48 protein-coding genes (1 of these 48 running past the window's edge) are annotated in these 57671 nt (G+C 72.7%); 27 read left to right on the top strand and 21 right to left on the bottom strand.

The window, feature by feature from the left end; all coding sequences use genetic code 11:
- On the bottom strand, positions 1-798 hold the 5' portion of the coding sequence (locus ACIQUQ_RS13040) for a peptide MFS transporter (protein ID WP_403974653.1). It extends 720 nt beyond the left edge of the window; only the first 798 of its 1518 coding nucleotides appear in the window; its start codon is at positions 796-798; its stop codon lies beyond the left edge, outside the window.
- Positions 799-1155: 357 nt separating this feature from the next.
- Between ACIQUQ_RS13040 and ACIQUQ_RS13035 the strand changes: the two genes are divergently transcribed.
- Positions 1156-1833 carry a response regulator transcription factor gene (locus tag ACIQUQ_RS13035; protein ID WP_399950063.1) on the top strand — a complete coding sequence of 226 codons (678 nt, stop codon included), beginning with the start codon at positions 1156-1158 and terminating at the stop codon, positions 1831-1833.
- 50 nt (positions 1834-1883) lie between these two features.
- Positions 1884-3152 (top strand): ATP-binding protein, encoded by a 1269-nt coding sequence (locus ACIQUQ_RS13030; protein ID WP_403974650.1) that lies wholly within the window; start codon positions 1884-1886, stop codon positions 3150-3152.
- A gap of 62 nt (positions 3153-3214) precedes the next feature.
- Here ACIQUQ_RS13030 and ACIQUQ_RS13025 read toward each other — a convergent pair whose 3' ends face one another.
- Positions 3215-3775: a GtrA family protein gene (locus tag ACIQUQ_RS13025; RefSeq protein ID WP_403974648.1), complete on the bottom strand. Its 561-nt coding sequence runs from the start codon at positions 3773-3775 to the stop codon at positions 3215-3217.
- Between the two features lie 193 nt (positions 3776-3968).
- Between ACIQUQ_RS13025 and ACIQUQ_RS13020 the strand changes: the two genes are divergently transcribed.
- The 4 genes from ACIQUQ_RS13020 (at position 3969) to ACIQUQ_RS13005 (ending at position 8086) form a co-directional block, all read left to right on the top strand.
- Positions 3969-5108 carry a 5-(carboxyamino)imidazole ribonucleotide synthase gene (locus ACIQUQ_RS13020; protein ID WP_403974646.1) on the top strand — a complete coding sequence of 380 codons (1140 nt, stop codon included), beginning with the start codon at positions 3969-3971 and terminating at the stop codon, positions 5106-5108.
- Positions 5105-5632: a 5-(carboxyamino)imidazole ribonucleotide mutase gene (gene purE, locus ACIQUQ_RS13015; RefSeq protein ID WP_403974643.1), complete on the top strand. Its 528-nt coding sequence runs from the start codon at positions 5105-5107 to the stop codon at positions 5630-5632. Before ACIQUQ_RS13020 ends, purE begins: the two co-directional genes overlap by 4 nt.
- The gene (locus ACIQUQ_RS13010; RefSeq protein WP_403974641.1) at positions 5629-6819 is read left to right on the top strand and encodes a dipeptidase; all 1191 of its coding nucleotides are present in this window, start codon (positions 5629-5631) and stop codon (positions 6817-6819) included. Before purE ends, ACIQUQ_RS13010 begins: the two co-directional genes overlap by 4 nt.
- A gap of 121 nt (positions 6820-6940) precedes the next feature.
- Positions 6941-8086 carry a dipeptidase gene (locus ACIQUQ_RS13005; RefSeq protein ID WP_403974638.1) on the top strand — a complete coding sequence of 382 codons (1146 nt, stop codon included), beginning with the start codon at positions 6941-6943 and terminating at the stop codon, positions 8084-8086.
- Between the two features lie 50 nt (positions 8087-8136).
- Here the strand turns inward: ACIQUQ_RS13005 and ACIQUQ_RS13000 are convergent, their stop codons facing one another.
- A complete protein-coding gene (locus ACIQUQ_RS13000; protein WP_403974636.1) occupies positions 8137-8502 on the bottom strand; it encodes a VOC family protein in 366 nt (121 codons plus the stop codon).
- A 104-nt stretch (positions 8503-8606) separates the two neighbouring features.
- Here ACIQUQ_RS13000 and ACIQUQ_RS12995 point away from each other — a divergent pair, with 104 nt between their 5' ends.
- Positions 8607-9101, top strand: a complete 495-nt coding sequence (locus tag ACIQUQ_RS12995; RefSeq protein ID WP_403974634.1) for a CGNR zinc finger domain-containing protein — start codon at positions 8607-8609, stop codon at positions 9099-9101.
- A gap of 10 nt (positions 9102-9111) precedes the next feature.
- Here the strand turns inward: ACIQUQ_RS12995 and ACIQUQ_RS12990 are convergent, their stop codons facing one another.
- A complete protein-coding gene (locus tag ACIQUQ_RS12990) occupies positions 9112-10608 on the bottom strand; it encodes a hypothetical protein (protein WP_403974632.1) in 1497 nt (498 codons plus the stop codon).
- 151 nt (positions 10609-10759) lie between these two features.
- The gene (locus ACIQUQ_RS12985) at positions 10760-12100 is read right to left on the bottom strand and encodes a UDP-glucose dehydrogenase family protein (RefSeq protein WP_403974629.1); all 1341 of its coding nucleotides are present in this window, start codon (positions 12098-12100) and stop codon (positions 10760-10762) included.
- 190 nt (positions 12101-12290) lie between these two features.
- Here ACIQUQ_RS12985 and ACIQUQ_RS12980 point away from each other — a divergent pair, with 190 nt between their 5' ends.
- Entirely contained in the window at positions 12291-13445 is a 1155-nt protein-coding gene (locus ACIQUQ_RS12980) for an acyl-CoA dehydrogenase family protein (RefSeq protein ID WP_403974627.1), read from the top strand.
- 97 nt (positions 13446-13542) lie between these two features.
- Here the strand turns inward: ACIQUQ_RS12980 and ACIQUQ_RS12975 are convergent, their stop codons facing one another.
- A complete protein-coding gene (locus tag ACIQUQ_RS12975) occupies positions 13543-14586 on the bottom strand; it encodes a tyrosine-type recombinase/integrase (RefSeq protein WP_403974625.1) in 1044 nt (347 codons plus the stop codon).
- 121 nt (positions 14587-14707) lie between these two features.
- Between ACIQUQ_RS12975 and ACIQUQ_RS12970 the strand changes: the two genes are divergently transcribed.
- Positions 14708-15277, top strand: coding sequence for a hypothetical protein (locus ACIQUQ_RS12970; protein WP_403974623.1), 570 nt, complete (start codon positions 14708-14710; stop codon positions 15275-15277).
- Between the two features lie 91 nt (positions 15278-15368).
- Here the strand turns inward: ACIQUQ_RS12970 and ACIQUQ_RS12965 are convergent, their stop codons facing one another.
- Positions 15369-15677, bottom strand: coding sequence for an antibiotic biosynthesis monooxygenase family protein (locus ACIQUQ_RS12965; protein WP_403974621.1), 309 nt, complete (start codon positions 15675-15677; stop codon positions 15369-15371).
- A 71-nt stretch (positions 15678-15748) separates the two neighbouring features.
- Positions 15749-17104, bottom strand: a complete 1356-nt coding sequence (locus tag ACIQUQ_RS12960) for an LCP family protein (protein ID WP_403974618.1) — start codon at positions 17102-17104, stop codon at positions 15749-15751.
- Between the two features lie 106 nt (positions 17105-17210).
- Between ACIQUQ_RS12960 and ACIQUQ_RS12955 the strand changes: the two genes are divergently transcribed.
- Positions 17211-17750, top strand: a complete 540-nt coding sequence (locus ACIQUQ_RS12955; protein WP_403974617.1) for an acyl-CoA thioesterase — start codon at positions 17211-17213, stop codon at positions 17748-17750.
- 55 nt (positions 17751-17805) lie between these two features.
- On the opposite strand, the gene ACIQUQ_RS12950 is transcribed toward ACIQUQ_RS12955, so the two are convergent.
- The 5 genes from ACIQUQ_RS12950 to ACIQUQ_RS12930 all read right to left on the bottom strand — a co-directional run bounded on the left by ACIQUQ_RS12950 (position 17806) and on the right by ACIQUQ_RS12930 (position 25354).
- Positions 17806-19284: an LCP family protein gene (locus tag ACIQUQ_RS12950; RefSeq protein WP_403975113.1), complete on the bottom strand. Its 1479-nt coding sequence runs from the start codon at positions 19282-19284 to the stop codon at positions 17806-17808.
- Positions 19285-19439: 155 nt separating this feature from the next.
- A complete protein-coding gene (locus ACIQUQ_RS12945) occupies positions 19440-21149 on the bottom strand; it encodes an LCP family protein (RefSeq protein ID WP_403974616.1) in 1710 nt (569 codons plus the stop codon).
- A 38-nt stretch (positions 21150-21187) separates the two neighbouring features.
- A complete protein-coding gene (locus ACIQUQ_RS12940; protein ID WP_403974615.1) occupies positions 21188-22912 on the bottom strand; it encodes an LCP family protein in 1725 nt (574 codons plus the stop codon).
- Between the two features lie 225 nt (positions 22913-23137).
- Positions 23138-24322 (bottom strand): LCP family protein, encoded by a 1185-nt coding sequence (locus tag ACIQUQ_RS12935; RefSeq protein ID WP_403975111.1) that lies wholly within the window; start codon positions 24320-24322, stop codon positions 23138-23140.
- A 282-nt stretch (positions 24323-24604) separates the two neighbouring features.
- Entirely contained in the window at positions 24605-25354 is a 750-nt protein-coding gene (locus tag ACIQUQ_RS12930) for a TIGR03089 family protein (protein WP_403974614.1), read from the bottom strand.
- Between the two features lie 172 nt (positions 25355-25526).
- Here ACIQUQ_RS12930 and ACIQUQ_RS12925 point away from each other — a divergent pair, with 172 nt between their 5' ends.
- The 3 genes from ACIQUQ_RS12925 (at position 25527) to ACIQUQ_RS12915 (ending at position 30516) form a co-directional block, all read left to right on the top strand.
- Positions 25527-27197: a peptidoglycan recognition protein gene (locus tag ACIQUQ_RS12925; protein WP_403974612.1), complete on the top strand. Its 1671-nt coding sequence runs from the start codon at positions 25527-25529 to the stop codon at positions 27195-27197.
- An 85-nt stretch (positions 27198-27282) separates the two neighbouring features.
- Positions 27283-28365: a sugar phosphate nucleotidyltransferase gene (locus ACIQUQ_RS12920; protein ID WP_403974609.1), complete on the top strand. Its 1083-nt coding sequence runs from the start codon at positions 27283-27285 to the stop codon at positions 28363-28365.
- Between the two features lie 1014 nt (positions 28366-29379).
- Positions 29380-30516 (top strand): DNA-3-methyladenine glycosylase family protein, encoded by a 1137-nt coding sequence (locus tag ACIQUQ_RS12915; RefSeq protein ID WP_403974607.1) that lies wholly within the window; start codon positions 29380-29382, stop codon positions 30514-30516.
- A gap of 74 nt (positions 30517-30590) precedes the next feature.
- On the opposite strand, the gene ACIQUQ_RS12910 is transcribed toward ACIQUQ_RS12915, so the two are convergent.
- Positions 30591-32249 (bottom strand): hypothetical protein, encoded by a 1659-nt coding sequence (locus tag ACIQUQ_RS12910; RefSeq protein WP_403974604.1) that lies wholly within the window; start codon positions 32247-32249, stop codon positions 30591-30593.
- 175 nt (positions 32250-32424) lie between these two features.
- Between ACIQUQ_RS12910 and ACIQUQ_RS12905 the strand changes: the two genes are divergently transcribed.
- Positions 32425-32664 carry a hypothetical protein gene (locus ACIQUQ_RS12905; protein WP_403974601.1) on the top strand — a complete coding sequence of 80 codons (240 nt, stop codon included), beginning with the start codon at positions 32425-32427 and terminating at the stop codon, positions 32662-32664.
- Positions 32665-32731: 67 nt separating this feature from the next.
- On the opposite strand, the gene ACIQUQ_RS12900 is transcribed toward ACIQUQ_RS12905, so the two are convergent.
- The 3 genes from ACIQUQ_RS12900 to ACIQUQ_RS12890 are packed head-to-tail and all read right to left on the bottom strand — an operon-like array spanning position 32732 to position 35551.
- A complete protein-coding gene (locus tag ACIQUQ_RS12900; RefSeq protein ID WP_403974598.1) occupies positions 32732-34027 on the bottom strand; it encodes a coenzyme F420-0:L-glutamate ligase in 1296 nt (431 codons plus the stop codon).
- Positions 34024-34977, bottom strand: a complete 954-nt coding sequence (gene cofD, locus ACIQUQ_RS12895) for a 2-phospho-L-lactate transferase (protein WP_403974596.1) — start codon at positions 34975-34977, stop codon at positions 34024-34026. Before cofD ends, ACIQUQ_RS12900 begins: the two co-directional genes overlap by 4 nt.
- Before the next feature lie 13 nt (positions 34978-34990).
- The gene (locus tag ACIQUQ_RS12890; protein WP_403974593.1) at positions 34991-35551 is read right to left on the bottom strand and encodes a cysteine dioxygenase; all 561 of its coding nucleotides are present in this window, start codon (positions 35549-35551) and stop codon (positions 34991-34993) included.
- A 587-nt stretch (positions 35552-36138) separates the two neighbouring features.
- On the opposite strand from ACIQUQ_RS12890, the gene ACIQUQ_RS12885 reads away from it, so the two are divergent.
- From ACIQUQ_RS12885 to ACIQUQ_RS12875, 3 genes are all read left to right on the top strand, one after another.
- Complete coding sequence (locus ACIQUQ_RS12885; protein ID WP_003983763.1) at positions 36139-36402, top strand: WhiB family transcriptional regulator; 264 nt, start codon at positions 36139-36141, stop codon at positions 36400-36402.
- A gap of 273 nt (positions 36403-36675) precedes the next feature.
- Positions 36676-40482, top strand: coding sequence for a glycosyltransferase (locus ACIQUQ_RS12880; protein ID WP_403974591.1), 3807 nt, complete (start codon positions 36676-36678; stop codon positions 40480-40482).
- Complete coding sequence (locus ACIQUQ_RS12875) at positions 40479-41957, top strand: DUF5719 family protein (RefSeq protein WP_403974588.1); 1479 nt, start codon at positions 40479-40481, stop codon at positions 41955-41957. The genes ACIQUQ_RS12880 and ACIQUQ_RS12875 overlap by 4 nt, the downstream gene beginning before the upstream one ends.
- Positions 41958-42113: 156 nt before the next feature.
- Here the strand turns inward: ACIQUQ_RS12875 and ACIQUQ_RS12870 are convergent, their stop codons facing one another.
- A complete protein-coding gene (locus ACIQUQ_RS12870; protein WP_403974586.1) occupies positions 42114-42575 on the bottom strand; it encodes a metallopeptidase family protein in 462 nt (153 codons plus the stop codon).
- Between the two features lie 311 nt (positions 42576-42886).
- Between ACIQUQ_RS12870 and ACIQUQ_RS12865 the strand changes: the two genes are divergently transcribed.
- The 7 genes from ACIQUQ_RS12865 (at position 42887) to ACIQUQ_RS12835 (ending at position 49712) form a co-directional block, all read left to right on the top strand.
- Entirely contained in the window at positions 42887-43603 is a 717-nt protein-coding gene (locus ACIQUQ_RS12865) for a zinc ribbon domain-containing protein (RefSeq protein WP_403975109.1), read from the top strand.
- A 321-nt stretch (positions 43604-43924) separates the two neighbouring features.
- A complete protein-coding gene (locus tag ACIQUQ_RS12860) occupies positions 43925-44347 on the top strand; it encodes a DUF3499 domain-containing protein (protein ID WP_403975107.1) in 423 nt (140 codons plus the stop codon).
- A 152-nt stretch (positions 44348-44499) separates the two neighbouring features.
- Positions 44500-45864 (top strand): phosphomannomutase/phosphoglucomutase, encoded by a 1365-nt coding sequence (locus tag ACIQUQ_RS12855; protein ID WP_403974583.1) that lies wholly within the window; start codon positions 44500-44502, stop codon positions 45862-45864.
- A gap of 199 nt (positions 45865-46063) precedes the next feature.
- Positions 46064-46246 (top strand): Trm112 family protein, encoded by a 183-nt coding sequence (locus tag ACIQUQ_RS12850; RefSeq protein WP_403974580.1) that lies wholly within the window; start codon positions 46064-46066, stop codon positions 46244-46246.
- Positions 46247-46289: 43 nt separating this feature from the next.
- Positions 46290-47423 (top strand): SIS domain-containing protein, encoded by a 1134-nt coding sequence (locus ACIQUQ_RS12845; protein ID WP_403974578.1) that lies wholly within the window; start codon positions 46290-46292, stop codon positions 47421-47423.
- Between the two features lie 117 nt (positions 47424-47540).
- A complete protein-coding gene (gene manA, locus ACIQUQ_RS12840; protein ID WP_403974576.1) occupies positions 47541-48710 on the top strand; it encodes a mannose-6-phosphate isomerase, class I in 1170 nt (389 codons plus the stop codon).
- 72 nt (positions 48711-48782) lie between these two features.
- Entirely contained in the window at positions 48783-49712 is a 930-nt protein-coding gene (locus tag ACIQUQ_RS12835; RefSeq protein WP_403974574.1) for a cation diffusion facilitator family transporter, read from the top strand.
- 76 nt (positions 49713-49788) lie between these two features.
- Here ACIQUQ_RS12835 and lepB read toward each other — a convergent pair whose 3' ends face one another.
- A complete protein-coding gene (lepB, locus tag ACIQUQ_RS12830; RefSeq protein ID WP_403974571.1) occupies positions 49789-50481 on the bottom strand; it encodes a signal peptidase I in 693 nt (230 codons plus the stop codon).
- A gap of 117 nt (positions 50482-50598) precedes the next feature.
- Positions 50599-52653, bottom strand: coding sequence for a fructose-specific PTS transporter subunit EIIC (locus ACIQUQ_RS12825; protein WP_403974569.1), 2055 nt, complete (start codon positions 52651-52653; stop codon positions 50599-50601).
- 344 nt (positions 52654-52997) lie between these two features.
- Between ACIQUQ_RS12825 and ahcY the strand changes: the two genes are divergently transcribed.
- Together ahcY and ACIQUQ_RS12815 are read left to right on the top strand one after the other, a co-directional pair.
- Entirely contained in the window at positions 52998-54434 is a 1437-nt protein-coding gene (gene ahcY / locus ACIQUQ_RS12820) for an adenosylhomocysteinase (protein ID WP_403974567.1), read from the top strand.
- 127 nt (positions 54435-54561) lie between these two features.
- Positions 54562-55182, top strand: coding sequence for a hypothetical protein (locus ACIQUQ_RS12815; protein WP_403974565.1), 621 nt, complete (start codon positions 54562-54564; stop codon positions 55180-55182).
- Here the strand turns inward: ACIQUQ_RS12815 and ACIQUQ_RS12810 are convergent.
- Positions 55179-56225 (bottom strand): RDD family protein, encoded by a 1047-nt coding sequence (locus tag ACIQUQ_RS12810; protein WP_403974563.1) that lies wholly within the window; start codon positions 56223-56225, stop codon positions 55179-55181. The genes ACIQUQ_RS12815 and ACIQUQ_RS12810 overlap by 4 nt on opposite strands.
- Positions 56226-56345: 120 nt before the next feature.
- Between ACIQUQ_RS12810 and ACIQUQ_RS12805 the strand changes: the two genes are divergently transcribed.
- A complete protein-coding gene (locus tag ACIQUQ_RS12805) occupies positions 56346-57353 on the top strand; it encodes a stage II sporulation protein M (RefSeq protein WP_403974561.1) in 1008 nt (335 codons plus the stop codon).
- Positions 57354-57671 lie beyond the last annotated feature (318 nt).

Genomic DNA, 57671 nt, shown 5'->3' with positions numbered 1-57671 from the left:
CATGGCCCAGTTCAGGGTGTACATGCCCAGGGCGACGACACCGGCGTAGAACACGGCGATGACCAGGGCGCCCAGGCCCACGCGGGTCAGGACGGTCCGGCGCTCCTCGTCGGAGAGCGGGTTCGGGACCACGGAGCTCTTCGGGCTCAGGTGGCGGGTGCCGAACAGGAACTGGGCCAGACCCAGCGCCATGCCGAGCGCGGCGAGCGCGAAGCCCAGGTGCCAGTTGTATTCCTTGCCGACCGTGCCGATGACGAACGGAGCGACGAAGGCACCCAGGTTGATGCCGATGTAGAAGAGGGTGAAGCCACCGTCACGGCGCGGGTCCTCGGGACCGTCGTACAGGTGGCCGACCATCGTGGAGATGTTGGCCTTCAGCAGACCGGAGCCGATCGCGACCAGGATCAGGCCGGCGAAGAACGCCGCCTGGCCCGGCAGGGCCAGCGCCAGGTGACCACCCATGATCACGAAGCCGGCGATGGTGACGGTCTTGCGGGCGCCCCAGACGCGGTCGCCGAACCAGCCGCCCGGCAGGGCCATCAGGTAGACCATCGACACGTACACGGAGTAGATCGCCGTGGCCGTCGCCGCGGTCATCGCCAGGCCGCCGCCCTGGCTGCCCTTCGCCATGTCCGCACCGCCGGAGACGATGTAGTACACGAGGAGGGCGCGCATGCCGTAGTAGGAGAAGCGCTCCCACATCTCGGTCATGAACAGAGTGGCCAGGCCGCGGGGGTGGCCGAAGAAGGTCTTCTCGCCGGGGGTACCGGCGCGGTCCTTCGTCAGGCTTGACGCCATGGTCGTTCCTTGCTTGCTCGGGACGCGTTTCGCTTTGTGGGCGGTGTCGCGCCTCGTGAGGTACGGCCGACAGGGAGCGTCGTCGCTCCCGATGGTCCGGTCCGCAGTTCTTTGCGCTGCACAGAAATAGAGACCTTCAGCGAGCAATTACGCATAAAGGTCCATCGTTAGTGCATCAGATGTCTCGCCACCATACGACACGACAGTGCCGGATATGGAAGGACTTGAGATATGGATCACAGGATTCCAGGGAACCGTTCGGCCACATTCGAAGGAGAACAAGGGCCATAAGACCGGATACCCAGGCCTGCGCGATCACACTCCAGGGTGTGCCGCCGTCGGACTACCATCACCCACATGACGCGTGTACTGCTCGCCGAGGACGACGCATCCATCTCGGAACCCCTGGCCCGCGCCCTGCGCCGGGAGGGCTACGAGGTCGAGGTCCGTGAGGACGGCCCCACCGCCCTCGACGCCGGACTGCAGGGCTCCGTCGATCTGGTCGTGCTCGACCTCGGCCTGCCGGGGATGGACGGGCTGGAAGTGGCCCGCCGCCTGCGTGCCGAAGGTCACGGCTTCCCGATCCTCGTGCTGACCGCGCGCGCGGACGAGGTGGACACGGTGGTCGGTCTGGACGCGGGCGCCGACGACTACGTCACCAAGCCGTTCCGCCTCGCCGAGCTGCTCGCCCGCGTACGGGCCCTCCTCCGGCGCGGCGCCACCGAGCCGGCGCAGCCCCCGGCCACCCACGGCGTGCGCATCGACGTCGAGTCGCACCGCGCCTGGATGGGCGAGGAGGAGCTCCAGCTCACCGCCAAGGAGTTCGACCTGCTGCGCGTCCTAGTCCGCGACGCCGGCCGCGTCGTCACCCGCGACCAGCTGATGCGCGAGGTCTGGGACACCACCTGGTGGTCCTCCACCAAGACGCTCGACATGCACATCTCGTGGCTTCGCAAGAAGCTGGGCGACGACGCCGCCAACCCGCGGTACATCGCCACCGTCCGCGGCGTCGGCTTCCGCTTCGAGAAGAGCTGAACCCGCCCGCCGCACCCGTTGCACCCCGCTGAACCACCCACGATGAGGTCATGCGCCGCCGTCTGATCAATTCCACGCTCGCCGTGGTCCTCGTGGTGATCGCGGTCTTCGGGGTCTCCCTGGTGATCGTCGAGACCCGGACGATCACCAACAGCGCCCACGACAGCGTCGAGTCCGAGGCCCAGAGCCTGCTCGGCGCCGTCGAGACCAAGGTGCTGGAGAAGGAGGCCCTGGACCCGGCGGCCCTCGCCGACCAGCTCGACGCCGGCCGGCACGCCGTCGTCGTCGTCCCCGGCAGCCCCGACCTGGAGATCGGCCCGCCGCCCGAGGGCGGCGCCATCAGGGCCACCGTCCGGGGCGACCAGGGCGTGGCCGTCACCGTCGAGGAATCCCGCTCGATCGTCACCCGCGAGGTCGGCCGCACCCTCCTCGTGGTGGGGGCCGTGGCGCTGCTGGCCGTCGTGGCCGCCGTACTCCTCGCCGTACGCCAGGCCAACAGGCTGGCCTCGCCCCTGACGGACCTGGCCGAGACCGCCGAGCGGCTCGGCTCGGGCGACCCGCGGCCGCGCCACAAGCGGTACGGGGTGCCCGAGCTGGACCGGGTCGCGGACGTGCTGGACGCCAGCGCCGAGCGGATCGGCCGGATGCTGACCGCCGAGCGGAGACTGGCCGCCGACGCCTCCCACCAGCTGCGCACGCCGCTGACCGCGCTCTCGATGCGGCTGGAGGAGATCACCGTCACCGATGACCTGGAGACGGTGCGCGAGGAGGCGTCGATCGCGCTGAACCAGGTCGAGCGCCTCACCGACGTGGTGCAGCGGCTGCTCACGAACTCGCGCGACCCCAGGACCGGCTCCGCCGTCCCCTTCGACGTGGACGAGGTCGTCAAGCAGCAGGTGGAGGAGTGGCGCCCGGCCTACCGCAGCGCGGGCCGCGCCATCGTCCGCTCGGGCAAGCAGGGCATGCGGGCCGTCGGCACCCCGGGCGCGGTGGCCCAGGTGCTCGCGGCGCTGATCGAGAACTCGCTCATGCACGGCGGCGGCACCGTCGCCCTGCGCACCCGGGTCACCGGCAACCAGGCCGTCATCGAGGTCACCGACGAGGGCCCGGGCGTCCCCGCCGACCTCGGCAACCGGATCTTCGAGCGGGCCATCAGCGGCCGGAACTCCACGGGCATCGGCCTGGCCGTCGCCCGGGACCTCGCCGAGGCCGACGGCGGCCGGCTGGAGCTGATCCAGGCGCAGCCGCCGGTCTTCGCGCTGTTCCTCAGCCGTACGGCGCCCCACCGCCCCGCCGACCGGGAGCCGACGGTCCGCTAGGGCCTCCGGGCCTCCGGGCCTCCGCGCCTCCGGGCCGCTGCGGCGGTGTGCCCGGGGCGCGTCTAGCGTCCGGCCCGGACCTTCGGCCGGTGCCCCGAGCGCGCCGACGTGCGGGCCGCGGGGGCGGGCGTACCGGTGGCCGGGGACCCGGTGGCCGGCGCGGGTGCGGCGGCCGGCTGCGGTACCGGCATGGCCCGGAACACCCAGGTCCGGTAGGACCAGAAGCGGAAGGCCGTGGCCACGGCGATGCCCAGGAACTTGAAGACGTTGCTCTGCAGCGGGCTGTCCCAGCCCAGGCCGTAGGTCGCCGCGTACAGCAGGCCGTTCTCGATCACCAGGCCGACCGCGCTGAACAGCAGGAACAGCGTCATCTCACGGGTCCGGCCGCTCTTGTCGCGGTCCCGGTACGTGAAGTAGCGGAAGCCCACGTAGTTGAACGCGATGGCGACGACCGTCGCGATCACGCTCGTGCGCACGACCTGGAGGTCGGTGGTGTGCCGGAGGAGGTTGAACACGCCCAGGTTGACCAGCAGACCCAGGCCGCCGACCGCTCCGAACTTGGCGATCTCCCGCGCGAGCCCGCGTGCCCGCCCGACGAGGTCCGCCCGCTTGGAGGCGCTCATGGTGATCGTTCAGCCCCTGTCGGTCGATGGCGTCAACTCGAATGCGTCAACCCCGTCATGTTAAGCGGCGACCCGCGGGTACGCCCGTGGCTCACGCAACACGTGCGGCGAGCTGCGTGACCGCCCGTTCACACTGCGCTGACCTGGGCGGCCGGGTCGCGGGGCCGTCCCGAATGGCGGATACCCTGGAGGAGTGACGTTCCCGGTAGTCGGCATGGTCGGCGGCGGTCAGCTCGCCCGCATGACCCACGAGGCGGGTATCCCCCTCGGCATCAGATTCAAGATCCTCAGTGACACCCCGCAGGACTCGGCGGCCCAGGTGGTGAGCGATGTCGTCATCGGCGACTATCGCGACCTGGACACCCTCCGTGCCTTCGCGCGCGGCTGTGACGTGGTCACCTTCGACCACGAGCACGTACCCACGGAGCACCTGCGGGCCCTGGAAGCGGACGGAATCCCCGTCCGCCCGGGGCCCGACGCATTGGTGCACGCCCAGGACAAGGGGGTGATGCGCGCCAGGCTCGACGAGATCGGCGCGCCCAGCCCCCGCCACCGGATCGTGGCGGATCCGGCGGACGTGGTGGCCTTCGCGGACGAGGTGGGCGGCTTCCCCGTCATCCTCAAGACCGTGCGCGGCGGCTACGACGGCAAGGGCGTGTGGTTCGTGCGCACCGCCGAGGACGCGGAGGCCCCCTTCAAGGCGGGTGTCCCGGTCCTCGCGGAGGAGAAGGTGGACTACGTCCGCGAGCTCGCGGCCAACATCGTCCGCTCCCCGCACGGGCAGGCCGTGGCCTACCCGGTCGTCGAGTCCGTCCAGGTGGACGGCGTCTGCGACACGGTGATCGCCCCCGCGCCCCACCTCTCCGAGGAGCTCGCGGGCGAGGCCCAGTCGCTGGCCCTGCGCATCGCCGGCGAGCTCGGCGTCGTCGGCCACCTCGCGGTCGAGCTCTTCGAGACCACCGACGGCCGGATCCTCGTCAACGAGCTGGCCATGCGCCCCCACAACTCGGGCCACTGGACCATGGACGGCGCGGTCACCTCGCAGTTCGCCAACCACGTACGGGCGGTCCTCGACCTGCCGCTGGGCGACCCGCGCCCGCGGGCCCCCTGGACCGTGATGGCCAACGTGCTCGGCGGTGACTACCCGGACATGTACCAGGCGTACCTGCACTGCATGGCCCGCGACCCGCAGCTCAAGATCCACATGTACGGCAAGGACGTGAAGCCCGGCCGCAAGGTCGGGCACGTGAACACCTACGGCGACGACCTGGACGACGTGCTGGAGCGCGCCCGTCACGCTGCCGGCTACCTCAGGGGAACAATCACCGAATGAGTACCTCTCCTCTTATCGGCATCGTGATGGGTTCCGACTCGGACTGGCCCGTCATGGAGGCCGCCGCACAGGCGCTGGACGAGTTCGAGATCCCCTACGAGGTCGACGTCGTGTCGGCCCACCGCATGCCGCGCGAGATGATCGCGTACGGCGAGGAGGCCGCCGACCGCGGCCTCAAGGCGATCATCGCGGGCGCCGGCGGCGCCGCCCACCTGCCGGGCATGCTCGCCTCGGTGACCCCGCTCCCCGTCATCGGCGTCCCCGTACCGCTCAAGTACCTCGACGGCATGGACTCGCTGCTGTCGATCGTGCAGATGCCCGCGGGCGTGCCCGTCGCCACCGTCTCGGTCGGCGGCGCGCGCAACGCCGGCCTGCTGGCCGCCCGCATCCTCGCCACCCAGGACGCGGACCTGCTGGCCCGGATGAAGGAGTTCCAGCAGGAGCTCAACGACCAGGCCACCGAGAAGGGCAAGCGGCTGCGCACGAAGGTCGCCGGCCAGGAGTCGTTCGGATTCGGCAAGTGAGCGCGGCCGCGCGGCTCGCGGAGGCCCGCGAGCTGCTCGCCGAGCACCCGGTCGTCGACGGCCACAACGACCTGCCCTGGGCCCTGCGCGAGCAGGTCCGCTACGACCTCGGGCAGCGGGACATCGCCGGCGACCAGTCCGGACACCTGCACACCGACATCCCCCGCCTGCGTGCGGGCGGTGTCGGCGCGCAGTTCTGGTCGGTCTACGTGCGCTCGGACTTCGCGGGCGACACGGCGGTCAGCGCCACCCTGGAGCAGATCGACGCCGTGAACCAGCTGATCGACCGTTACCCGGGCGATCTGACGCGGGCGCTGACGGCCGACGACATGGAGAAGGCCCGCAAGGAGGGCCGGATCGCCTCCCTGATGGGTGCCGAGGGCGGTCACTCCATCAACAACTCGCTGGCCACGCTGCGCGCGCTGCACCGGCTCGGTGTCCGCTACATGACCCTGACGCACAACGACACCATCGACTGGGCGGACTCGGCCACCGACGAGCCCCGGCACGGCGGCCTCACCGACTTCGGCCGCGAGGTCGTCCGGGAGATGAACCGCGTCGGCATGCTCGTGGACCTCTCCCACGTGGCCGCCACCACGATGCGGGACGCCATCGCGGCCTCCACGGCGCCGGTGATCTTCTCGCACTCCTCGTCCCGGGCGGTCTGCGACCACCCGCGCAACATCCCCGACGACGTGCTGGCGCTGCTGCCGGCCAACGGCGGCGTGGCGATGGCGACGTTCGTGCCGAAGTTCATCCTCCCCGAGGCGGTGGCCTGGACGGCCGCGGCCGACGAGAACATGCGCGCCCACGGCATGCACCACCTGGACACCACCGCCCCGGCGATGGAGGTCCACCGGGCCTTCGAGGCGGCCAACCCCCGCCCCGTGGCCACGGCCGCCACGGTCGCGGACCACCTCGACCACATGCGCGAGGTGGCCGGCATCGACCACATCGGCATCGGCGGCGACTACGACGGCACCGCCTTCACGCCGTCCGGCCTCGACGACGTGGCGGGCTACCCGAACCTGGTCGCGGAGCTGCTGCACCGCGGCTGGTCGCGCGCCGACCTCGCGAAGCTGACCTGGTCGAACGCGGTACGCGTGCTGCGGGACGCCGAGTCGGTGGCCGCCGCGCAGGCCCACGTACCGCCGTCGAACGCGGTGCTGCCGGCCACCGCCTCGTAGCAGCGGCGTGGTGTGTGGCGTTCGGGCGTTGACCCGAACGCCACACCCGCCGCGAACACCCGCGTCCCCCGTGTCACGGTGGCAGCAACGCCCTGCTGCCGCCGAGACCGGAGCGAACGCCATGGCCGACCTGCAGGATGAAACCCACGAGGGCCCCGGGGCCGCCGGGGCGGTCGAGCCGCCGCCCGGTGGACCCGAGCCCGCGGCCCAGCCCGCCCCCGAGCCGGCAGCCGGCCCCGAGCCGTCGCGGCCCGTACCGGAGCGCGTGGCTGCGCTGCTCGCCGCGCACCCCGTCGTGGACGGGTGCAACGACCTCCTGTGGACGCTGAGGCAGAGCCCCCTCCACGACCTCGCGACGGTCGAGAGCACCGTCGACACCGACCTCCCCCGGCTGCGGGCCGGGGGTGTCGGCGGCCTGTTCTGGTCCCTGCTCGTGCCCGGGGAGACCGCGGACGGGACCGGGGCGCCCGTCCCGGACGACCGGGTGGTGGCCGGGACCCTGGAACAGATCGACTTCGCCCGCCAGATGTTCCGGCGCTATCCGGACAGCCTGTGCACGGCCTTCGGCCCCGACGAACTGGCCGACGCCCGCAACCGCGGCCGCATCGCCTCCTTCATGGGCCCCGTCTCGGGCCGTGCCCTCGACGCGTCCCTCGGCCCGCTCCGCGCCTTCCACGCCCTCGGCGTGCGCAGCCTGGCCCCCGCAGGGGCGGCCTGGGCGGAGCGCGGGCTCAGCGCGTTCGGCCACGAGGTGGTACGGGAGATGAACCGGCTCGCGATGGTGCTGGACCTCGCCGGCTGCGGGCCCGAGACGGCCCGCACCCTCATCGCGGCCTCGAAGGCACCGGTGCTGGTCTCGCACGCCGGGGCCGCCGCGCTGCACCCGCACCCCGGCAACGTCCCGGACGACGTGCTGGAGGCGCTGGGCGCGGCGAAGGGCCTGTGCATGGTGACCTGCGCCGCGGACCGGCTGGCCCCGGCCGGGGTGCCGGTCACCCCCGCGACGGTGGCGGACCACCTGGACCACGTACGCACGGTCGCCGGCCCCCACGCCGTGGGCCTGGGCGGCGCCTTCGGCACGGGACCGGCGGCCCCCCGCCCCGAGGGGCTCACGGACCCCTCGGGCTACCCGCGGCTGATCGCCGAGCTCCTCGACCGCGACTGGCCGGAGCCGGACATCGCCCTGCTGACCTGGGGCAACGCCCAACGCGTGCTGCGGGACGCCGAGTTCACCGCACGGGCGGCCCAGTACCGCCGCTCGGCCTGATCGCCCTGCCGAGGACGGCAGGGCCGCCGCCGTCAGCAGGGCTGCCGCCGTCAGCAGGCGCAGAGGCAGAACGGGTGCCCGGCCGGGTCGGCGTACACCCGCCAGGTCCGGCCCTCGGGGCCCGGATCCAGCAGCTTGGCGCCCAGCGCGAGGGCCTGGCCCTCCGCGACGTCCAGGTCCTCCACCGTCAGGTCCAGGTGGAACTGCTGCGAGGCCTCGGGGGAGGGCCAGTTCGGCGCGACGTGCCCCTGCGCCTTCTGGAAGGCGAGGGCCGAGCCCCCGTGGCCCTCCAGGTCCGCCCAGGTGCCGTCCTCGTCGAGCGCCGGCGTGCCGCCGAGCAGGGCGGCGTAGAACTCCGCGAGCGCGAGCGGGTCGGGACAGTCCAGGACGACGGTCCCGAGCTTGGCGATGGCCATCTTTCCTCCAGAGAACATGCCGGTGTTACCGGAACAAGCCATTAACCGGTAACTGTCAGGGTAGGCGTTACCGCTTGCCTTCGCCAGGAGGTAACGTCGACGACATGACGGAGAGAGCGCCCGCGCCCGGAGGCCTCGCGCTCGTCGAGGCGCTGGTCAACACGCTGAGCGTGGACACGGGAGACGACCGCCTGGCGGCGGAGTTCGGCCTGTCCGGCGACGCCCTCGACCGGGCCGCGGCACTCCGCGAGGCCCTGCGCGCCGCGTGCCTCGCGCACGCCGGCCACGACATCCCGCCCGGCCGCCTGTCAGAGCTGAACGCCCTCCTGGCCGAGGCCCCCCTGACGGTCACCCTGGACCACGAGGGCACGGCCGCACTGGCCCCCGCCGGAGAGCCCGGCCTCACCGCCCGCGTCGCCGCCGCCATCGCCGAGGCGGTCGCCGCCGGCACCTGGACCCGCCTCAAGGCCTGCGCGGCCGACGACTGCCACTGGGCCTACTACGACCGCAGCCCGGCCGGCCGCAGCCGCTGGTGCACCATGTCGATCTGCGGCAGCCGCGCCAAGATGCGCACCTACCGCTCCCGCCGCACCGGCTGACGCACCGGCCTCAGCCGGAGGACTCGTCCGCGTCGAAGCCCGGCAGCCCCCGCAGGGCCGACGCGGCCAGCAGCATCCCCCGTCGCGCGGGGAGCTGCTGTTGCTGACCGCCCGCCAGCCGTACGCTCCTGGGAGGTTCCGCGGCCCTCACCACCAGGCCCGCCAGCTCTCCCGTCCCCGAGAACGCGGGTGCTCCGATCAGACCGGGCCCCAGGTCCCCGTCCACACGCAGCCAGTTCCCGAACCGCCCCGCGGTGTCGAGCAGGAGCGAGTGCCGCACTCCGGACTCGTGTGCGCTCACCAGCAGCCGCCCGGCCGGGGTGAAGCGCCGGTCCGGCACCGGGGCCCGGTCCGGAGCGGGAACGTCCCCGGCCAGGTGCAGCACCGCGGCCGTGAGGTCCGCCGCGCCGCGTGAGCCGGACCCGTCGCCGAAGTCCTGGTGCGGCTCGATGGTGGTGCCGACCCGCACACCGCCGTACGTCTCGACCGTCAGATCGTGCTGCCTGGGCAGGAGACGGAGCCCCCTCCATCGCCTGTCGAGATCGCCGGCCGGGACCACCACCAGCGCCGTACGCCGGTCCAGCATCAGGCCGTGGGCCACGAACCGGTCGGCCAGCAGCAGCTGCACGGTCACGGACGCCACGTAGTCCTCGTCCGCGCGGCCGCCGTCGAGATGGACGTTGACCTCGCCGTGCACCGCCCCGAACCGGTACACGGCCTGCGGATGAAACCCGTCCGCCGCCGCTCCGGCAACCGCCCAGGGGGGAAGCACCCGGCCGTCCGCTCCCTGGCCTGAGTCCCGCCGGCCGACGGGTACGAGCGTGCCCGCGGGCACCCCCTCCGCCGAGCCCTCCACGGGGGCCTCCGCCTCGGCCCGCGCGAGCTGCCGCTCCAGTTGCTCGCACCGTTCCTCCGCCCGCCGGTGCAGTGCCCGCAGCCGGGTCAGCTCCGCCGTCAGCTCCTCGATCTCCCGCCGCAGCCGGGTGCGCTCGCCGTCGTCGCCCGCCCCACCGTCCTCCCCGCCGTCCTCCTCGGGGGAGAACGGGGCGTCCGCGGCCGCCTGGAGCATCACGTTGCGCATCTCCAGGTCACGGATCCGGTGCTCGCGGTCCTGGAGCTGTTCCTCCAGCCAGCGCTCCCGCGCCGCCGCCTGCCGCGCCTCCTCGTCCGCGTCCGCCAGCTGCCGCTCCAGCAGTTGCGCCCGGTGCGCCGGGCTGCCGCCGGTCCGCGCCGCCGCCGCGTACTGCTCGCGGAGCAGGGTGAGGGTCTCCGGGGTGGGCGTGCGGCCGCGCTCCTCGGCCACGTCGTGCGCGAGGTTGAGCACGAACTCCCAGGGCGGCAGGCGGCGCCCGCCGAGGTAGCGCGAGACGGTGGCCGGGTCGTACGAGCGCCTGGCGGCGTACCGGCGCATCGACACCCCCAGGCCGTCGAACAGATCGCGCAGGGACCTGGCCAGCTCGGCGGCCTCCCGCGGCAGCCCGTCGTCGATCGGACTCAGCCCGGCCATCGCAATCGCGCCCCCGTCCCGGCGGGCGGCCGCGTCCCCCGCAGCGCCCGACGGGACGCGAGTCTTCCAGGGCGGCGGCGGGTGCGCCCCCGCAACGGCGAAAGGGAAGCCGTACGGGGCGGCACGACGCCGGCCGCCCCCTACGCGAGGCTCAGGCCCGCGGCCGGCCCATCGCGCGGTACGTCCAGCCCGCCGCCCGCCACAGGGTGGCGTCCAGCGCGTTGCGGCCGTCCAGGATCAGCGGGGTCGCCACCTGCGCCGCCAGGGCCGCCGGGTCCAGCTCGCGGAACTCGCGCCACTCCGTCAGGTGCAGCACCACGTCCGCGCCCGCCACCGCCGCCTCCGCGGTCTCCGCGTACGCCAGGGTCGGGAAGACCCGCCGCGCGTTCGCCATGCCCTTCGGGTCGTACACCGTGACCTGGCCGCCCTGCAGGTGGATCTGGCCCGCCACGTTCAGCGCCGGCGAATCCCGCACGTCGTCCGAGTCCGGCTTGAACGTCGCGCCCAGCACCGCCACCCGCTTGCCCAGGAACGAGCCGCCCACGGCCTCCCGCGCCAGCTCCACCATGTGCCCGCGCCGCCGCATGTTGATCGAGTCGACCTCGCGGAGGAAGGTCAGCGCCTGGTCCGCGCCCAGCTCGCCCGCCCGCGCCATGAAGGCTCGGATGTCCTTCGGCAGGCAGCCGCCGCCGAAGCCGATGCCGGCCCGCAGGAACTTCGCGCCGATCCGCTCGTCGTGCCCGATGGCCTCGGCCAGCTTCACCACGTCGCCCCCGGCCGCCTCGCAGACCTCCGCCATCGCGTTGATGAAAGAGATCTTCGTCGCCAGGAAGGAGTTCGCGGCCGTCTTCACCAGCTCCGCCGTCGGGAAGTCCGTCACCACCATCGGCGACCCCTCCGCGACCGGCGTCGCGTACACCTCGCGCAGCAGCTTCTCCGCGTGCGCGCTCCGCACGCCCACCACGATCCGGTCCGGGTGCAGCGTGTCCTGCACGGCGAAGCCCTCGCGCAGGAACTCCGGGTTCCACGCCAGCTCCACCTGGTCGCCCGCCGGCGCCAGCTCCGCCAGCCGCCCCGCGATCCGGTCCGCCGAGCCCACCGGCACCGTCGACTTGCCGACCACCAGGACCGGCCGGGTCAGGTGCGGGGCCAGCGACTCGACCGCGGAGTCGACGTACGACATGTCGCAGGCGTACTCGCCGTGCTTCTGCGGGGTGTTCACACAGACGAAGTGGACGTCGCCGAAGGCGGCCGCCTCCTCGTACGAGGTGGTGAAGCGCAGCCGGCCAGAGGACCCCTCGATCCCCGCGACGTGCGCGCCCAGCAGCTCCTCCAGCCCCGGCTCGTACATCGGGACCCGCCCCTGGGACAGCATCTCGATCTTCTCCGGGACCACGTCCAGACCCAGCACCTCGAAGCCCAGCTCGGCCATCGCGGCAGCGTGCGTGGCGCCGAGGTAGCCGGTGCCGATCACGGTGATCTTGAGGGCCATGCGGGAACTCCTGGGGGAGGGGGAGAACAACGGCAACCGAGCATAGTCGGGCCCGATCGGGGGACGTTTCCCCCAGGTACGCCCCGTTGTCATGCAGCTCACGCCCCGCACTCGTATCCCTACGGGTGAGTAGCGGACTAGGCTTGGGTTACTTAACGGTAGTTAGCGTCACCTTGGGGAGTGAGACACCTTGGCGGGTTCCGACTTCGACCTGTACCGCCCGGCCGAAGAGCACGACATGCTCCGCGAGTCCGTCCGCGCGCTCTGCGAGGCCAAGATCGCGCCGTTCGCCGCGGCCGTCGACGAGGAGGCCCGCTTCCCGCAGGAGGCCCACGACGCCCTCGTCGCCAACGACCTGCACGCCGTCCACGTCCCCGAGAACTACGGCGGCGCCGGCGCCGACGCCCTCGCCACGGTCATCGTGATCGAGGAGGTGGCCCGCGTCTGCGCGTCCTCCTCCCTCATCCCCGCCGTGAACAAGCTCGGCTCCCTCCCGGTCATCCTCTCCGGCTCCGAGGAGCTGAAGAAGAAGTACATGACCCCGCTCGCCAAGGGCGACGGCATGTTCTCCTACTGCCTCTCCGAGCCCGACGCGGGCTCCGACGCGGCCGGCATGAAGACCCGCGCGGTCCGCGACGGCGACTTCTGGGTCCTCAACGGCGTCAAGCGCTGGATCACCAACGCGGGCGTCTCCGAGTACTACACGGTCATGGCCGTCACCGACCCGGAGAAGCGCTCCAAGGGCATCTCGGCCTTCGTCGTCGAGAAGGGCGACGAGGGCGTCTCCTTCGGCGCCCCGGAGAAGAAGCTCGGCATCAAGGGCTCCCCGACCCGCGAGGTCTACCTCGACAACGTCCGCATCCCCGCCGACCGCATGATCGGCGACGAGGGCACCGGCTTCGCGACTGCCATGAAGACCCTGGACCACACCCGCATCACCATCGCGGCCCAGGCCCTCGGCATCGCGCAGGGCGCCCTCGACTACGCCAAGGGCTACGTCCAGGAGCGCAAGCAGTTCGGCAAGCCGATCGCCGACTTCCAGGGCGTCCAGTTCATGCTCGCGGACATGGCGATGAAGATCTCCGCCGCCCGCGCCCTGACCTACCAGGCCGCCGCCGCCTCCGAGCGCGGCGATGCCGACCTGACGTACCTCGGCGCCGCGGCCAAGTGCTTCGCCTCCGACATCGCCATGGAGGTCACCACGGACGCCGTCCAGCTCCTCGGCGGCTACGGCTACACCCGCGACTACCCGGTCGAGCGCATGATGCGCGACGCGAAGATTACCCAGATTTATGAAGGCACGAACCAGGTCCAGCGCATCGTCATGGCCAGGAACCTGCCTTAGCAAGGTTTTCGCAGGTCAGAGGCTGTTTCGACAGGTTGTGATCTGCGCGAACAGTGAGGCCCCCGGCGTCCTGCCGGGGGCCTTCTCGCGGTCTCGGTCAGGTGGCGGCCGCATCTCCCTTCCCGGGGTCGTCGGCGCCGGGCGTCAGCATCGTCGCGATGGCCGTGCGTCCGCGCTGCACGGCTCCCTCGAAGATGTAGTGGTAGTGCTCGCGTAGTACGCCCGTGCTGCTGTGCCCCATCCAGTCCGCCACGTCGTTTTCAGGCACGCCTGCGTAGAGCAGCCGAGAGCCGTAGTAGTGCCGCATGGAGTGGGGCTTGCAGTAAGGCACCCCGCCCTTCCTGAGGGCTACCGGCCAGATCTGCCGGTAGAAGTAGGAAGCGTAGAGATATCCGGTCCGGGTCACGTTCGGGAACAGCAGCCGTTCAGGGCCCCACATGCCGTGGTTCTTCATGTGCCTGCGGAGCTCGAACGCGACGTTGGGGGGCAGGGGCACGATGCGCCCTGGTTCCTCCTCGTCGCGGGCCTTGATGTGCCTGCGGTGCAGCGCGCTGTTCTTCCCTGACGCGGTTACGCCGTCCTCCACCATCTGGAAGTCGACGCGCAGGACACCCGCCGGGAAGTCGATCTGATCGCGGGAGACCGCCATGGCCTCGCCGATCCGGAGGCCGCATCCCGCCATCAGCCAGAGCATCGCCCGGTAGCGGGGCGGCGCTCCGTTGAGTGTGGCCAGAACCTCCCGAGTGGTCAGCCGCCGGGCGTTGCCCTTCTGCTCGCGAATCTCCTTGGCGCGACTTCCCACGTGCTCGATCTTCTTGCACGGATTGCGATCGATGATCTCGTTGGTGACGGCCCAGTCCATCAACCCGGAGAGGAACGAGAACCGTTGCCGCCGCGTGCGGGCGGACAGCCTGCAGGTCTGCTCCATCCACGACAGCCACTGCTCGATGTCGTCCACCTGGAGAGACGCGATGGATCGGCCTTTGAAGAACGGTTCGAGGGTGGTGTTCCGGATGGAGCGGTACTGCTTCTTGGTGCTGTTCTCCAGCGTCTTCCGGTCGGTCCATCGCTCCCAGACGTCTGTGACCAGCTGATTCCCCAACTCGTCATCCGTGTCGGCGGACTTGGTCGTTGCTGCCACGTGTCGAACTGGCCTTTCTCGTCAGGAATGGGCGGCCCCCGCTGCTCCACCCAGTCTGCGCCTGGTCCACCCTCTATTGTCAACCCAGGGTGGTCCACCCTGGGCGGGGTATGGTGGTGTCATGCGAACGGACAGTGAGGGGTTTGAGGTCGCGCAGCGGCACGGAGGTTGGGTGATCCGACTGTGGTGGCCGGCGGGGCCGGTCACTGGCGGCCCGCAGCGGATCACGGTTGAGGCGGTTGATGACGCAGAATCCCGTGACGTGATGCGTGGCATCTCCACGACGGTCCTGCGAAGGGTCGACATCGCGGCCGCCGTGGAAATCGCCAGGACTGCACCGGAGGCGCAGAGGACTCTCGAGGACTTCACGCGGAAGCTGGATGTCCTGGGCGAAACCGCGGGACGCCTCTTGGCCGAGGAAGGTGTCTCGGAGCGGTACCTGGCGACGCTGTCGATGACCTACGCGAGCATGGCTGAGGGCGGGGCTCCGGCCCCGGTGCCGTGGCTCGCCCGATTGATCGGGCGCCGGCCGGAGACGATCAAGGACCACTTGAAGAAAGCGCGCCGGGACGGCTACCTGGGCACCGTGGCGGGCAAGGCTGGAGGACGGGTCACCGGCAAGGTGGACGACATCCTGAATCCTGCAGGCTCAGAAGTGGTCGACTCGGAGGGCGAGACAGTGTTCTCCTGAGCCGAGCCCGCGTGCCCGCAGCCTGTCGGGACCCCCGGGTTCCGGCACGGGTACGAGGCGCCTCCCCCGTCCGGGAGGCGCCTTTCGCGTGTCAGTACGCGACCACCAGCTCGTAGCCGCCGCTGTGCATGTCGTCGCAGAGCGCCCGGCACGCGCCGAAGGCCTCGGTGAACTCGGGTCTGCCCTGCCACTCCTTCATGGCCGCCGGGTCCCGCCAGGCGGAGAAGGAGACGAAGTGGTTCGGCTCGTTCAGGTCGCGGACGAGCCGGGCCCCCAGGAAGCCGTCGTTGGCCTCCTTCGTCCAGCTGAGGAAGGCCTTCCAGCGCTCGACGAACTCGTCGGCGCTGCCGTCGGAGACCTGCCAGTTCCCCGAAGCCCAGTACCTGCTGTCCTCGGTCATGGCGCACCGCCTGGATGGAGGATCCCCCTCCATCCAGGCTAGGTCCCTACCCGCGGGTCAGCTGCCGCGGGTCACTTGCCGCGGACCGTGACCTTCTCGTCGTTCTGGATCTGCTGGACCAGCTGCTTGACCTTGGCCTTGTCCCAGACCAGGTTGCCCCCGCGGGAGCCGTTGATCGGCATGTTCATCGACACGCCGTCGCCGCCCGTGATGCCCTTCATCGCGAAGAACATCTCGCCCAGGTCGAACAGCGACATGTCCTCGTCCACGACCAGCGTGTCCAGGCCCGCGCCCATCACCGGGTAGAGCTGGAACGGGTTCAGGATCGTGCCCGGCGTCGCCGCCTGGCTCGCCAGCGCCGACAGGAACTTCTGCTGGTTCTTCGTACGCGCCAGGTCCGACTCCGCGAAGGCGTACCGGGTACGGACGAAGGCCAGCGCCTGCTCGCCGTTGAGGGTCTGCTTGCCGGCCTTGAAGTCGGCGCCCGACTTCTTGTCCTTGAAGCCCTTCTCGATGTTCATCTCGACGCCGCCGAGCGCGTCGACGATGTTGGCGAAACCGGCGAAGCCGATCTCCGCGTAGTGGTCGATGCGCAGGCCGGTGTTGTACTCGACCGTGCGCACCAGGAGTTCGGGGCCGTCCATCGCGTAGGCGGCGTTGAGCTTGGTGCGGACCCCCCGGCCCGCGTACTTCTTGCCGGACTCCGAGCCGACGAAGGACGGGATCTCCACGTCCGAGTCACGCGGCAGCGAGATCATCGTGTTCCCGCTGGAGCAGGCAGCCAGCACCATCATCGAGTCGGTGCGCTTGCCCTCGGCGGAGCCGGTGTGGAGCTTCTTCTTCTCCTCGGCCGACATGCCCTCGCGGCTGTCGGAGCCGACGATCAGGTACGTCGTGCAGTCGCCCTCGTCCGGCCGCTCGATGACCTTGGACAGGTCCACCTCGCGCCGCATCTTGGAGTCGGCCCAGAAGTACGTGCCGACGGAGACCACGGCGAGCGTGGAGACCAGCACGATGGAACCGATCTTCAGCCGGCGACCCCAGTCCACGGGCCCCTGCGGCCGGCCGCCGCCCTGGGGGGCGCCGGTACGGCCCTGGCCGCCGCCGGGACCGCCGCCCGAGGGACTGCCGTAGACCTGGCCGGTGTTGTAGCCGCTGTCGTAGCCGCCGTACGTGTCGTGCTGCGACCCCTGCTGCGACGGCACGCCGTAGCCCTGCTGGGCCGGCGGCTGCTGGTGCCCCTGCTGCCGCGGCGGCCGGGGCGGCTGCGCGGGCGGGTACGGGGGCTGCTGACGGGGCTGCTGCGGCCCCTGGGAACCCCGCTGGACATGGCGCATGACCCGGGCGCCCTCCGGCTGTGCGCTGGAGCTGCCGCGGCCTTGGCGCTCGTCGCGGTTGTCGGTCCACCCCTCGGGCCAGTCATTCATGCGGACAAGGATGCCTGGCCCGGCGTGTCGTCCGACAGGCCGGGGCGCACTTCGTGCCGGGTCTGTTGCACAGCCGGTGCATCCGTCACGCATTTAAGGTGGGTGCATGACAGATGTTTCGGGCGATCTTCCCGGTAAGCCCACCTCGGCGTCCCGCACCACCCTCAGCCACATCATGACAGCCAACGACACGAACCTGCTGGGCACGGTGCACGGCGGAGTGATCATGAAGCTGGTGGACGACGCGGCCGGCGCGGTCGCCGGCCGGCACTCGGGGGGCCCGGCCGTGACGGCCTCCATGGACGAGATGGCCTTCCTCGCGCCGGTGCGGGTGGGCGACCTGGTCCACGTACGCGCGCAGTGCAACTGGACCGGCCGCAGCTCGATGGAGATCGGCGTGCGCGTGCTCGCCGAGCGGTGGAACGAGTCCACCCCGCCCACCCAGGTCGGCAGCGCGTACCTCGTCTTCGCGGCCGTGGACGCGGACGGCAAGCCGCGCACGGTGCCGCCCGTGCTCCCCGAGACCGAGCAGGACAAGCGGCGTTACCAGGAGGCGCAGATCCGCCGCACCCACCGGCTCGCCCGGCGCCGCGCGATCATGGAGCTGCGCGAGCGCCGCGCGGCCGAGGGCCTGGACGACGACTGACCGGCGGGGCCGGGTCGAGCCGGGTGGAGCCGGGCTCCCGGCGGCCCGGGCGCCCTCACGTGGTCCGGCAGGCCACCTGGTCGCCGGTGACCACCCCGAACTCGCCCTGGTACGGGTCCTCGGCCCGCACCGGCGTCACCCGGCGGTAGTCGGTCCCCGCGGTCACCCGCAGCACGGGCCCGAGCCCCGGCACCGCCCGGGTCACCGCGCCGGACAGGGCGGTGGCCAGGGTCTTGGCCGAGCGGTCCCAGCGGGGGTCGTACGAGACCACCGTGCGCGTGACGTTCCGCGCGGACCCTCCCGTGGGCGCCTGGTCGGTGGCGAAACCGGTGGCGCGCAGGGCCCGGTCCACCCGCCCGCCGAGCCCGTCGATGCGCGTCCCGTTCTCCACGTGCACCCGGATCTGCTGCGGGGCCACGTCGACCGGCACCGCGGTGTCCTTGCGCCGGGGCTTCGCCGGGGCCAGCGGCTTGTCGTCGCGCAGGGCCTGGAAGAGCCGGGCGGCCCTGGGCTCGTCCCAGCGCACCACCGAGCCCAGCAGCCGCACGGGCGGGGACTGGGCGAGGATCGGCACCGAGGCGAACTCCGAGGAGGCGGGGGTGAAGTCCCGCATCGCCTGCCCGAGGTCCAGCATCTCCTGCGAGCCGAAGCCCGGGTCGGCCCGCACGGAGCCCAGCAGCTCCGAGCTGACCTGCTTGAACTTCACCGGGTTCAACAGCATCCCGCTCCGGGTGGCCTGGGAGATCAGCGCGGCGACGAACCGCTGCTGGCGCTGCATGCGGGCGAGGTCCGCGGCGCCGTCGAGGTGGCGGGCGCGCACGTACTGCAGGGCCTGGCCGCCGGTCAGCCGGTGCGTTCCCGGGGGCAGGTCGAGGCCCGAGTAGCGGTCCTTCAGCGGCTTGGCGGTGCAGATCTCCACCCCGCCCATCGCGTCGACCGTCCGCATGAAGCCGGTGAAGTCGACCTCCAGGTAGTGGTCGATCTTCACGCGGGTCATGTTCTCGACGGTGCGGACGGTGAGGTTCGGCCCGCCCTCCGAGTACGCGGCGTTCAGCTTCACCGGGTGCGGGGAGTGCGGCTTGCCGGTCAGCGCGTCGGTGTGGGCGGGCAGTTCGGCGTACGTGTCCCGCGGGAGGCTGATCACGCTGGCCCGCTCCCGGTCGGCGGAGACGTGCACCAGCATGATCGTGTCGGTGCAGTTGCAGGAGGTGCCGCCCAGGCGGTACTCGCGCCGGTCCTCCTTGGCGATCTTCTCGCGGCCGTCGGTGCCGACGATCAGGAAGTTCACGCCGTGTCCCGCCTGCGGGCGGTTCTTCATGTCCTTGAAGGGGTCGACCCGGCTGATGCCGGTGTCGAGCCCCGTCATCACCGCGTGCCCGATGGCGCCGGAGCCCAGGACGGCCACGGAGAGTGCCGTGGCCAGCCGTACGCCCCACCGGGGCCGCCGCGCCGGGCGCCGCGGCGCACCCCCGCGCCGGGGAGCCTGCGGCGGCCGGGGACGGGGGTAGCGCTGCGGCTGGGGCACGGGGGACACCTCCGTGGAGGAACTGGTCACAGGCGGCCTCAGAACAGTAGGCCCATACGATCAGTCACCGTCCGTGCCGATCGTCCGGCACGCCCCGATTCCCCCGTACGCGGTAACGCGACCGCCGATCCCGCTGCCTCCCGTGCCTCCGGCCGCCCGCGCACTCAGAAGGTGAAGCCCTTCTGGATCTCCATGCAGGCGCCCTCGTCGTCGCCGTTGAGCGGGCGGGCCGAGTCGGGGGCCTTGGCGGGCGCGGCCGGCGGCGCGGCGGGCTTGTCGCCCTCCCGCCAGTCCTTGCCGACGAACAGCGTCACGCCGGTGACCTGCGTGGACCGCTGCACTGCGGTGGGCGGCAGGCCGAGCGCGGTGGCCACCGCGGCGGCGTCGCCGGCCTGGTCGAGCCCGGCGTACCGGACGACCGTGGTGTCCTCGGCGGCGGTCTGGCTGTCGGCCACGGCCTTGGCGAAGCCCTTGCCGGCCAGCAGCGCGGCCACGTCGGCGGCCCGTCCGCGGACCCGGGTCGCGGTGTGCTCCTTGCCGCTGGTGGCGTTGCGGACCATGACCGGGATCTCGGCGGCCGGTGCGGCCGGGTCGGTGACCGGGGTGGCGGTGGCCGCGGGCTTCGGCTTGTCCGGGGCCTTGCCGTCCAGCGGGATGTCCTCGCGGACCATCCGGAAGAGCTGCTCGGCGTCGGCCGCGGGCTCGACCTTGCCCCTCCAGCGCGTGCTCTCGACCCAGGGCATGGTCGTCATGGTGATCCGGCCCGTGGGGACCTGCTTGAGCTCCATGCTCAGGTCGAAGAGCCGGTCGATCCGGTTCAGGCCCTCGTCGACGACCATGGCCTCGATGGCCGCCTGGGCCAGGCTGTTGAGCTTGAGCGGGTTGCTCAGCTTGGCGTTCTTGCGGAACTCGCGGGCCATCGAGTTCATGTACATGTGCTGGCCGTGGGCGCGCGCGAGGTCGCTGCCGTCCTCGAAGCCGTAGCGGGTGCGCAGCCACTGGAGGGCCTGGACGCCCTTGATGGGGTGCGTGCCCTTCGTCAGGCGGAGGCCGGAGCCCTCGCCCTTGTAGTTGCGGGAGTGGACGTTCTGCCGCACGCAGACGGGCACGCCGCCGATCGCGTCGGCCATCGACACGACACCCTTGAAGTCGATCATCATGAAGTGGTCGACCGGTATGCCTGTCCGCTCCTGCCAGGTGGCGACGGTGCAGCCGGGGCCGCCCCGGCCCAGCGACTCGTTGATCGGCCGGACGCCCTGGGTGGCGGGGTACACCTTGCCGTCGGTGTCGGTGCACTTGGGCAGCTTGAGCAGGGTGTCGCGCGGCATGCTGATCACCGACATGTTGCTGCGGTCCGCGGACAGGTGCAGCAGCATCTGGACGTCGGCGAGCGGGGTGCCGTTGAAGGTCTCCTTGGCGCCGCCGAGTTCCTGGTTCTCCTCGCCGTCGCGCGCGTCGGAGCCGATGAGCAGGATGTTCAGCGGCGTCTGGCCGAAGGCGTTGGGCTTGTGCCGCGGCGCCTTGTTGTCGCCGAGGTTCAACGCGTCCGTCTGGATGGAGCCGTTGAGGTGCCGGTAGTACAGGTAGCCGGCGCCGGCGGTGCCCAGGATCAGCAGCGAGAGCGCGATGGCGATGTACCGCAGGACGCGGCGCCTGCCCTGACGGCGGGGACGTACGGCCTTCCGGCCGCCCGCGCCGCGCCGGCCGTCCGCACGGGGCCCGCCGTCGCCGTCGCGTGCCCCTCCGTCACGGGGGCCGGGCGGGGTGCCGGGCGCGCCGGATCCCGCGTCCGGTATGCCACCGGGCTCCGCGTCCGGTATGCCACCGGGCGCGTGGGGCGGCGCCCCCTCCCCTCGCACGCTGCTGTGCCTCACCCGTATCCCCCCATTGGTCCTGCTGTGTCAGGTATGTATTACTCGGCGCAGGTGGCCTTGTCGGCCTCGACGCGCTGAATGCCCTCGGGCGCCTTCTTGGGCGCCGTGATCGGGATGCCCGCTCCCTTGAAGTCCGCGCCCAGGGTGAGCTTCATCGGGGTGCGGTCGGGTGCGTCGGTGGTGCCGGGCTTCAGGGCCGCGGCGGGCAGGCCCATCATGTCCGCGAGCGCGCGGGCCTGATCGGCCTGGTTGGGCGCGTACTCCAGGGTCGTCTTGGCCAGCTTCTCGGGCGCGTTGCCGTTGTTGCTCGACTTGGATACGTCCTGGTTGTTCTGCAGCCAGTTCAGGGTGGTCTGGGCGGAGCCGGTGGGGCCGCCGCCGTTGTAGACCTCGACCCGGATGTCGGAGGCCGGTGCGCGGGTGCCCTGGAGCAGGGCGTTCTGCGCGTTCTGGGCCGCTTCCTTCTGCTTCTTGACCTCGGTGAGGGAGGTGTCCTCACGGATCATCGCGAGCAGCGGCTCGGCCTGGGACTCCTTGACGACCACGGTCGCCTTCACCCGCTCCGCCGGGTTGTCGTCCACGGGGAGGGTGGTGAAGGTGATGTTCTTCGGGTTGACGTCCTTCAGCTCCTTGGCCAGGCGCGTCAGTTCGGGGATGCCCCCTATGCCCGTGTCGACGGTGAGGGCCTGCGTGGCCGCCTCCGCCAGGGAGAAGAGCTTGGTCGGGCTGGTGAGCGTCTCGCTGGACTTCATCTGCCGGATCATCGAACTCAGGAAGGCCTGCTGGGTCTTGATCCGGTCCAGGTCGCTCTCGTTGCCGAAGGCGTGCCGGGTGCGGACGAAGGCCAGGGCCTGCTCGCCCTGCAGCAGGTGCTCGCCCTTGGTCAGCCTGAGCTTGGAGTCCTTGTCGTTGACGTCCTTGTTCACGCAGACCGGGACGCCGCCGACGGCGGTGCTCAGCGTCTTGACCGCGTTGAAGTCGGCCATCATGAAGTGGTCCACGGGGATGCCGGTCAGCTTCTTGACCGTGCGCATCGTGCAGCCGGGGTCCCGGCCGCCCTGGCCCAGGCTGGTGTTGAAGCGGACCCCGCTCTGGCCCGGCACCGTCTTGACCGAGCCGTCGGGCTGCTTGGTCGGGCAGTCCGGGATGTCCGTGATCAGGTCGCGGGGGATGGAGAGCGCGGTCGCGTTCGTCCGGTCCTTGGAGACGTGGAAGAGGATCGTGGTGTCCGCGTGGCCGGGGCTGTTCTTGTCGCCGTAGCCCGTGTTGCCCGAACCGGTCCGCTTGTCCGTGCCGATCACCAGGATGTTGATGGCCTGGTCGGTCTTGAAGCCGCCGCTGCCCGCGTCGCCGATGTCGGTGGTGCTGATGTTGTTGTTCAGGTGGCGGTAGTAGAGGTAGCCGCCCACCGAGCCGGCGACGAGGACGAACGCCATCGAGCCGCCGGTGATGAGCAGGACCTTCTTCTTGCGGTCGCCGCCGCCCGGGCGTTTGCGGCCGCCGCGCCTTCCGCCGCCCGGCGGGGTGCCGCCGCCGCGCCGGGGCGCGGGGACGCCGGGAGCGGTGCGTACGGGGGGACCCGACGGGCTCGCGACGGGGGAGGGGGCGGAGGGAGCCGCGTGTGCGGATCTACGGGGACGGGAGACCGGCCGCTGCCCTGCGGAGCTGTCCAGTCGCAGTTCGTAGTTGCCAGTGCTGGGGTTGAGTACCCACTGGTCTGCGGGGTCGATTTCGTTCGCCCGCCCACGGCCTTGCGCATCCACGGTTGTCTGAATCCTCCGTCGGTGCCACACGAAGCGCCTCCCCCCAGGCGCCTGGTCGTCGATCCGGCAGTGCACGGCCTGGTCGTTGGTCTGGCCTGGGCACCGGATCGCTCACACTATCCGCCCAGTTCGGCTGCAAACCATGCTGGTGACAAATTCCACTCCCCTTATAACCGGGCAATCCGCACATCCCGCACGGTCGGCCGCCCGGCTTTTTGGATTGCTTTACCGGCAGGTTGCCGTGTCGGCCGTGGTGCCGGTGAAAGTGGGGGCCGGGGTGGCGCTCCCGGTCACCTGCGAGGACGTGTTCCCGGCGGCCTCTCCGGGCTGCTTCGGGTCGGCCGCGGCCTGCGCCGGCTGGGCGGGGGAGACGGTCACCGGGCGGTCGAGACGCAGCTGCTGGAACAGGCGCGAGGCGTCCGGTTCGAGGAGTTCATCCCGGTTCGGGTTCGCCGCGTAGGGCTTGCGGGGAACCGTGAGGAACTGGGTGCGGTCGATCGGGATGTCCCGCATGTCGCGCACGAGTTCGTACAGCCCGCGCAGCGAGGCGAGCCCGGGGTCGGTGGTGATCGAGGAGGTCGCCGCGTCGAGCAGCGGGTACAGCTTGGCCGGATTCAGCAGGACGCCGTTGCTCTGCACCTTCTTCACGAGGGCGCCGAGGAACTGCTGCTGGCGGGACATGCGTTCGGTGTCGCTGCCGTTGCCGAGGCTGTAGCGGGCGCGTACGAAGCCCAGCGCCTGCTCGCCGCGCAGGGTCTGGCGCCCGGCGGGCAGCTTCAGCTTCGCCTCGGTGTCGTCGATGGGCCGCTTCAGGCAGATCTCGACGCCGCCGACGGCGTCGACCATCTTCTTGAAGCCGCCGAAGTCGACGACCATGTGGTGGTCGATGCGGATCCCGCTCAGCTTCTCGACGGTACGGATCGTGCAGGCCGCGCCGCCGAACTGGAAGGCCCAGTTGAACTGGGCGAACTGCTCGGTGGTCCGGGTGCCGTCGGCCTTGCGGCAGCTCGGGACCTCCGTCATGAGGTCGCGGGGTATCGACACCGCGGTGGCGCTCTTCCGGTCCGCCGCCACGTGCAGCAGGATCGTGGTGTCCGACCGCTGGGTGCCGCCGTCCTGGCCGTAGCGGCCGTTCTCCTTGCCGGCCCGCGAGTCCGAGCCGATGAGCAGGATGTTCTGGGCGCCCCGGACCGCCTGGGTGGGGCGTTCCTTCTCGTACCGCTCCAGCTCGGCGGCTGCCGAAGTGTCCGGCGTGATGTTGGCGTCGAGCTTGCGGTACAGCCACCACGCGGCGCCCGCCCCGACCAGCACCATCAGGGCCATGGCCAGTCCGACCCAGCGGAGCACGCGTCGCCTGCGCCCGGACGGGGGCTTGCTGCCGCCTCCGTCCGGACCGTTCACGCCCGGCATGCCCGCTGCATCGGTCACGTCTGCGTCCATCCTCACGGCGGTCGGCGGCGGCCGCTGGGTCCGGCTGCTTATGGGGCGAAGCGTCCGGTATGCGGCCTTCCGTCGATCATCCCACCGCCGCGGTGGAAAGAGCCCTGGTGCGGGGCCCTGTGTTCCGCCATGTGGGTGACAAATTCGATGGCCCCGCCCTTGGGCGGTGTGGGTGAACGGGGCCTCGGCAGAGTGGGTGACCTGCGATTACGCGATCCGGGTGACCCCCGTACCCGGGAGGGACGGTCTCCCTTACACGGTATGGGTGACCCGCTCGCTCTCGATCCGCTGCGCCAGGGCGTCGGCCCCGAGCCGGTCCAGGTTCCGGCAGAGCACCACGGAGCCGCCGGCAGCCAGGGGCGCGTACAGCCCCGCGGACAGCCCCTCCCAGGTGTCGTAGCCCAGCCCCGACAGCACCCGCGACCCCGGCCCGAACCCGAGCTTCCCGGCGTCCTGCCGCGCCTGGTCCACCAGCTCCGCGTACGAGAACTCCGCCCCCTGCACGGCCAGCCCCTCCCCGTCCGCGTCCACCGGCACGAAGGGCGCGAACCGGTCGCCCTGGCCCGGCACCTCCACCGCGTAGTCCGCGAAGCCGGCCGGCGGCTGCGGGAAGCGCCCGCCCAGCGGCCGCAGCGCGAGGGCCACCCGCTCGCCGGAACAGGTCCGCGCCTCCTCCAGGGTGTCGGGGCCGCTCACCACCAGGTCCGCGTCGGCCGGGTCCCCGCCCACCTCGGCCACCACGCCCACCGAGGCGCAGGCCAGCAGCCAGACGGCGGTCTGCCAGTGCGCGGGCAGCAGCAGCGCGAGCCGGTCGCCCGGCTCCGCGCCGAGGTCGCCCTGGAGGAGGTTGGCGGTCTTGGCCACCCAATTGGCGAAGGTGGCCACGGACAATTCCACGCGCTCGCCCGTGGCGTCGTCGTAGAAGGTGACCAGGGGACGGCCGGGATCGGCGGCGAGCGCGGATCGCAGCAGGTCGGCAGGGGTGCGGTCGTTGGCGTTCACGCGGCAAGCGTACGTGGGGGCGGCGGGCCGCCCTCGCCCGTACGGGGGCGGGCCCGTCGCCCGTAAGGGGGCCGCCCGCTCGCCCGTACGGGTGAACGGCGCCGCCCCGGGATCCGATGGGCCGTCAGGTCTCGGCTGGCGGGCCGTCAGCGGTGTGCTCAGCATCGGCTGCATGCGTGGATTCCTGGTTTCCTCGATCGGCGTCGCGACGGCGGCCGCACTGGCCCTCCCGCTCGCGCTGACCTCTCCGTCCCTGGCGGCGGGACCGGGCGCACCGCCCGCCACGGCCGGTGCCCCGGCCGCCGGGCCGGGCGCAGTACCGGCCGCGCCACCGGCCGCCGGGCCCGCCGCCGCGGCCGAACCGGCCGTGCCCGGCTCGACCCAGTCGCTCCCCCTCACACCGCTCACCCCCGGGTCCCGCAGGGCCTTCCCCGGCATGTCGGCACGGCTGCCGGACACCGCCGCCGTGGGCCTCGCCGCCCGCGAGACCGGCACCTTCTCGATGGTCGGCGTCGTCTGGGACGACGCGCGTACGGAACTCCACGGCCGCGTCCAGGTCCGTACCCGGTCCGCCCACACGGGCACCTGGACCGCCTGGCAGGACGTGGAGATCCACAACCGCGAGCACGCGGCCGACCCCGGCACCGCCGAGGGCGCCTCCCGCCGGGTGAAGGGCAGCACCGCGCCCCTGTGGGTCGGCGAGTCGGACGGCATCGAGGTGCGCGTGCAGGCGGAACCGGGCGAGGCCCCCGGTGCACCCGTGGCGCCGGAGGCCGGGGAGGCCTCCGACGCCACCGGCCACCGGGCCGCGGAGCCGGAGGTGCTCACCCTGCCCACCGGGATGCGGATCGAACTGGTCGACCCCGGCAGGACGCCGGCGCCGGCGGAGGAGGCAGCGCTCCTCCCCGCCGCCGGGGGGAACCGCGCGGGCCGCCACGGCGCCTCCCCGGCCGTCCTGGCAGCCCTCGCCGACCCCACCGCCCACACCGGCTCCGACGGACCCGGCCCCGACGAGAAGGCCGAGGCGGCCGCGGCGGCGGAGACGTCCGGAGACGCACAGGCGACGATCCTCCCGGCGGTCCTCCCGGCCATGAGCCAGGCCACCATCGAGACCTCCGCCGCCAACCTCGGCCTCGCCCCGCTCGGCGCGGACGCGATCGAGGCACGGGACAAGGCGGGCTCCGCGGCCGACGTGCTCATCGCCTCCGACGGCAAGGTCGGCGTCGCCGCCCGCCCGTACATCGGCCCCCGCCCGCGCATCGTCACCCGCAAGGGCTGGGGCGCCAACGAGTCCCTGCGCGAGAAGGGCTTCGTCTACACCGGCAGCGTCAAGGCGGCCTTCGTCCACCACAGCGCCTCCGGCAACAACTACAAGTGCTCCGAGGCGCCGGCCGTCCTGCGCAGCCTGTACCGCTACCACGTCGTCAGCAGCGGCTGGCGCGACTTCGGCTACAACTTCGCCGTCGACAAGTGCGGCACCGTCTACGAGGGCCGCGCGGGCGGCGTGGCCAAGGCCGTCCTGGGCGCCCACACCATGGGGTTCAACACCAACAGCATGGGCGTGGCCGTCATCGGCACCTTCACCTCCAGCGCGCCACCGGCCGCCGCGGTCAAGGCCATCGCGCAGCTCACGGCGTGGAAGCTCGGCCTGTACGGGGCCAACCCGCTCGGCAAGGCGACGCTCAAGTCCGGTGGCGGGAACCTGTATCCGAAGGGAAAGCAGGTCAAACTGAACGTGATCTCCGGACACCGCGACGGATTCGCCACCGAGTGCCCCGGCAAGAAGCTCTACGGCAAGCTCGGTACGGCCCGGTCGACATCGGCGCGATTGCAGGGCAGGTGAGGAAAACCTCTGCATAAACTGGCCGCCCGCCCCGGCCCTGCCGCGGCTCCGTCCCAGGCCAGACCCAGCAGGAAGCAGAGCGAAGTTGACTGAAGCGATCCTCCTGGTGGGCGGCAAGGGAACGCGGCTGCGCCCGCTGACGGTGCACACGCCGAAGCCGATGGTCCCGGCGGCGGGCGTCCCGTTCCTCACGCACCAGCTGGCACGGGCGCGGGCGGCCGGCGTCGAGCACGTCGTGCTCGCCACCTCCTACCTCGCGGAGGTCTTCGAGCCGTACTTCGGCGACGGCTCCTCCCTCGGACTGCACCTGGAGTACGTCACCGAGGTCGAGCCGCTCGGCACCGGCGGCGCCATCCGGAACGTCGCCTCCCGCCTGCACTCCGGCCCCGACGACCCGGTCCTCATCTTCAACGGCGACATCCTCACGGGCCTCGACATACCCGCCCTCCTGGACACCCACCGGTCCTCGGGGGCGGACGTCTCCCTCCACCTCACCCGGGTCGAGGACCCGCGCGCCTTCGGCCTCGTCCCGACGGACGGGACCGGCCGGGTCACGGCCTTCCTGGAGAAGCCGCAGACCCCCGAGGAGATCGTCACCGACCAGATCAACGCGGGCGCGTACGTCTTCCGGCGCTCCGTGATCGACACCATCCCGGCCGGCCGCCCGGTCTCCGTCGAGCGCGAGACCTTCCCGGACCTGCTGGCCGCCGGCGCGCACCTCCAGGGCATGGTCGACTCGACGTACTGGCTGGACCTGGGCACCCCCCAGGCCTTCGTACGCGGCTCCGCCGACCTCGTCCTCGGCCGCGCCCCGTCCCCGGCGGTCCCCGGCCGCACGGGCGAGTCCCTGGTGCTGCCCGGCGCGGTGGTGGCCCCGGACGCCAAGCTCTCGGGCGGCACGGTGATCGCCGAGGGCGCGGAGGTCGGCGCCGGCGCCAGGATCCACGGCAGCGCGGTCCTGGCGGGCGCGGTGATCGAGCCGGGCGCGGTGGTCACGGACTCCCTGATCGGCGCGGGCGCCCGCATCGGCTCCCGCACCCAGCTGACGGGCACGGTGGTCGGCGACGCGGCCGTGGTGGGCCCGGACAACGAACTCCGCGAGGGCACGAGAATCTGGTGCGGAGCCACCCTCCCGGCGGCAACGATCCGCTTCTCGTCGGACCAGTAACCACCCACCACCCCAGCCGGTCCCCTGCGGGGCGCGGGGCTGCCCGAGGCCGGTGCCCCACGCGGCGGGCGGCTGCCCGAAGCCGGCCCGCTCCGCGCGGCGCGAGGGCGCCCGAGGCCGGTGCCCCGCGGGGAGGGCGGCTGCCCGAAGCCGGCCCGCTCCGCGCGGCGCGAGGGCGCCCGAGGCCGGTGCCCCGCGGGGCGCGGCTGCCCGAAGCCGGCCCGCTTCGCGCGGCGCGAGGGCGCCCGAGGCCGGTGCCCCGCGGGGCGCGGCTGCCCGAAGCCGGCCCGCTTCGCGCGGCGCGAGGGCGCCCGAAGCCGGTGCCCCGCGGGGCGCGGATGCCCGACGCGAGCCCCCTCCCGCACGACGGGGGGCTGCCCGAAGCCAGCCCCCCCGCACGGCGCGGGGCTGCCGAAGCCGGGGCCAGGCGGCCGGGTGACAGTGGGGGCGCGAGCAGACCTGCGCCGCCGGCTACGGCGGGAACGTGCCCCCCACCCTTCTCCCGTTCACCGGAGCTCCGCCCGGCCCCCGGGGTGATCCGCCGCCCGTGCCGCGCGCCGAGCCCGCCCCGGACAGACCGTTCCGCCCCGCCGGTTCCGAGCCCGCCGTGGCTGCTCGGGTGGCCCGTCCCGGACTGAGGTCGGCATTCGCGTCCCGCTCCAGCCCCGGCTGCGTTTGAGGCTCGGGGCCCGGGGCGGAGCCCCGAGCGGGGTACGGGGCGCTGCCCCCGGAGGGGTCCGGGGCGCAGCCCCGGTGAACGGGAGAAGGGCGGGGAGGGGCCGGCCCCGCAGGGCAGCCGAGGCCCCCACTGCCCGCACCCGTCACCCCGCATACGCCACGGCCGCCCCCGACTCGGCGGGTCCACGGTCCCGTCCCGCAGCCCGCACCCGACGACGGCATCGCCCGGCCGGGCCGCACCCACAGGACCCCGCGGCCCCCAGGGCACGGCGGGGCGTGCCGAACGCCACCCCCAGCCCACCCGGCACACCGCCCCGCCGGGACTACGCTCAGAGGGTGGCCGGCAGATTCGATCCCCTCACCCGCACCACCGTGCGCGGCGGCGCGACCCGCGTACCCGCACCGACGCCGGCCGGGCCGACCGGCACCGGCACCGGCAGCGTCGGCACAGAGACCGGCACCGGCACGGCGGGCACCGAGGCGAACACCGTCACCGGCACCGGCAGCGCCGAAGCAAAGACCGGCAGCCGCACCGACACCGGCACCGGCAGCCGCACCGGCACCCGCACCCGCCACTACGCACCCCCCGGCCCCCTCACCCTCGGCCTGGTGCTCGGCCCCCTGCGGAGGGGCCCGCACGACCCGACCTTCCGCGTGACCCCCGACGGCGCGGTCTGGCGGGCCAGCCAGACCCCCGCCGGCCCCGGCACGCTCCGGGTGACCGCCCGCGCAGCGGACGGCACCGTCACCGGCGAGGCCTGGGGCCCCGGAGCGGACTGGCTCCTCGACCGCCTCCCCGCACTCCTCGGAGCCGAGGACGACCCCGGGGCCTTCGTGCCCCGGCACCGCCTCGTGCACGCCAGCCACCGCAGCCGCCAGGGCCTCCGCCTGACCCGCACCGGCCTGGTCCTGGAGTCGCTGATCCCCTCCGTCCTGGAGCAGAAGGTCACCTCCGACGAGGCCTACCGCGCCTGGCGCATCCTGGTGCGCCAGCACGGCACCCCGGCCCCCGGCCCTGCCCCGGACCGCATGTACGCGATGCCGGACGCCCGTACCTGGTGCCGCATCCCCTCCTGGGACTGGCACAAGGCGGGCGTGGACAGCAAGCGCTCCGGCACCATCCTCCGCGCGGCCCGCGTCGCCCCCCGCCTCGAAGAGGCCGTCGGCATGGACCTCCCGGAGGCCACCGCCCGCCTGGAACTCGTCCCCGGCATCGGCCCCTGGACCTCCGCCGAAACCCTCCAGCGCAGCAACGGCCACCCGGACGCGGTGACCGTCGGCGACCTCCACCTCCCCGGCATCATCGGCTTCGCCCTCGCCGGCGACCGCACCACCGACGACGCGGCCATGCTGGAGCTCCTCGCCCCGTACGAGGGCCAGCGCCACCGCGCGACCCGCCTGATCCTCCTGGCGGGCCACACCCCACCCCGCCGCAAACCCCGCATGCCCCGCACGGACATCGGCCGCCTCTGAGCAGCAACGAGAACAACGGGGCGGGCTCTGGACCAGCACATTGGTCCAGAGCCCGCCCCGTCACTCGCAGTACCTCAGCCGATGGCCTGCTTGTACTTCCAGCCGACGCCGTTGCTGTTGCCGACGATCAGGGTGCCGGACCCGGACATCGCGGTCGGGGAACCCCGGTAGAAGCGGACCGAGCCGTCCACCCGCAGGGTCCAGATGTCCGGGACTCCGTCGCCGTCGACGTCGGGCGTGCCCAGGAACAGCCGGATGTTGCTGCGCTGCCATCCGGAGGCGCCGTAGGTGATGTCGACGCCTCCCGGCGAGGCCGAGTCGGCGGCCGCGGCCAGCGAGTCGAGGTCCACGCCTCCGGAGGAGGCTGCCTTGCCCAGACGCAGGAACAGCTTCCCCTGGGTGTCGTTGCGGTAGACCATGTCGGTCACGCCGTTGCCGTCGATGTCGGTGACCTGGACGAGGTCCCGGTCGCCCCACACCGTGGAGGAGAGCCGGACGGCCTTCTCCACAGTGGCGCCGTTGTAGCCGATGAAGGCCCAGAACTCGGTGCCGGTGGTGACGAAGAAGTCGGGCTTCCCGTCGCCGGTGGCGTCGCCGGCGGCGACCAGTTGCCGGTAGCCGGCCGGGTCGGGGGCGTTCGAAGGCAGCAGGATCTCCTGCCGCTTGTCGATGTTGACCGCCCCGTAGCCGTCACCGGGGTACACCCACAGCTTGCCGCCGAGTCGGGCCACCAGGTCCTGGAGGCCGTCGCCGCCGTAGACGTCACCGATGTGGGTGAGCAGCGCGCCGTTCCAGTAGCCCGACGGTGCGCCGGCCCACATCGGCAGGTTGTCGGTGCCGTTGGGGTCGCGGAGCGGGTTGGCCCGGTAGGCGCCGGACATCGAAGAGGCGATGTCGCCGGTGCCCTTGGTCAGGTCGGTCAGCTGCGACTCGCCCGGGTACATGCGGAGCTTGCCGTTGCCGTCGACGATGAACATGTCGGGCCGGTCGTCGCCGGTGAAGTCGCCGGGGGCGTCGGCCTTGTCCCGCGGGGTGACGTAGAACAGGTACTTAGCCGGGTCAGAGCGGTGCCCGGCCCCGTCCACGGCCCACACGTACAGCACGTTCGGGCCGGCCAGCGGCGGCTTGACGTTGCTCAGGCTCGTCTCGGTGGTCACCGGGGCGCCGGCGGTCCGGGCCACCGAGCCCTGGACACCGCCCTGGTTGAAGCCGTACTCGAACTTCACGACGTCCGTCTGGGCCGCCTTGAAGGTGAACGACCCGGCCGTGCCGAACTTCACCGTGCTCCAGGTGGAGTCGTCGGAGTCGTTCCAGAAGCCGTTGTCACCCGCGTCGCCGTCCGGGAACTGGGACGACTTGACGGTGGGGGCCGTCGGCCGCGTGTTGTCGAAGACGAAGCGGCAGGGCACCTTCGTGTGCGAGTAGGCGCTGCTGGAGCCGAACTTGTCGACCGACTTGGCCCGCCAAGAGTACGTCTCGCCATTGACCAGCTTCAGCCCGGTGCTGCCGGTCTGGAACGGGCCGACGTACACCCGGGCCGAGGAGGTCGCCGAGCCCACGGACTTCTTGCCGCCGGCACCGAGCAGGTTGGGGCCGGTGGCGCCGTACTTGCTGTTCCACAGCTCGAAGTTGAGCGTGGAGAGGTTGCCGTCCTTGTCCTTGCCACTGCCCCAGAGGGTGATCGACGAAGAGCCGACGGCGCGGCCTCTGGGGGCACGGTAAGGTCCCCGCAACCCGCAACGCACACCTCTCTGACAGCGGGCTGCGCGCACTGGCGTCACAGGAGGACGCCCAGACCCTGTTCGACATGTACAGGGGAGCAGCGGCGGCGATTCCGTCCAATGGGACCGCCAAGGTTCGTGTTGAACTCACTCAGCAGGTTCTGGACGCATGGAGGAGGAATTAGCGATGCGACCCGGTTTCCGATTCAAGATCAAGGCCGATGACGAAAGCTCGTTCTCCGTCATGTTCGAACCGAGCGGAATGCTGTACGAGCTGGGGCCGTCTGAGGTGATGTTCGCGAGGCTCGACGACCTCCAGTCAGAGGAGTTGGAGATCGTGTACTGGGAGGGCGGGATCTCGATCACGCCGCCCGGGGCGGTGACCACCTTCGACGCGACGGGTCAGGAGCTGCACCGGCTCTACTGACCGACTGAGCCGAGAAGCCCCGCCGGGCAAGGCCCGGCGGGGCTTCTCGCGTGTCCGAGGTCCTGGCTCACCGCACCTCGATGAACGCCTCCGCGTCCCGGTCCGGGCGGGGGCCCGGGAGGGTGGTCGGGTGGCCGATCGCCACCGCGCCCATGGGCTCCCAGTGGTCCGGAATCCCCAGCACCTTGCGGACCACGTCGCGGCAGAACATCGTCGACGAGACCCACGCCGAGCCCAGGCGTTCCGCGGCCAGGGCGACCAGGAAGTTCTGGACGCCCGCGCCCGTGGCGACCACGAACATCTCGCGCTCCGCCGCGTCCCGGCGGGCGTGCCCGTAGTGGTGGGCGCCGTCCATGACCATGCAGGGGACGGCGAGGTACGGGGCGTTGCGCAGGACGTCGCCCCGCCGCACCCGCTTCGCGATGGATTCCGGGGACTTCCCGTCCCGCTCCAGGTCCGCGATCCACGCGTCCCGCATCGCGTCCAGCAGTTCCACCCGCGCGGTCGCGGACTCCAGGAGGACGAACCGCCACGGCGTCGTGTGGTGCGGGGCGGGGGCGGTGACGGCGGCGGCCACGGCCCGCCGTACCGCGCCCGGGTCCACCGGCTCGTCGGTGAAGGAGCGGACCGTGCGCCGCTGCGTCACGGCCTCCCGGATCGCCTCCGAGGTGCCCAGGCGGAACATGTCGTCGGCGGCGGACCGGATCAGCTCGGCCGCCGTGCCCTCGCCGAGCACGTCACGGCCGAGGCCACGCACCACCGCCACCGGCAGCCCGCCGGCCTTGCCCTTGACCAGGTCGCCGGCGGCGGCCAGTTCGTCGGCGGTGGCGACCACGGTGGCGCTCAGCGGGTTGCCGTACGCGTCGGTGCCGCCGCGCAGGTCGTCGAGGACCCGTACGCCGGCCGCGCCGATGGCCACGTCGGTCAGCCCGGCGCGCCAGGGCCGGCCGAAGGTGTCCGTCACGATCACGCCGACCGTGACGCCGAGCCGCTCCCGCAGCCCCTCGCGGATGGCCCGCGCCGAGGCGTCGGGGTCCTCGGGGAGCAGCAGGACGGTGCCCGGCTCGGTGTTGGACGCGTCGACCCCGGCGGCGGCCATCACCAGGCCCTGCCGGTTCTCCACGATGCGCAGGGCGCCGCGGCGCGCGACCACCCGTACCGTCTCGGCGTCGATCGCCGCCTCGCGCGAGTCGGCGGTGACGATCCGGCCCTCGGCCTTGGAGACGATCTTCGAGGTGACGAGCAGGACGTCCCCGTCGAGCAGGTCGGGGGCGGCGGCCGCGATCAGCGCGGCGAGGTCGTCGCCGGGCCGTACCTCGCCGATCCCGGGTACGGCCCGGACGTGGACGGCCGGTGCGGTCACCGGGTCTCCTCGGCCAGCTCCAGGGCCTCGCGGGCCATCACGGCGGTGGCCTCCAGGTCGGTCATCATCAGCGGCACCGCGCGGCAGCGGATGCCGGCCGCCTCGACCTCGGCCACGGCCTCCGCGTCGCTGCTGTCGACCAGCCAGCCGTCCAGCAGGCCGGTGCCGTAGTGCTTCGCCACCGCCGCGGCCGTGGACTCGACGCCCACCGCGGCCAGCACCTTGTCGGCCATGCCGCGCACGGGCGCGCCGCCGACGATGGGGGAGAGGCCGACCACGGGCGCGGCCGCCGCGGCCACGGCCTCGCGGATGCCGGGCACGGCGAGGATGGTGCCGACGGAGACCACGGGGTTGGACGGCGGGAAGAGGATCACGTCGGCGGCCTCGATGGCCTCCAGCACGCCGGGCGCCGGCTTGGCCTGGTCGGCGCCGACGGGGACGACGGCCTGGGCGTCCACCGAGGCCCGCAGCCGCACCCAGTACTCCTGGAAGTGGATGACGCGCCGCTCGCCGCCGTCCTCGACCGCGACGTGGGTCTCGACCCGGTCGTCGGACATGGGCAGCAGCCGGACGCCCGGCCGCCAGCGGTCGCACAGGGCCTCGGTGACGGCGCTGAGCGGGTAGCCGGCGGACAGCATCTGGGTCCGCACGATGTGGGTGGCGAAGTCGCGGTCGCCGAGGCCGAACCAGGTGGGGCCGACGCCGTACGCGGCGAGCTCCTCCTTGACGGTGAAGGACTCGTCGGTGCGGCCCCAGCCCTGCTCCTCGTTGATGCCGCCGCCGAGCGTGTACATCACCGTGTCGAGGTCGGGGCAGACCTTCAGACCGAACAGGTGAATGTCGTCACCGGTGTTGCCGATGACCGTGATGTCCGCGTCGGGCGCGGCCGACTTCAGTCCGCGGAGGAAACGTGCCCCGCCGATACCGCCTGCCAGAACAACAATGCGCATGCCCCGCAGTTTGTCAGGCGCGGACGGTGTCCAGTGCGGCCGGGGAGCACTGCGAGGCGCCGGCGCCGCTCTCGTGCATCGGCATCTCGGTCAGGCCCGGGAAGTAGACGTGCAGGCTGACGGCGGGTTCGAGGGAGTCGTTGACGACCTCGTGGACGTACCCGGGGGCGAACACGCGCTGGGCGCCGGCCGCGAGCGTGCGGCGGCCGCGCTCGGTGCGCTCGGTCAACCCGCCCTGGAGGACGGTCAGCACGCCGGACGAGTCGCCGTGGTCGTGCAGTCCGCTGCCCTGTCCCGGCACCCAGCTGAGCAGCCAGACCTCGTAACCGGGGCCGGTGGTGAGGCGGTGGTACCAGCGGCTGGTGGCGTCGTACTCGACCAGGTGCTCCCACTGCGCGCGGTCGCCGGCGAGCGAGCGGGCCAGGCCGACGAAGTCGGCGACGGTGGCCGGGTGCTCCTTGGCGGGCTGGAGCAGGTGCTGGACGGCGAGGATGTCGCCCGCGATCTGGAGGTCGCTCTCCATCTGGAGGTCCATCTGGGGGGTTGTCTGGAGCGTGTTGCTGCTGCTGTTCATGTGCGGGGGTTCCTCGGCAGGAGTACGGGCTGTCGGGGTGTCGCAAGGACGGCTCTTCAACGAGCCGGACGGCTCGTACGCGAGCCAGGGGGAGAAAGCCGGACGCTCTACGGCATCAACAGCTGCAACAGCAACAGCGAACCAGGGCAGCGCTCAGGAGCCCGCGGAGGGGGCTCTCGGAGTGCGCTGCGTTCGCTGACATGAAAACAAGGAGAGCGGGTTTGGGAGGCGACTGTCAACCCAATGTCCGGTTTGCGGGAAAAGTTTCACCTCATCCGGTTACTGTGTGCGGAGAAAGGTTTGTGCAGACACGCCCAGGGCAAGTGCGGCTGCAACCCGGGCGCGTCGTGACGCGTCCGTTATGGGTGACGCTGCGGATGCCGGTGATGCATGTGGCATGTGTCACGATTTTTGGCGATATGAACACTTTCTGCATAGGCTTGGTTCCGCAGAGTGAATAAGGGGCCCAATAGCAGATCTCGGCTTGACTGGCCCGGATACGCACACTTGTAATTTCACTCGTGTCGTTCGGCCGGAAATCGGCGGCGGCAACATCACGGGGACGCGAAGACAGACGAGGGGCGCACATGACCGAGCTGTTTCAGGAACTGCTGGTCGAGGAGGCGGACGAGGAGCTCGGATGGCAGGAGCGCGCACTGTGCGCCCAGACCGATCCCGAATCCTTTTTCCCCGAGAAGGGCGGCTCGACCCGCGAGGCCAAGAAGGTCTGCCTCGCCTGTGAGGTCCGCTCCGAGTGCCTCGAATACGCCCTCGCGAACGACGAGCGCTTCGGCATCTGGGGCGGCCTGTCCGAGCGTGAGCGCCGCCGCCTGAAGAAGGCCGCCGTCTGACCGGAAACCGAAGCTTCCGCCACGCGCCTTGCCCCGCGTGACGGCGCATCGTACGAACCGAGATCCGTACAAGCCTCACAAACGCCACGAGCCGCCAGCGGCACCGGCCATACAGACCAGCGGTCCGCCTCCTGCCCCTTCCCCGCAGGAGGCGGACCGCTTTGTGCGCAGCCGTTAGTGTGGGGCGCTGTCCAGCAGCCTCCCGGGGCCCAGCCCCCCGGACCCTCCCCGGCCCCGCCCGGGGACCCCCCAGCCCGGAGGGCCCGTACCGCGATGTCCGTGCACAGCCACTCGACGGCCCCACATACGGCGGCCGCCGCCCCCGAGTTCCCGAGGCATGTCGTCACCGCGGTCCTGGTCGCGCACGACGGCGCCCGCTGGCTGCCCCAGGCGCTCGCCGGCCTGCAGAGCCAGGAACGGCCCGTCCAGAACCACGTCGCCGCCGACACCGGGAGCGCCGACGACTCCGCCCGCCTCCTCGCCGACGCCTTCGGCGACGACCGGGTGCTCCACCTGGCCCGCCGCACCGGCTTCGGCGCCGCCGTCGACGAGGCCGTGCGCACCGCGGGCGTCCTCACCCCCGAGGACCTCCCGTACCTGAAGCGCCCCAGCGGCTGGGACCCCGTCAGCCGCACCTGGCGCGACGATGCGTACGACCTCCCCGAACTGCCCCACGGCGAGCCCGTCCAGTGGCTCTGGCTGCTGCACGACGACTGCGCTCCCGAGCCGGACGCGCTCACCGAGCTGCTCCGCGTGGCCGAGGAGAACCCCGAAGCCGCCGTCATCGGCCCCAAGCTGCGCGGCTGGTACGACCGCAAGCAGCTGCTGGAGGCCGGCGTCAGCATCGCCCGCAGCGGCCGCCGCTGGACCGGCCTCGACCGCCGCGAACAGGACCAGGGCCAGCACGACGGCGTCCGCCCCGTCCTCTCCGTCTCCACCGCCGGCATGCTGATCCGCCGCGACGTCTACGAGGAGCTCGGCGGCTTCGACCGCCGCCTGCCCCTCATGCGCGACGACGTCGACCTGTGCTGGCGCGCCCACTCCGCCGGCCACGGCGTCCTCATCGCCCCCGACGCCGTCCTCCGGCACGCCGAGGCGTCCGCCCGCGAACGCCGCCCCATCGACTGCGCCGGCCGCTCGGTCGCCAGCCCCCACCGGGTCGACAAGTCCGGCGCCGTCTACGCGATGCTGGTCAACTCCCGCGCCGCCGCGCTCCCCTACGTCCTGCTGCGCCTCGTGCTCGGCACCCTCGTACGCACCCTCGCCTACCTCGTGGGCAAGGCCCCCGGCCAGGCCGTCGACGAGGTGCGCGGACTCCTGCGCACCCTCCTCGTGCCCGGCCGCATCCTCGGCGCCCGCCGCAGACGCGGCCGGTCCACGGTCCCCGCGGGCGAACTGCGGCCCCTGTTCCCGCCGCCCGGAGCCACCCTCCGCGCCACCGTCGAGCAGGTCGCCGGGTACTTCGGCAGCGGCTCCGACGACGCCTCCGGGGCGGGCCGCCACGGCGGTGCCGTCGAGTCGGGCCCCGGCGGCGACGACGCGGACTTCCTGGAGATCGAGCAGTTCGCCCGCCTGAAGCGGATCGCCCGCAAGCCCGCGCCCGTCCTCTTCGCCCTCCTGCTCGTCCTCTCCCTCGCCGCCTGCCGCGAACTCCTCAGCGGCGGCTCGCTGATGGGCGGCGCGCTGCTGCCCGCGCCCCCCGGCGCCTCCGGGCTCTGGAGCTCGTACCTCGACGCCTGGCACCCCGTCGGCACCGGCGGCACCGCCACCGCGCCGCCCTACCTCGCCGTCCTCGCCGCGCTCTCCGGGCTGCTCCTCGGCAGCACCCAGCTCGCGCTCACCGTGCTGCTGGTCTGCTCCGTGCCGCTGGCCGGCCTGACCGCGTACTTCGCCTCCCGGCCGCTCGTCGGGTCCCGGCTGCTGCGCGCCTGGGGCGCCGTCGCGTACGCCTTCCTGCCCGCAGTCACCGGAGCCCTCGCCGGCGGCCGCCTCGGCACCGCCGTGCTCGCCGTGCTGCTGCCGCTGCTCGCCCGGTCCGCCGTGGCCGCGTACGGCTTCGGCGGCTCCGACGGCGCCCGGGGCAGCTGGCGCGCGGTGTGGACGTACACCCTGCTCCTCACCCTCGCCACCGCCTTCACCCCCGTCGCCTGGCTGTTCGCGGCGGTCCTCGGGGTGGCCGCCCTCGTCGTCAACCGCTCGGCGCTCAAGACCTACGCGCCCCGCCTGCTCGCGAACCTGGCCGTCCCCCTCCTCGTCCTCGCCCCCTGGTCCCTGACCCTCCTCACCGACCCGGCCGCCCTCCTGCGCGAGGCCGGCCTGCCGTTCGGGACCGGCTCCGCGACCGCGCTCGACCTGCTCGGCATCAGCCCCGGCGGCCCCCGCACCGCGGGCGGCCTGCTGCTCGTCGGCGTCGTGCTCGCCGCCCTGGCCGCCCTGCTGCGCGAGGAGCGCGCCTTCACCGTCCGCGCGGCCTGGGCCGTCGCCCTGACCGGCCTGGCCGGTGCGGTGGTGCTCAACCGCGAGGGCTGGGCCGGACCCGCCACCCTCGTCTACGGCATCGCGCTGCTCACCGCCGCCGCCGTCGGCGCGGAGGGCGGACGCTCCCGGGTCGCCGCCCAGAGCTTCGGCTGGCGCCAGCCCCTCGCCGCCCTCATCGCCCTCGCCGCCGCGGCCGGGCCGCTGCTCGGCGCCGCGGGCTGGGTGATCAGCGGTGCCGCGGGCCCCGTCGAGCGCCGGGACCCGGTCCAGGTCCCCGCCTTCGTGGCCGAGGAGAGCCGCACCCGGGACCAGGCCCGCACCCTCGTCCTCGGCGGCGACTCGCCCGCCAAGGTCGCGTACACCCTCGTCCGGGGCTCCGGCGGACAGCTCGGCGACGCCGAGATCGCCACGGCCGCCGGCAGCGACGCCCGCCTCGACAAGGTCGTCTCCAACCTCGTGGCCGGCTCCGGCGCCGACCAGACCGACCAGCTCGGCGCCTTCGCCATCCGGTACGTGCTCGTCCGCGACGGCGCCCCCAAGCAGGTGGGCCGCGTGCTCGACGCCACCCCCGGCCTGAGCCGCCTCAGCCAGCTCGACGGCAGCGCCCTGTGGCGGGTGGACCGCCAGGTCGCCCGCGCCGTGATCATCTCCGGCAAGTCCGGCGACGACCCCATCCCGGTCGCCTCCGGACCGGTCGAGGCGCACACCGAGATCCCGGCCGGGCCCGCGGGCCGCGTGCTGCGCATCGCCGACACCGCCGCCCCCGGGTGGCACGCCACGCTCGACGGGCGCGAGCTGACGGCCAAGACCGTCGACGGCTGGGCCCAGGGCTTCGAACTCCCCGGCGACGGCGGCAGGCTCGACCTCGTGTACCGGGGCGACCTCGGCCACTCCGCCTGGCACTGGGCCCAGGGCTCGCTCGCCGTGGTCCTGCTGGTGATGGCCCTGCCGGGCCGCCGCCGGGAGCTGGACGACGACCTGCCGGAGGAGCCGGAGGCCCCCGCCGAGGGTGCCGACGGCACCGGCCGCCGCGCCCGCCGGCTGCGCGCCGAGGCCCAGGAGGCCGTGCCGGAGGCCGCCGCGTACGGCGAGACGGCCGACCCCTACGCCGCGGAGCCGTCGACCGACACCGCCGACGCCTTCGCGCCGGTTCCGCAGCAGCCGTCGTACGGCGAGTGGGACACCCCCGCCCCCGCGTACGCCGACCAGCCGGCCCAGGAGGCCGCCGGGTACGCGTACGGGCAGGGCGGGTACGAGGACCCCTTCGCCGGCACCCCGTACGAGCAGGGCGGCCAGGGCGGCTACCGGCAGGGCCCCGCGGAGACCCCGTACCAGGGCGGCTACCAGCAGCCCGGCTACGACCAGGGCTACCCCGGGACCCCGTACGGCACCGACGCCCAGGGCTACCCGTACGGCGGCGGCACCGGCCAGGAGGGGGCGTACGACGGGCAGACCGGCGCCGGCGCGTACGACCCGCACGGCCAGGACGGCGCGTACGGCCAGGACGGCGCGTACGGCCAGGACGGCGCCCCGTACGACCCCCACGGCCACGACCCCCACGGCCACGAGAACCGGCGTCCCGACGGGAGCACCCAGCAGTGAAGCGCGCACCCCTGACCCTCGCCGCCGTGGCCGCGGCCCTCGCGGCCGTCACCGGCATCGCCTCGTTCACCGCGCCCGGCGAGTCCGGCGGCACCAGCGCGAAGGCCGCCGTGCGGATGCCGGTCGAGCGGTCCGCGCTGCTGTGCCCCGCGCCCAGCGGCTCGGACGTCGCGGAGACCGCCTACACCTCGGTCACCCCCGCGGGGGGCTCCGGCCAGGCGTCCGCCGGCGGCAGGTCGAGCGCCCAGCTGCTCACCGCGGGCAAGACGGTCAAGCCGCTGCTCACCCTCAAGGAGCCCGGCAAGCCGGTGGCCGCCAAGGCCTCCGGTGCCGAGGCCCCGGCCCTGGCCGGCGCGGCCGAGGGCGCGCTCGCCCCGGGCTGGGCGGCGCAGCAGACCACGGTGGTCCCGGTCGGCTCCGCCCGCGGGGTGCTCGGAGTCGGCTGCTCGGCGCCCGACACGGACTTCTGGTTCCCCGGCGCGAGCACCGCCAAGACCCGGCAGGACTACCTGCACGTCACCAATCCCGACGACAGCACCGCCGTCGTCGACATCGAGCTGTACGGGCCGGACGGCAGGCTGAAGTCCGACTCCGGCGCGGGCGAAGGCATCCCGGTGCCCGCCAAGTCCTCCGTTCCGGTGCTCCTCTCCACGCTCACGACCACGCCGTTCGCGGACCTCACGGTGCACGTGACGACGCGCACCGGCCGGGTCGGCGCGGCCGTGCAGGTCCTGGAGGACGGCGTCGGCGCCGACTGGCTGCCCGCCTCCGCCGACCCCTCGGGCGCGCTGGTGCTGCCGGGCATCCCGGCCGACGCCACCTCCGTACGGCTGGTCGCCTTCGCCACCGGCGACGACGACGCGGACCTCACGGTGAAGCTGGCGGGACCGGGCGGCTCCATCTCCCCGGCCGGCCACGAGCAGCTGCACGTGAAGTCCGGCATGACGGCCGTGGCCGACCTCAAGGACCTCACCCGCGGGGAGGCCGGCTCGCTGGTGCTGGCCCCCGCCGACGCCGGGCACGCGGCGCCCGTGGTGGCCGCGCTGCGGGTGGTCCGGGGGACGGTCGAGAAGCAGGAGCTGGCGTTCGTGCCGGCCACCGGGCCGGTCGGCGACCGGGCGACCGCGGCCGACAACCGGGCGGCCGGGGGCACCCTGTCGCTGACCGCGCCGGGTGCGGAGGCCGTCGTCAAGGTCACCGCCTCCGCGGGCACCCAGGCCGGGGAGCCGGCCACGAAGACGTACACCGTGAAGGCGGGTGCGACGCTGGCCGTGCAGCCGCCCGTGCCGGCCGGGCTCAAGGGCTCGTACGCGCTCACCGTGGAGACCGTCTCGGGCGGCCCGGTGCACGCCGCGCGCACGCTGGCGCTGCCCGCCGACGGCATCCCGATGTTCACGGTCCAGACGCTGCCGGACGACCGGGGCACGGTGGCCGTGCCCGAGGCGGAGCAGGACCTGTCGGTCCTGGGCGGCTGACCGCGCGGGGTCCCGGGGTGCGGGCCCGCACCCCGGGTCCGGCCGCCCGTGCCGTACGGGAGCGGGTGCCCGGCACCGGGCCCGTCCTGCCGGGGCGCGGCCCGGGCGCGGGCAGGGCCGCGGCCCGGTGGTGCCGGCGCCCGCCCCGGGACCGGGTCAGTCCTGTCCGTACCGCGGGTCGACGGTCTCCGGGGACAGCCCGAGCAGCTCCGCGACCTGCTCGACGACGATCTCGTGCACCAGCAGGGCCCGCTCGTCGCGGTTCTTGGTGCGGATCTCCACCGGCCGCCGGTAGACCACGATCCGCGCCGGACCTCCCGCGCGCCCCTGGAACACCGCGCCCAGCGGCACCGCCTCGTCGTTCCAGCCGCTCTCCGGGCCGCCCGGCCGCGGCACCTCGGCCACCATGAACTCCACGTCGGCCAGCTGGGGCCAGCGGCGCTCCAGCCGCTCCACCGAGTCCTGGACCAGGTCGCCGAACAGCTCCGCGCGGCTCGCGGACAGCGGGACCTGCGGCGGCGCGACGGGCCCGCGCATCCCGCGGCCGTGCCGGTCGCGGCGGCGCGGACGGGGCTCGGAGGGGCGCTCGGCCGGCGGGGGCGGTACGGAACTGTCCATCACCGGAATTCTCCCAGGACGCCTCGTCCGTCAGGGACGGGTGGGGGTACCTCCCGCCTGCGGGGGACAACGGGGCCTTGGCGCGGAGGCGCGGAGCGCCGGAGTTCTCGTCGCATTCTGTTCTGACCTGCACTCTCTTCTGTTGTCAGTGGGGGCTGTTGGCTTGCGGGACATGGCGACGACAGGGTTGGCCGAGCAGGTGTACCGGGCATGCCGGGTACACCTTCCGGCTGCGCGTGTCGTCCGGTGCGCCGGCCCGGCTCGAAGGCGAGTGGGCGCGGTGCCGTTGGGTGTGGAACGAGTGCGTGGCGATGTCCCGCAAGGTCCACGCCCTGAACAAGACGGCCGAGCAGAAGATCACGTGTGGGCCGGCGCAGCCGGACAGCACGCTGACCGCGGCCCGGCAGCCGATGCGGCACAGAGCCGGGATGCCCCGCATCAAACGCAAGCGTGACGCACTTCCCACGCTGAACTGCACCACCGGCGGGTTCCGCCTCAGGGACGGCCGCCTGCACCTGGCCGGCGGGATCATCCTGACCGTGGTGTGGTCGCGCGGCCTGCCGTCCGCTCCGTCGAGTGTGCGGGTGTACCGGGACAGCCTCGGGCACTGGCACTGCTCCTTCGTCGTGGCCACCGAGGCCGAGCCGCTTCCCCCCACCGGCCGGGCGATCGGCATCGACTGGGGTGTGCGCGAGACCGCCACCACCACCTCCGGCACGCACGACCTCCCGCACGCCGAGCACGGGAAGACGGCCGCGCAGAAGCCGGCGCGCCACCAGCGGCAGATGGCCCGCCGCAGGACCCCGAAGACCCGGCCCGATACCAAGGGATACCGCGCGCACACCACCATGGACTGCGCCCGGTGCGGAGCGAGAGCCAAGCACGCACTCCCCCTCTCCGAGAGAACGTATTCGTGCACCGCATGCGGAGCCGAGTCCCCCAGGGACAGGAACTCCGCCCACGTGATGCTCACCCGGGCTGGTCTCAACCCGGCTAGTGCTGATCTTGTAAGTCCTGTCCGTGGCTGACGGCCGGGCGAAGTGAGCTGGGAATCCCCCCCCACCAGGGAGGGGAGGTTTCAATCACGCAGGGTAGCCCCCGACGCGCTCCCGGGGCCGGGTGATCCACGGCCCGCACGGCATGTCGGAGCTTGAACATTCCGGCCAAGCTTTCGATCGCTTCCGGAACCTCCCCTGACCGTCGACCTCGCCCTGATTGATGGGATTCGTACCGAGTGGTTACCGCGATCCGCGCCGGAGGTCGCCTCCCGGCCACCGCACCGTGCAGGTCAGGCCAGTTGCCGCCGGAGCCGGTATGGCCGAGATCACGCCACGACACGGGGGAGTGAGCTGGGGGAGAGTCGTCGCGGCCCGGTCAAGAGTGCGGTACCGTCCAACGTCGTGAGCCCTGTACGTCGCTGTTCGCGCACCGCGTGCGGCCGCCCTGCCGTCGCAACACTGACGTACGTCTACGCCGATTCGACCGCAGTCCTCGGCCCGCTCGCCACGTACGCCGAACCCCACTGTTACGACCTGTGCGCCGAGCACTCCGAGCGGCTGACCGCGCCGCGCGGCTGGGAGGTCGTACGCCTCTCCGACGGTTCCGCGCCCTCCCGCCCCAGCGGCGACGACCTCGAAGCGCTCGCCAACGCCGTGCGCGAGGCGGCCCGTCCGCACGAGCGGGCGGCCGAGGCGGGCGGCGGTTCCGGCCAGGGCGTGGTCTCCGAGACCCGCCGCGGCCACCTGCGCGTCCTGCGCTCGCCCGACTCCTGACGCGGGCCGGCTCCGGTACCCGACCCGGTCGGGCTCCCCCTCCCGGGGGATCGGCTCGAAACCGACGGGACTCCGACGGCCACCCCACAGTTCGCATCCATCTCCTGCGGGTAGGTTGGGGCGGACCACCCAGGAGCTCAGGAGGGCAGGCCGTGGCTGCTGATCTGTCGCAGATCGTCAAGGCGTACGACGTACGCGGGGTCGTCCCCGACCAGTGGGACGCATCGCTCGCCGAGCTGTTCGGCGCCGCGTTCGTCCGCGTCACCGGCGCCACGGCGATCGTCGTCGGCCACGACATGCGGCCCTCCTCGCCCGAACTGTCGGGCGCGTTCGCCCGCGGTGCGGCGGCCCAGGGCGCGGACGTCACCGAGATCGGCCTGTGCTCCACGGACCAGCTGTACTTCGCCTCGGGCCAACTGGACCTGCCCGGCGCGATGTTCACCGCCTCCCACAACCCCGCCCAGTACAACGGCATCAAGATGTGCCGGGCCGGCGCGGCCCCGGTCGGCCAGGACACCGGCCTGACCGAGATCCGCGAACTGGTCGAGGGCTGGCTGGACGGCGGCGCCCCCGAACCCGCCGCCACGACCGGCGGGATCACCCGCCGCGACACCCTCGACGACTACGCCGCACACCTGAAGTCCCTGGTGGACCTCGGCTCGATCCGGCCCCTCAAGGTGGTCGTCGACGCGGGCAACGGCATGGGCGGCCACACCGTGCCGACCGTCTTCGCGGGCCTCCCGCTGGACGTCGTGCCGATGTACTTCGAGCTGGACGGCACCTTCCCCAACCACGAGGCCAACCCCCTCGACCCGAAGAACATCGTCGACCTCCAGGCGCGCGTCCTCGCCGAGGGCGCCGACCTCGGCCTCGCCTTCGACGGCGACGCCGACCGCTGCTTCGTCGTGGACGAGCGCGGCGAGGGCGTCTCCCCGTCCGCGATCACCGCGCTCGTCGCGGCCCGCGAACTGGCCCGCCACGGCGGCTCCGGCACGGTCATCCACAACCTGATCACCTCCTGGTCCGTCCCGGAGGTCGTGCGCGAGCACGGCGGCACCCCGGTCCGCACCCGGGTCGGCCACTCCTTCATCAAGGAGGAGATGGCCCGCACCGGCGCGATCTTCGGCGGCGAGCACTCGGCGCACTACTACTTCAAGGACTTCTGGAACGCCGACACGGGCATGCTCGCCGCGCTGCACGTACTGGCCGCCCTCGGGGGCCAGGACGGGCCCCTGTCCGGCCTGGTGGCCGCGTACGACCGCTACGTCGGCTCCGGCGAGATCAACTCCACCGTCGCCGACCAGACGGCCCGCACGGCCGCCGTGAAGGCCGCCTTCGCGGACCTGCCGGACGCCACCGTCGACGAGCTGGACGGCCTGACGGTCTCCACCGCCGACTGGTGGTTCAACCTGCGCCCGTCCAACACCGAGCCGCTGCTCCGCCTGAACGTCGAGGCCCGGGACGCGGACACCCTCGCCCGCGTCCGCGACGAGGTGCTGGCGCTCGTCCGCGCGTGACGCCGTCACGGGGCCGGACACCACCCGTGACCGGCCCCGCACCGCACCGAGCACGGCCGGCCCCCGAGCCGGCCCCCGCGCCGCCCCCCTCCGCACCGCCCCCCGAGCCGCCCCCCGCACGGACCCCGCCGAGCCGCACCCGGCCGCGTCCGGCGGTACGCTGACCTGGCCCAAACCGCATGTTCGAAAGGGACACCCCATGCCGCTCGAAGCCGGCCTCCTGGAGATCCTCGCCTGCCCCGCGTGCCACGCGCCGCTGCGGGACGAGTCGGCCGCCGACACCCCCGAGCTGACCTGCACCGGCACGGACTGCGGCCTGGCCTACCCCGTACGCGACGGCATCCCCGTCCTGCTCGTGGACGAGGCCCGCCGCCCCGCCTGACCCCTGACCGGTGCCGTAGCCCCGACGGACGTGGGAGGCCCCCATGCTGGACGAGTCCCTGCTCGACGCCCCTGAGGCCCTCGGCAGGGCCGACCGCCGCGGACTGCTCCGCGGCGCCGCCGAAGCCGGGGCGCGGGTCCGCACCGCGGCCCGGCACGCCACCGAGGCGGGCCTGGCCGACCTCCGGCCCGACGGCCGCCCCCGGGCGGTCCTCATCGCCGGCCCCGGCACCGCGGCCACGGGCGTCGCGGACCTGCTGACCGCCCTCGCGGGCGCATCCGCGCCCGTGACCCGCCTGCACCCCACCGGAGTGGCCCCGGCCGCCGGGGCGCTGCGCTGGACGCTGCCCGGCTGGGCCGGGTCGGTCGACCTGCTGCTCATCGCCACCACCGACGGCTCCGAGCCCGGCCTCTCCGTCCTCGCGGAGCAGGCCTACCGGCGCGGCTGCACCGTCGTGGCCGTCGCCCCCGAGCGCTCGCCGCTCAGCGAGGCCGTCGGTGCCGCCCACGGGCTCGTCGTCCCGATGGCCAAGGCCCCGTACCAGGAGTACGACGACAGCGCCTCCGCCAGTCCCGGCGCGCTCTGGGCCCTGCTGACCCCGCTGCTCGTCCTCCTCGACAAGGTCGGCCTGATCTCCGCCGCCCCCGAGGAGCTCCAGAAGGTCGCCGACCGCCTCGACCACACCGCGGAGCGCTGCGGGCCCGCCATCGCCACGTACTCCAACCCGGCCAAGACCCTGGCCGCCGAGCTGGCCGACTCCCTGCCGCTCATCTGGACCGAGGGCGCGGCCGCCGGCCCCGCGGGCCGCCGCTTCGCCGCCGTGCTCGCCGAACTCGCCGGCCGCCCGGCGCTGGTCGCCGAACTGCCCATGGCCCTCCCCGCGCACGGCGTGCTGCTCTCCGGAGCATTCGCCGCCGGCGCGGATCCCGAAGACTTCTTCCGTGACCGGGTCGAGGAGCAACAGGCTCTGCACGCCCGGGTCGTCCTGCTGCGTGACCGGCCGGGCGGCGGACTCACCGCCGCACCCGCCGCACGCGAGCTCGCCCTCAGCCACGACACGGCCGTGAGCGAGCTCGAACCGGAGGAGGGCGGCGAGCTGGAGACGCTCGCCGAACTCCTCGCCGTCACGGACTTCGCCACCGCCTACCTGGCGCTGGCCTCAGGGGGACGTTCATGACGGGCGCAGCCGCGCATGAGCGGACGTACCCGACCGGGGGACCGGCCTGACCGGATCCCGGCCCGCGAGGCCAGGCCCGGTGGCCCGCCCCGGCTCCTCCTCCCAGGAAGACGACCGATGGACCGCCTCTCGAACACCGTCCGCCCCTACGCCTGGGGTTCCCCGACAGCCATCCCGGAACTGCTCGGCGTCACGCCGACGGGAGAGCCCCAGGCCGAGCTGTGGATGGGCGCCCACCCCGGTGCCCCCTCACGGGTGGACCGCGGCCGGGGCGAGACGGCCCTCTCGGAGCTGATCGCCGCCGACCCCGAGCGGGAGCTCGGCGCCGAGGCCGTCGCCAGGTTCGGCCCCCGGCTGCCCTTCCTCTTCAAGGTGCTCGCCGCGGGCGCGCCCCTCTCCCTCCAGGTCCACCCCGACCTCACCCAGGCCCGCGAGGGGTTCGCGGAGGAGGAACGGCGCGGCGTCCCCCTCGACGCCCCGCACCGGAACTACAAGGACGCCAACCACAAGCCCGAACTCGTCTGCGCGCTCACGCCCTTCGACGGTCTGTGCGGCTTCCGCGACCCGCTCAGGACCGCCGACCTGTTCGCCGCGCTGGAGGTCGACTCGCTCAAGCCGTACGTCGACCTGCTCCACGCCCACCCCGAGGACGCCGCCCTGCGCGAGGTCCTCACCGCCGTCCTCACCGCGGACCGCGCCGAGATGGCCCACACCGTCGCCGAGGCGAGCGCCGCCGTGGAACGCCTGGGCGGCGAGTACGCCCCGTACGCCAAGCTCGCCCACCACTACCCCGGCGACCCGGGCGTCATCGCCGCCATGCTGCTCAACCACGTGCGGCTCCAGCCCGGCGAGGCGATGTTCCTCGGCGCCGGCATCCCGCACGCGTACCTCGACGGGATGGGCGTCGAGCTGATGGCCAACTCCGACAACGTGCTCCGCTGCGGACTCACGCCCAAGCACGTCGACGTCCCCGAACTGCTGCGGGTCACGCGCTTCGAGGCCGGCGACCCGGCCGTACTGCGCCCGGAGGGCAACGGCGAGGAGGTGTACGACACCCCCATCGACGAGTTCCGCCTCTCGCGCCTGGTCCTCGCCCCCGGCTCCGCGCCCCGCCAACTCCCGGCCGTCACCCCGCAGATCCTGCTCTGCACGGCCGGCGCGCCCGTGGTCCGCGGGGAGTCGGCGGAGGAGGTGCTGGGCCCGGGCCGCTCGGTCTTCGTACCGGCGGGCGAAAAAGCCGAATTGTCCGGTACGGGCACGGTCTTCCGGGCCACCGTGGTGGTCTGACGTGGCGTTCCTCCCGACTGCTGCAACAATGTGCGGCCGAATCACCGGTCGGAGAAGGGACACCCTGCACCCATGAGCGCGTCAGGCGGAACCAAGGCGATCGTGGCGGCCCTCGCCGCCAACCTCGCCATCGCCGCAGCCAAGTTCGTGGCATTCATCTTCAGCGGCTCGTCGTCGATGCTCGCGGAAAGCGTCCACTCGCTCGCCGACTCCGGCAACCAGGGCCTGCTGCTGCTCGGCGGCAAGAAGGCCCAGCGGGAAGCGACGCCGCAGCACCCCTTCGGCTACGGGCGCGAGCGCTACATCTACGCCTTCCTCGTCTCCATCGTGCTGTTCTCGGTCGGTGGCATGTTCGCCATCTACGAGGGCTACGAGAAGATCAAGGACCCGCACGAGATCGAGCAGTGGTACTGGCCGATCGGCGTGCTCGTCTTCGCGATCATCGCGGAGAGCTTCTCCTTCCGCACCGCGATCAAGGAGTCGAACGAGCTGCGCGGCGGCCTGACCTGGATCCAGTTCGTCCGCCGCGCCAAGGCGCCCGAGCTGCCCGTCGTTCTCCTGGAGGACCTCGGCGCCCTGGTCGGTCTGGTCCTCGCCCTCGGCGGCGTCGGACTCGCACTGCTCACCGGCAACGGCGTCTGGGACGGCATCGGCACGCTCTGCATCGGCGTCCTGCTGATCGTCATCGCGATCATCCTGGCCGCCGAGACCAAGTCGCTGCTGCTCGGCGAGGCCGCCGGCGTCGAGGACGTCGAGAAGATCAAGGCCGCGATGGTCGACGGCGACACCGTCACCCGACTCATCCACATGCGCACGCTCCACCTCGGCCCGGAGGAGCTGCTGGTCGCCGCCAAGATCGCGGTCAAGCACGACGAAACCGCCGCCGAGGTCGCCGACGCCATCAACGCCGCGGAGGAGCGGATCCGGGCGGCCGTGCCGATCGCCCGCGTCATCTACCTGGAGCCGGACATCTACCAGGAGCGGGCCGCGGCCGCCCAGTAGCACCGCCGTCCGGCAGACCGGGGCCCCCGCAGGCGACTTCCGCCCGCGGGGGCCCCGGCCGTTTCCCCCGCGATCCTCAGGGGCCCACCCAGACGGGCACGTCCGGCACCTGTCGGGCCGCCCGCCGGCGCAGCACGAGCGCCGCGGTCCCCAGCCCGCCGCCGACGAGCGCGACGACCACGCCCAGGACCATCAGGCCGCCCGCCACGATCACCCCGGTCGGCCGGTCGACCGCCTTGCCCTTCACCGCCGCCAGCGGCACGCTGCCCCGGCCCTCGTCGTCCAGGTGCATGGACGAGTCGTAGGAGTTGCCCCGGTTGTCGCCCATCAGGAAGACCCGCCCCTCCGGCACGGTCACGTCGAAGGACACGGTCGCCGCCACCTCGGGGTCCATGAGGTACGGCTCGTCCAGCGGCCGCCCGTTGAGCGTCAGCGCCCCGCCGCGCCCGTCGTACGCGATCCGGTCGCCGCCCACGGCGACCACCCGCTTCGCGATCGGTGCGTCCGGCACCCAGTCCGTCTCGACGAGCACGACGTCCCCGCGCCGGACCGGCTGCTGCTCGGCACCGCCCATGGCGAACCATTGCACCTCGCCCGGCTCCAGCGTCGGCCGCATGCTGTCGCTGGAGATGTCGTACTTCTTGACGACGAGCTCCTGCCCGGCCACCAGCGCTCCGGCCCCGGCCCCGCCCACCAGCAGCACCCCGGCCAGCAGCAGCGCGACCCCCGCGATCCCGAGCCTCCGGCCCGGCCTCCGCCCCGTGTTCACGACGTCCCCTCCCTGAAGTGGATCAGCGTGCCGGGATCGTACGGAACCCGCGGGTCCGGTAAGCGGCCGGGCCCCGTACCTGGGCGGTACGGGGCCCGGTGGGCGTTTCGCGCGTGGCTACCGGATCTCGCGCAGCACGTCGAGGACCGCGGGCTCGTCCGGCGCGGTCCCGAGCCGCTCCCGGAAGTCCGCGTCCATCAGCTTGCGCGACAGCAGGGCCAGGATCCGCAGGTGCTCGTCCCCGGCGGCCGCCTCCGGTACGGAGATCATGAAGACCAGCCGGGCCCGCGTACCGTCCAGGGCACCCCACTCGATGCCCTCGGCGGACCGGGCGAAGCCCACCGTCGGCCGGCTCACCGCGTCGGTCTTGGCGTGCGGGATGGCGATGGACTCGCCCAGGCCCGTGGTGCCCTGGGCCTCGCGGGCCAGCGCCACCCGCACCAGCTCGTCGACGTCCCGGACGTTGCCCGTGGCCGCCAGCATCTCGGCCATCTCCCGGATCGCGGCCTCCTTGGAGTCCGCGGCCAGCTCCGTCCTGACGGTCCGCTCGGTCAGGTAGCCGGAGAGCACCTCGGGCCTGGTGTCCACGGCGGCAGCGGCGGGCGCACCCGCCGGGGCGGCGGTGGCGGTCGCGGTGACCGTGCCGGCCCCGACGGCCGGACCGGCGCCCACGCCCACGCCCGCGCCGGCCGGCGCCGGCCCGGGGGCGGGGGAGACGACCGGAACCGCAGCGGCCGTGCCCTCCCGGCGGCGCTTGAGGTCGATCAGCGCGTTGGTGGCCAGCGCGGTGACGACCGTACCCGCGGCGATGGCCACGAAGAACATCGCGACCCCGCTGACCGCGCCGAAGAGCGCGACGACCGGACCGCCGTGCGGCACGGAGTCCTCGACCCCGGCGAGACCCGCGAGCGCACCGGCCACCGCACCGCCGAGCATGTTCGCCGGGATCACCTGGGCCGGCCGCGCCGCGGCGAACGGGATGGCGCCCTCCGAGATGCCGAAGAAGCCCATGAACAGCGCCGCGATGCCGGTCTCGCGCTCCTGGTCCGAGTAGAGCCTGCGGCGCAGCAGCGTGGCCAGGCCCTGCCCGAGCGGCATCACGGGGATCGCCGCGGCGGCCATGCCCATCACGGCGTTGTTGGTGCCGATGAGACCCACCGCGACCAGGAAGGCCGTCTTGTTGACCGGGCCGCCCATGTCGAAGGAGATCATCAGGCCGATGATGGCGCCCAGCACGACCGCGCTGGAGCCCGTCATGCCGTTGAGCCAGTCGGTCAGGTGCACGAACACCCAGGAGATGGGCCGGCCGATGACGTAGACGTAGAGCAGGCCGAGGGTCAGCGTCGACAGGATCGGGATCACGATGATCGGCATGATCGGCTGGACGAACCGGGGAACCTTGACCTTCTTGATCCAGACCACGAGGTAGCCGGCCAGGAAACCGGTCGCGATGGCGCCGAGGAAGCCCGCGTTCGCCTCCGCCCCGTAGATGTTCACCGCGTCGGCGGCCAGGAAGCCGCCGATCATGCCGGGCACGAGGGCGGGCCGGTCGCCGAGGGCGTACGCGATGTACCCGGAGAAGATCGGCAGCATCAGCTTGAAGCCGAGACCGCCGAGGGCGTTCACGTAGAACCAGAAGGAGCCCTCGTCGAAGACGATGCCCTTCGACGTGGTGTGGCCGCCCAGCGCGATGGAGACCGCCAGCAGCAGACCGCCCACCACGACGAACGGGATCATGTGCGAGACGCCGTTCATCAGCGCCTTGTACGCGGCGCTGCGCTCCCGGCCGCCGCCCCCGCCGGCCGCCCCGGCCGAGCCCTCCGCCTGGACCGGCGCGCCCTGCACCCGCGCGATCAGCTCCTCCGGCCGGTGGATGCCGTCGGCGACCCCGGCCGACAGGACCCGCTTGCCGGCGAAGCGGTCGCGGTCCACTTCCTTGTCGGCGGCGATGATGACGCCGTCCGCCTCTCTGACATCGTTGTCAGAGAGCACGTTCTCGGCGCCGATGGAGCCCTGCGTCTCCACCTTCATGTCGACGCCCAGGCGGTCGGCGGCCTGCTGGAGCTTCTCCGCCGCCATGTACGTGTGGGCGATCCCGGTGGGGCACGCGGTGACGGCGAGCAGCTTCAGGCGCTTCTGCCCTCCCCCGGAAGGGCCGGCCGGACTGGTCAATGGAATCTCCTCACGCCGCGTGGTGGTGCTGCGCGACCGCGCGAGCGGCGCGGTCCACCCAGCATCCTCCCCCGCCTAAGGGGCGGATCAAAAGTCCGAAAGGCCCGAAACCGGCACGCCGGAAGGCCTGAAGTCGCACGGCGACGTGTCGCCCGGTCGGCTGGGGCGCGCTGGGCCGATCGGTGTAGATTCGTAAGCGGTGTCAGACGTCGCTGCTGATGGCGGGTCGGGCGATCCTCGTGATCGGCCGAGGGGAGAGAGGACCTCCGACGGACTGCGCTGGTGCGCCCCCGAGGTGCACGGCTCAGCCGTACCCACCCTCTCCAACCTGAGGAGCAGCACGCATGGACTTCAAGGTCGCCGACCTCTCCCTCGCGGCGTTCGGCCGCAAGGAGATCACGCTCGCCGAGCACGAGATGCCCGGCCTGATGTCGATCCGCAAGGAGTACGCCGCCGCGCAGCCCCTGGCGGGCGCCCGCATCACCGGCTCGCTGCACATGACCGTGCAGACCGCCGTCCTGATCGAGACCCTGGTCGCCCTCGGCGCCGAGGTCCGCTGGGCCTCCTGCAACATCTTCTCCACCCAGGACCACGCGGCCGCCGCCATCGCCGTCGGCCCGAACGGCACCCCGGACAGCCCGCAGGGCGTCCCGGTCTTCGCCTGGAAGGGCGAGACGCTGGAGGAGTACTGGTGGTGCACGGAGCAGGCGCTGACCTGGCCGAACACCCCCACCGGCGGCCCGAACATGATCCTGGACGACGGCGGTGACGCCACCCTCCTGGTCCACAAGGGCGTCGAGTTCGAGAAGGCCGGCCAGGCCCCGGACCCGTCCACGGCGGACTCCGAGGAGTACGGCCACATCCTCACGCTGCTGAACCGCACCCTCGCGGAGTCCCCGCAGAAGTGGACGCAGCTGGCCTCCGAGATCCGCGGCGTCACCGAGGAGACCACCACGGGCGTCCACCGCCTGTACGAGATGATGGCCGAGGGCACCCTGCTCTTCCCGGCGATCAACGTGAACGACGCCGTCACCAAGTCGAAGTTCGACAACAAGTACGGCTGCCGCCACTCGCTCATCGACGGCATCAACCGCGCCACCGACGTCCTCATCGGCGGCAAGGTCGCGGTCGTCTGCGGCTACGGCGACGTCGGCAAGGGCTGCGCCGAGTCCCTCCGCGGCCAGGGCGCCCGCGTCGTCATCACCGAGATCGACCCGATCTGCGCGCTGCAGGCGGCGATGGACGGCTACCAGGTCACGACGCTGGACGAGGTCGTCGAGACGGCCGACATCTTCATCACGACCACGGGCAACAAGGACATCATCATGGCCTCGGACATGGCCAAGATGAAGCACCAGGCGATCGTGGGCAACATCGGCCACTTCGACAACGAGATCGACATGGCCGGCCTCGCCAAGGTCGACGGCATCGTGAAGGACGAGGTCAAGCCGCAGGTCCACACCTGGACCTTCCCGGACGGCAAGGTCCTCATCGTCCTGTCCGAGGGCCGCCTCCTCAACCTGGGCAACGCGACCGGCCACCCGTCGTTCGTGATGTCGAACTCCTTCGCGGACCAGACCCTGGCCCAGATCGAGCTCTTCACCAAGCCGAACGAGTACCCGACCGACGTCTACGTGCTCCCGAAGCACCTCGACGAGAAGGTCGCCCGCCTGCACCTCGACGCCCTGGGCGTGAAGCTCACGACCCTCCGCCAGGAGCAGGCCGACTACATCGGTGTCAAGGTCGAGGGCCCGTACAAGCCGGACCACTACCGCTACTGAGCCGGCCCCGGTACGCCGTACCGGACCGGCCCCGCAGCACCCAGCACAACAGGCAGGCCCCCCGCACCCCGTGCCGGGGGCCTGCCCCGTATCCGGAGCCCCACCCCGAGAGTTCTGAGGCCAACCCATGCCCCGCGGCCGTTATTCGCTGCACGACCCGCACGACCACACCCCCCTCGGCGAAGAGCACTTCCACTGCGCGCCCGGCTCCTCAGGCTGGCGCTACGTCTCCCAGCTCACCAGCCCCTCCGGGGACCACCGCGGCTCCGTCGACCTGACCATCGACGCCCTCGGCCGCCCCATCCGCCTCGAACTCCACGCCGCGAGCTGGCAGGTCCGCGGCGCCGCCCTCGAAGGCGTCACCTGGGTACGCACCGACCCCACCGGCACCGAGGCGACCGAGGGCAACGTCCCCGCCCACGCCTTCACCGGCACCTCCCCGGCCTTCCTCGTGGCCACCGCCCGCCTGCTGCGCCTCGCTCCCGGCGACCCGGCGAAGCGCGTACGCCTCGTCGCCTTCACCGACCCCGTCCTCGCCCCCCGCACCCTGGACCAGGCATGGGCCCTGCTCCGCAGCGAGGCGCACACCACCGACAGCGGGCCGCTCATGGTGGACGAGTACCAGGTCAGCGAGCTGGACACGGGCGAGCAGCACACCGTGCACATCGCCGGCGACGTGGTCCTCTCCGCACCCGGCATCGAGCTGGAGGACCTCGAAACCCCGCCCTCGCAGTTCCCGCCCGACTAGGCCGGCGGCGCGAACCCGGTGGCGGGCCGCTCGGGCGCGGACGCCTCGGCCGGGGGAGCGGCGGACACGGCCGGAGCCTGCGACACCACCGGAGGCACCACCCCGCCCGGGGGCGCGTACGAAGCAGGCGGGCCGTAAGGCGCGGGCGGGCCGTACGAAGCAGGCGGGCCGTACGGCGCGGGCGGCGCCTGGACCCCAGGCGCCGCGAACGGCCCCGGCGCCTGGGCGACCGGCGCCGCGTACGGCGCACCCGCCCCCGGCACGTGCGGGCCCGGAGTCACCTGCCCCACGCCGCCGTCCCCGAAGGCACGCCGCGCGTCCCGCTCGCGGCGCTCGTGCACCACGGCCGCCAGGTAGGCCGCCGCCGGCACCCCGGGAGGCGCGGGAGTACCCGTACACGCCACGAGGTCGTCACCGAGCCGCGCCGCCATCGAAGCGCTGACGTGCGGATCCAGCTGGTTCATCCGCGTCAGGTACTGGCGGATCGCCAGCCACAGCCCCTCCGGCACGGCCGAGAGGTCCAGCTGCGTGAACCGCCCGGCCAGCCAAGGCGGCGGAGGCGGTACGTACGCCGCCCGCGCGCCCGGCACCCGCTCGCGCACCACCAGCGTCCCCGCGAACACGTCCCCGACCCGCCGGCCCCGTGCCGAGACCAGCGACGCGATGATCGCCACCACCCCGAAGGTCATCAGCAGCTCGACCACGCCCATCGCCCCGCGCACGAGCGCGTGCCGGAACCGGATCGGCCCGCCGTCGTCCCGCACCACCCGCAGTCCGCAGACCAGCTTTCCCAGGGACCGGCCCCGGCTCAGCGTCTCCACCGCGATCGGGACCCCGACCAGCACGAGCAGGAACAGCGCGATCGAGATCGCCATCTGCGCCGCCTCGTCGAGCGAGGAGGTCGCGGCCACCACGCCCGTCGTCACGACCAGGAACACCGCCCACTGCACCGCAAGGTCGATCACGATGGCCAGAGCCCGGCTCGGCAGCCGCGCGGGCCGAAGTCCGAGGACGACCGCGTCGCCCGTCACCAGATCGCTCACCGATGCCCACCCTCCAAGCCGTGCCCCTTGGTCGACAAGTCTGCCAAGCTGACGTTCGTACGGTCAGCACCCGGGGCGGTACGCGAAGAACAACGGACCGCAGCGGGGAGCAGCAGCCGGATGGACCTCGACGTCTTCGTCACCGCCCACCAGGCCGAATGGCACCGTCTTGAGCAACTGCTCCGCCGCGGCCGGAAGCTGACCGGCGCCGAGGCCGACGAACTCATCGCGCTCTACCAGCGCACGGCCACCCACCTCTCCCTGATCCAGTCCAGCGCGCCGGACCCGATGCTCACCGGACGCCTGACCCAGCTCGTCGCGCGCGCCCGCGCCACGGTCACCGGCACCCGCCGCGCCACCTGGCGCGACGCCGCCCGCTTCTTCACCGAGGGCTTCCCGGCCGCCGTGTACCGCAGCCGCCGCTGGTGGGTGCCCACGGCGCTGCTCTCGATCGCCCTCGGCGCGCTGATCGGCTGGTGGATCGCGGCGCACCCCGAGGTTCAGGCCGCCATCGGCGCCCCGACGGAGCTGCGGGAGATGACCAAGCCGGGCGGTGCCTACGAGACGTACTACTCCAGCCACCCGGCGACCTCCTTCGCCGCCCAGGTGTGGACGAACAACGCCAGGGCCGCCGCCATGTGCCTGGTCCTGGGCGCCTTCCTGGGCCTCCCGGTGCTCTGGATCCTCTTCCAGAACATGCTCAACCTCGGCGTCGCGATCGGTCTGATGGGTTCGGCCGGCCGCCTGGACACGCTCCTCGGCCTGCTGCTCCCGCACGGCCTGCTGGAGCTGACGGCCGTGTTCGTCGCCGCGGGTACGGGCCTCCGCCTCGGCTGGACGGTCATCGACCCGGGCCCCCGCACCCGGCGGGTGGCCCTGGCCGAGCAGGGCCGCGCGGCCCTGGGCATGGCCATGGGCCTGGCGGTGGTGCTGTTCCTGTCCGGGATCATCGAAGCCTTCGTCACCCCCTCCGGCCTGCCGACCTGGGCCCGCATCGGCATCGGCGTCCTGGCCGAGGCCCTGTTCCTGGTCTACGTGTGGGTGCTGGGCGGACGGGCCGCGAAGGCGGGCGAGACGGGTGACCTGCAGGCCGCTGACCAGAGCTCATCACTGCCCGTCGCGGCCTGATGTGCGTACAAGCCCGTTGAGCTGCTAGTCTCCTCTTCGTCCCGCAAAGACCGTTGACACGGTCCGCGTGGGGAGGTAGATTCGAACGGTTGCCTCGAACTGGACAGTTCGACCGCGACGGTCTAATATCTCTCTCGCTCCCAGATGGAATTCGAATTCCACGGTAGGAGCACACCCCGACTCCTTTATCGGATCGCGAAGCCGGAAAAACCCGGTGGAAAACATCTGATAGAGTCGGAAACGAAGGAAGCGCCCGGAGGGCCCGGAAACGGGAACAAAGGAAGCGACCGCACCTTGAGAACTCAACAGCGTGCCAAA

Origin of the sequence: Streptomyces sp. NPDC101118, from assembly GCF_044759445.1 — a bacterium.
In the GTDB taxonomy this organism is placed as follows: domain Bacteria; phylum Actinomycetota; class Actinomycetes; order Streptomycetales; family Streptomycetaceae; genus Streptomyces.
This window is presented reverse-complemented; position numbering and strand designations above follow the sequence as displayed.

Bases quoted from the DNA above. Each gene is read 5' to 3' on its own strand.
- ACIQUQ_RS13035 (WP_399950063.1), top strand. From the start codon at position 1,156: ATGACGCGTGTACTGCTCGCCGAGGACGACGCATCCATCTCGGAACCC.
- ACIQUQ_RS13030 (WP_403974650.1), top strand. From the start codon at position 1,884: ATGCGCCGCCGTCTGATCAATTCCACGCTCGCCGTGGTCCTCGTGGTG.
- ACIQUQ_RS13025 (WP_403974648.1), bottom strand. From the start codon at position 3,775: ATGAGCGCCTCCAAGCGGGCGGACCTCGTCGGGCGGGCACGCGGGCTC.
- purE (WP_403974643.1), top strand. From the start codon at position 5,105: ATGAGTACCTCTCCTCTTATCGGCATCGTGATGGGTTCCGACTCGGAC.
- ACIQUQ_RS13005 (WP_403974638.1), top strand. From the start codon at position 6,941: ATGGCCGACCTGCAGGATGAAACCCACGAGGGCCCCGGGGCCGCCGGG.
- ACIQUQ_RS13000 (WP_403974636.1), bottom strand. From the start codon at position 8,502: ATGGCCATCGCCAAGCTCGGGACCGTCGTCCTGGACTGTCCCGACCCG.
- ACIQUQ_RS12995 (WP_403974634.1), top strand. From the start codon at position 8,607: ATGACGGAGAGAGCGCCCGCGCCCGGAGGCCTCGCGCTCGTCGAGGCG.
- ACIQUQ_RS12990 (WP_403974632.1), bottom strand. From the start codon at position 10,608: ATGGCCGGGCTGAGTCCGATCGACGACGGGCTGCCGCGGGAGGCCGCC.
- ACIQUQ_RS12985 (WP_403974629.1), bottom strand. From the start codon at position 12,100: ATGGCCCTCAAGATCACCGTGATCGGCACCGGCTACCTCGGCGCCACG.
- ACIQUQ_RS12970 (WP_403974623.1), top strand. From the start codon at position 14,708: ATGCGAACGGACAGTGAGGGGTTTGAGGTCGCGCAGCGGCACGGAGGT.
- ACIQUQ_RS12965 (WP_403974621.1), bottom strand. From the start codon at position 15,677: ATGACCGAGGACAGCAGGTACTGGGCTTCGGGGAACTGGCAGGTCTCC.
- ACIQUQ_RS12960 (WP_403974618.1), bottom strand. From the start codon at position 17,104: ATGAATGACTGGCCCGAGGGGTGGACCGACAACCGCGACGAGCGCCAA.
- ACIQUQ_RS12955 (WP_403974617.1), top strand. From the start codon at position 17,211: ATGACAGATGTTTCGGGCGATCTTCCCGGTAAGCCCACCTCGGCGTCC.
- ACIQUQ_RS12935 (WP_403975111.1), bottom strand. From the start codon at position 24,322: ATGCCGGGCGTGAACGGTCCGGACGGAGGCGGCAGCAAGCCCCCGTCC.
- ACIQUQ_RS12925 (WP_403974612.1), top strand. From the start codon at position 25,527: ATGCGTGGATTCCTGGTTTCCTCGATCGGCGTCGCGACGGCGGCCGCA.
- ACIQUQ_RS12905 (WP_403974601.1), top strand. From the start codon at position 32,425: ATGCGACCCGGTTTCCGATTCAAGATCAAGGCCGATGACGAAAGCTCG.
- cofD (WP_403974596.1), bottom strand. From the start codon at position 34,977: ATGCGCATTGTTGTTCTGGCAGGCGGTATCGGCGGGGCACGTTTCCTC.
- ACIQUQ_RS12890 (WP_403974593.1), bottom strand. From the start codon at position 35,551: ATGAACAGCAGCAGCAACACGCTCCAGACAACCCCCCAGATGGACCTC.
- ACIQUQ_RS12885 (WP_003983763.1), top strand. From the start codon at position 36,139: ATGACCGAGCTGTTTCAGGAACTGCTGGTCGAGGAGGCGGACGAGGAG.
- ACIQUQ_RS12880 (WP_403974591.1), top strand. From the start codon at position 36,676: ATGTCCGTGCACAGCCACTCGACGGCCCCACATACGGCGGCCGCCGCC.
- ACIQUQ_RS12870 (WP_403974586.1), bottom strand. From the start codon at position 42,575: ATGGACAGTTCCGTACCGCCCCCGCCGGCCGAGCGCCCCTCCGAGCCC.
- ACIQUQ_RS12865 (WP_403975109.1), top strand. From the start codon at position 42,887: ATGTCCCGCAAGGTCCACGCCCTGAACAAGACGGCCGAGCAGAAGATC.
- ACIQUQ_RS12850 (WP_403974580.1), top strand. From the start codon at position 46,064: ATGCCGCTCGAAGCCGGCCTCCTGGAGATCCTCGCCTGCCCCGCGTGC.
- ACIQUQ_RS12845 (WP_403974578.1), top strand. From the start codon at position 46,290: ATGCTGGACGAGTCCCTGCTCGACGCCCCTGAGGCCCTCGGCAGGGCC.
- manA (WP_403974576.1), top strand. From the start codon at position 47,541: ATGGACCGCCTCTCGAACACCGTCCGCCCCTACGCCTGGGGTTCCCCG.
- ACIQUQ_RS12835 (WP_403974574.1), top strand. From the start codon at position 48,783: ATGAGCGCGTCAGGCGGAACCAAGGCGATCGTGGCGGCCCTCGCCGCC.
- ahcY (WP_403974567.1), top strand. From the start codon at position 52,998: ATGGACTTCAAGGTCGCCGACCTCTCCCTCGCGGCGTTCGGCCGCAAG.
- ACIQUQ_RS12815 (WP_403974565.1), top strand. From the start codon at position 54,562: ATGCCCCGCGGCCGTTATTCGCTGCACGACCCGCACGACCACACCCCC.
- ACIQUQ_RS12805 (WP_403974561.1), top strand. From the start codon at position 56,346: ATGGACCTCGACGTCTTCGTCACCGCCCACCAGGCCGAATGGCACCGT.